The following is a 55,866-nucleotide window of genomic DNA, read 5'->3' on the forward strand; positions in this document are numbered from 1 at the left end:
CTGTTGAGGTGTTCGTCGGCAATCCCGCCACCGCTGTCGCTGACGGTCAGTTGCCACAATTGTTCATCGGCGTGCAGCCGTATTTCCAGACGCTTGCGCGGTTTGCCGGCCATCGCGTCGAGGGCATTGCGCAACAGGTTGATCAGCACCTGTTCCAGGCGAATGGCATCGCCGCGTACCAGCGCCGGGCGAGTCAGGTCGAGCACCACGCCGATGGCTTCATCACGCAGGCGCGCGTCGAGTAACTGCAGCGACTGGTCGACCACGGTGGCCAGGTCCAGGCGCTCGCGCAGGCCACTCGGGCTTTTGCGCGCGAACGTCTTGAGGTGGCCGGTGAGCGCGGCCATGCGCGTGAGCATGTCGTCCAGCGGCGTCAGGGCTTTATAGGCGTCATCCACGCGGCCGTGGTCGAGCAGCAGGCGCAAAGTGGCCAATTGCATGCGCTGGGCGGTCAGCGGTTGGTTGATTTCATGGGCGAGGGCGGCGGACATCTGCCCCAGTGCCGCCAGCTTCGCCGATTGCACCAAGCCATCCTGAGCGGTGCGCAGGGCCTGGGTGCGCTCTTCCACCAGTTGTTCCAACTCTTCGCGGCTGCGCTGGCGCAAACGGGCCAGGCGCCAGCGTTGGCTCAGGAACAGCGCGAGGAATACCAGCGCCAGCCAGGACCCGGCGGCGGCGAGGCCAGCGTTGCGCTGGTCTTCAAAAGCGAACTGCGGTTTGCGCAACAGGTGCAGGGTCCAGCCTTCGGCCTTCAGCGCCAGGGATTCCCAGATGTAATTGGCGTTGCCATCGGGGCCGTTGACGCGCATCAGGTGGCTGTTGTCGTCGAAGCGCTGCAGCACGTGGGTTTCCAGAGGCTGCAAGTGTTTCTTGTCGTACTGCCGGGTGGCCTTGAGCTCGGCGTGATCGCTCTCGGACAGCGGGCGCAAGGCGCGGTAACGCCAGCCTGGCTGGTTGGCGATGAACACGATGCCACGGGCGTCGCTCACCAGCAGCAGGTCATTGCCCTGAGCCCACTCGCGCTCCAGTTCAGGGAATTCCAGCTTGACCACCATGGCGCCAAGGAACTGCTCGTTCTCATCGACCACGGCGCTGGAGAGGAAATAGCCGGGTATTCCGGTGGTCACGCCCACGGCGTAAAAGCGCCCGGTGCCCTGGCTCAGCGTCTGGCGAAAATATGGCCGGAACGCGTAGTTATGGCCCACATAACTGCTCGGCAGGTACCAGTTGCTGGCCGCGACGGCAAGGCCGGTGCGGTCCATCAGTTCCAGCGTGGACGATTGCGCGGCGCCGTTGATGCGTTCCAGCTTGCGGTTGAGCACGTCCTGGGTCGTCGCATCCACCGGGTTTTTCAGGGCGCTGATCATCTCCGAGTCCAGGGCCAGTACGGCGGGCAGGGCGCGGTAGCGTTCGATCAGGGTATGCAGCGAGTTGCCATACAGCGTGAGTTGCTGATTGGCGCGGACGGCGTCGTCCACCAGCGCCTGGCGTTCGGCATGTCGCGTGGCCAAGGCAGCGGCCAGCACCGCGCCGGCGATGATCAGCAGCGAGTAGAACGTCAGGCGCAGGGGGCGAGGGATCACGATCATACGGTGATGGGCAGGCACAGTAAGGGGGCGAGCACCATAGCATGCAGTGGCTGGATCTTGTGGCTGGCCGGACTGATCCGGCAAGCAGGCTTTCTGTGGCGAGCGGGCTTGTTGTGGCGAGCGGGCTTGCCCCGCGTTGGGCTGCGAAGCGGCCCTAAAACCAGACAGCGCGGTGCAACTGCATGTACTGCGGCGGTCTTGATGGGGCCGCTTCGCAGCCCAACGCGGGGCAAGCCCGCTCGCCACGACAGGCCCCGCTCGCCACGGAAAGCCCGCCTGCCACAGAAAGCCCGATTACAACCGGGGCGTCACCAGGCAATAAAAAAGGCGACCGGGCCATGGGCCTCGGTCGCCTTTCTCCTTGCGCAGGGGGTGCTTACTGCACTTCTACCGCCAGGCTTTCACTGATCTTTTTCTGCCAGATGGCAGGACCGGTGATGTGCACGGATTCGCCTTTGCTATCCACCGCAACGGTGACCGGCATGTCTTTGACGTCGAACTCGTAGATCGCTTCCATGCCCAGTTCGGCAAACGCCACAACGCGCGATTTCTTGATGGCTTGCGCCACCAGGTAAGCGGCGCCGCCCACGGCCATCAGGTATACGGCTTTGTTGTCCTTGATCGCTTCGATGGCGGTCGGGCCGCGCTCGGATTTGCCGATCATGCCCAACAGGCCGGTTTGCTCAAGGATCTGGCGGGTGAATTTGTCCATCCGCGTGGCGGTAGTCGGGCCTGCCGGGCCAACCACTTCTTCGCGCACCGGATCAACCGGGCCGACGTAGTAGATGAAGCGACCTTTCAGGTCTACCGGCAAGGTTTCACCCTTGTTCAACATCTCGACCATGCGCTTGTGCGCGGCGTCGCGACCGGTAAGCATCTTGCCGTTGAGCAACACGGTTTCGCCCGGCTGCCAGCTCTGCACTTCTTCCGGGGTCAGGGTGTCGAGGTTGACGCGACGGGCCGACGGGCCCGCTTCCCAGACGATTTCCGGGTAGGCGTCCAACGGTGGCGCTTCCAGCGACGCAGGGCCCGAACCGTCGAGCACAAAGTGCGCGTGACGGGTGGCGGCGCAGTTGGGGATCATGCACACCGGCAGGGACGCGGCGTGGGTCGGGTAGTCCATGATCTTCACGTCGAGCACGGTGGTCAGGCCACCCAGGCCCTGGGCGCCGATGCCCAGTTGGTTGACCTTCTCGAACAGCTCCAGGCGCATCTCTTCGATACGGTTGGACGGGCCGCGCTTCTTCAGCTCGTGAATGTCGATGGATTCCATCAACACTTCCTTGGCCATCACCGCGGCTTTCTCGGCGGTACCACCGATGCCGATGCCGAGCATGCCCGGTGGGCACCAGCCGGCGCCCATGGTCGGAACGGTCTTGAGTACCCAGTCGACGATCGAGTCGGACGGGTTGAGCATGGCCATTTTCGACTTGTTCTCGGAGCCGCCGCCCTTGGCCGCCACGTCCACTTCCACGGTGTTGCCCGGGACGATGGAGTAGTGAATGACCGCAGGTGTGTTGTCCTTGGTGTTTTTGCGCGCGCCCGCCGGGTCGGCGAGGATCGAAGCACGCAGGACGTTTTCCGGCAGGTTGTAGGCCTGACGCACGCCCTGGTTGATCATGTCATCCAGGCTCATGGTGGCGCCGTCCCAGCGTACATCCATGCCCACGCGCACGAACACGGTAACGATACCGGTGTCCTGGCAGATCGGGCGGTGGCCGGTGGCGCACATGCGCGAGTTGATCAGGATCTGGGCGATGGAATCACGGGCCGCTGGCGATTCTTCGCGCAGGTAGGCTTCGTGCATGGCCTGGATGAAATCAACGGGGTGGTAGTAGGAAATGAATTGCAGGGCGTCGGCAACGCTCTGAATCAGGTCGTCTTGCTTGATCACGGTCATGAGTCGCGCTCCTCTATAAGGGAACATTCAATAAAGGTGGCTTCAGTGTTGCATCGGTCGGCTGAAACCACCTTTCCAAGGCACGCCACTGGTGCAGGCGCGACGCTAAAAAGGCGCGGCAGTATAACCCGGCGCGGTGGCCGATACACCCGACTATGGTCAAACTGTCGCAGGCATGATTCCCTGTGCGCGCACCTTCTGTTTGAGACCTTATATGCCTGAACTGCACGTTGGCGAACGCCACTGGTCGGTCCCCACCGGCAGCAACCTGTTGGATGCCCTGAACCAGGCCGATGTGGCCGTGCCTTACAGTTGCCGCGCGGGCAGTTGTCATGCGTGTCTGGTGCGTTGTCAGGGTGAAGTTGCGGACAACAACCCCGAGGCCCTGAGCCCGGCGCAGCGTCAGGACGGCTGGCGGTTGGCGTGTCAGTGTCAGATCGCTGGAGACTTGAAGGTTGAAGCCTTTGATCCCCGGCGTGACGGCTTGCCTGCGCAGGTGGTGGGTGTCGACTGGCTGAGCGCGAATGTGCTGCGCCTGCGCCTGCAACCCGAACGCGGCTTGCGTTACCGCGCCGGGCAGCATCTGGTGCTATGGGCCGGGCAGGTGGCGCGGCCCTATTCCCTGGCCAGCTTGCCCCAGGAAGATGGGTTTCTGGAGTTTCATATCGATTGCCGCCAGCCCGGTGAATTCTGCGATGCCGTGCGGCAGTTGGCGATTGGCGATCGCCTGCGCCTGGGCGAATTACGCGGCGGCGCGTTGCAATACGATCCCGACTGGCAGTCCCGACCGCTTTGGCTGCTGGCATCGGGCACCGGCCTTGGCCCGTTGTGGGGCGTATTGCGCGAGGCACTGCGCCAGGATCACCAGGGCGCCATCCGGGTGATTCACCTGGCCCATGATGGCGAGGGCCACTACCTGGCCGAACCCTTGGTGGCGCTGGCTGCGAGGCATGCAAACCTGACGGTGGAACTGTGGACAGCGGCTGAGTCGGCCCAGGCATTGGCGCAACTGCGGCTTGTTTCGCGGCAAACTCTGGCCTTACTCTGCGGGCACCCTGACAGTGTCGAGGCGTTTTCCAAGCGCTTGTTCCTGGCGGGACTGCCGCGCAATCAACTGCTGGCCGATGTGTTCCTGCCCCGTGGTTGAGCGCTGAATTTTTCAGTCGCGAGATTCACCATGACCGACGCCATTCTCCAACGCCGCGAACGTGGGCTGCTGATCCTGCAGCTCAATCGTCCTGATAAAAAGAACGCCCTGACCCGGGCCATGTACACGCAACTGGCCGCTGCGTTGGAGCAGGCGGATGCGGATGCGCACATACGCGCCGTGCTGATCCAGGGCAGCAGTGAATGTTTTACTGCCGGTAATGACATCGGCGATTTTCTCGAACAGCCGCCCAACGACCTCGACAGCCCGCCGTTTCACTTCATGAAAAGCCTGCTTAACTGCCGCAAGCCTGTGGTGGCCGGCGTGGCGGGTGCGGCGGTGGGAATTGGCACCACGCTGCTGTTGCATTGCGATTTGGTGTATGTCAGCCGTGATGCTCGGTTGCGCATGCCCTTCGTCAACTTGGGGTTGTGTCCGGAGTTTGGTTCCAGCCTGATTTTGCCGCGCCTGTTGGGGCATGCGAAGGCGGCGGAGCTGTTGCTTCTGGGCGAAGGTTTTACCGGTGAACAGGCGGCGCAATGGGGCATTGCCACTGAGGCGCTGGGCAATGGTGAGGCGGCGTTGGCCAAGGCGCGGGAAATGGCTGAGCGCTTCGAAAGCCTGGCGCCGGGGGCGGTGCAGGTGACCAAGCAACTGATGAAGAGCGTGGACCGCGAGCAATTGCGGCAGGTCATTGAGGAAGAGGGGGCGTTGTTTACGCAGCGGTTGAAGTCGCCGGAGGCGATTGCGGCGTTGTCGGCTTTTATTTCTCGCTAATGAATGTGCGTTGACTGCGCTGGCGCTATCGCAGGCAAGCCAGCTCCCACATTGGAATGCGGTCAACTGTGGGAGCCGGGCTTGCCCGCGATGAGGCCCTCAGGGCATTACAAAACCCACAGGTATAAAAAAGCCCCGAACCAGTCGGGGCCGTTTCAATTGCCTGTCACATCAAACCATTGGGTCGCCAACGTGCAGGATCTTCATGCCGTTGGTGCCGCCGATGGTGTGGTAGCTGTCGCCCTTGGTCAGGATGACCCAGTCGCCTTTCTCCACAACGCCGCGCTTGATCAGCTCGTCGATGGCAGCCTGGCTGACTTCATGCGGTGGCAACGAAGCCGGGTCGAACGGTACGGTGTACACGCCACGGAACATGGCCGCGCGGGCCTGGGTTTCGCGGTGTGGGGAGAACGCGTAGATCGGCACCGAGGAGCGGATGCGCGACATGATCAACGGCGTATAGCCACTTTCGGTCAAGGCGATGATCGCCTTCACACCCGGGAAGTGGTTGGCGGTGTACATGGCGGCCAGGGCGATGCTCTGGTCGCAGCTTTCGAACTCTTTGCCGATGCGGTGGCTGGAGGTCTTGCTGGTCGGGTGCTTTTCGGCACCGAGGCAAATACGCGCCATGGCTTGCACCGCTTCCAGCGGGTACGGGCCGGCAGCACTTTCAGCCGAAAGCATCACGGCGTCGGTGTAGTCGAGCACGGCGTTGGCCACGTCGGACACTTCGGCACGGGTCGGCATCGGGTTCTGGATCATCGACTCCATCATCTGGGTCGCTACGATTACCGCTTTGTTGTGGCGGCGTGCGTGCAGAATGATCTTCTTCTGGATACCGATCAGCTCGGCGTCACCGATTTCCACGCCCAGGTCGCCACGGGCAACCATCACCGCGTCGGACGCCTTGATCAGGCCGTCGAGGGTTTCGTCATCGGCCACGGCTTCGGCGCGTTCGATCTTCGCCACCAGCCAGGCAGTGCCGCCGGCTTCGTCGCGCAGTTTACGGGCGTACTCCATGTCGGCAGCGTCGCGCGGGAAGGACACGGCGAGGTAATCCACTTCCATTTCGGCGGCGAGCTTGATGTCGGCCTTGTCTTTTTCAGTCAGGGCAGGTGCGGTCAGGCCACCGCCGCGACGGTTGATGCCTTTGTGGTCGGACAGCGGGCCGCCGATGATCACGGTGCAGTGCAGCTCGGTCGGCGTGGCGGTGTCGACGCGCATCACGACGCGGCCGTCGTCCAGCAGCAGCTCGTCACCGACGCCGCAATCCTTGACCAGGTCCGGGTAGTCGATACCCACCACTTCCTGGTTGCCGTCGGTCAGCGGATGGCTGGTGGAGAAGGTGAATTTGTCACCGATCTTCAGCTCGATACGCTTGTTGGTGAATTTGGCGATACGGATTTTCGGGCCTTGCAGGTCACCCAGCAATGCGACGAAGCGGCCATGTTTGGCGGCCAGGTCACGCACCAGCTTGGCGCGAGCCTTGTGCTCGTCCGGGGTGCCGTGGGAGAAGTTCAGACGGGCAACGTCCAAACCAGCCAGAATCAGCTGTTCGAGGACTTCCGGCGAGTTGCTGGCCGGGCCAAGGGTGGCGACGATTTTGGTACGACGGACGGACATGCACAGACTCCTGAGTTCAAGCGCTGGGGAAGGCTACTATGCTCTTTCGTTGTAGTCATTGTTCGTTTGCACTACTTATCGACGATTGGCTTGTTTTTGCTGCGGTTGAATCGATGAACATCCTTGAAGATTTTTGCCGAGGGGTCGATACACTGCACAAGACAGGAGAACCCCCCATGCGAATTTTGCTCGTTGCTGCCCTGGCCGTCAGTGTTGTCGGCTGTACCCGCTGGTCGATGGACCATCATTTGAACAATGCTTACCGTGCCTATGGGGTGGGTGATTGCGAGCGCGTTATCCTGGAATTGTCCCAGGTTGATCGTGAGAGCCGTACCCGTCGTTATGTGCAGCCGGAAGTATCGATGTTGCGCGGCCAATGCCTGGAACGGCAAAAATTGTTCGTCGATGCGGTGCAAACCTATCAGTTCATCATCAGCCAATACCCGGCCAGTGAGTACGCTTACCGCGCCCGCGCCCGGCTCGACACCCTGAAACAGTTGGGGCACAACCCCGGCGCCAGTGCTGCACAGCCTCGCCCGGCGTCGTTGTAAGGTTTTTTGTCTCTGCATAGCTGGCCCGTTGCCAGTCTTGGGCTACTCTTTGAATATTCGTTTGTACAAGTTTTTGCCCGGACGAATGCGAGGCCCGGATTCAGCAGTCGTGCAGCGACCCAATGCTGCGTGATGTCGCTCCGAGATCCAGGGAGAGCGAGCTGACTGGTACGGCCAAGGAATGGCTATAGGAGGGTGATCACACATGTTTAAGCACCGACGTATCGAACGGCACCAGTTATCTTGCTTTTTGCAGGTGTTTAATCGCTTTACTGATAAACCCATCGGTTATTTGGGCAATGTCTCTGCAAAAGGGCTGATGTTGATCAGCCATTTGCCTTTGATGGTCGACGCCGACTTCGAGCTGCGCCTTAAGATTCCTGACCAGGAAGGCGAAATCCAGGCGATTGACCTCACGGCGACGTGCCTGTGGAGCCATGAAGACATCAATCCTCAGCATTACGACTCCGGGTTCAGCGTAATTAAGGCGTCCGCCGAGTACGAGCAACTGATCACTGCGCTGCTCAATTACTTCAGTTTTGATCCCTTGCAGGCGTCAGCCTAGCTATCGCGCATTATCGGACCGGTTCGGGCTCCCTCGACCGGGTCCGATGCCCGCTTTAAAACACTCCGGCTTTTTTCCAGCCCAGATAACGCGTAACCAACGCGGCGCCCAGCTGAGACGGTAGCGTATCCAGCACTGACAGGCCGTGAGCGTTCAGTCGGTCATGCAGTTCGTTGCGGGTATTGAGGTAGTCGACCGTGCCGCTGTAAGTGAGCGCCTCGGGCAAGGTTTGCACGGGCGCCTGGCGCAGTTGGTCGAGCACTTCTTCGCGCAGGCTGGCGATCAGCACCCGGTGTTGTCGGCCGATGCGCTTGACCGCGGCCATCAGCGCTTCATCGTCTTCATCTCGCAGGTTGGTCACTACAATCACCAGTGCCCTGCGTTTTTGCCGCGCCAGCAGCTGGCTGGCGGCAGCTTGATAGTCAGCCGCGCGCCGGGTGGTATCCAGGTCATAAACCGCATTGAGCAGCAGGTTCAGTTGGCTGCTGCCCTTGACCGGCGCCACGTAGCGCGGCTGGTCACTGGCAAAGGTGCACAGGCCAACGGCATCGCCCTGACGCAGCGCTACGTAGCTGAGCAACAGGCAAGCGTTGAGCGCATGGTCGAAATGCGATAACTCGTCATCCTGGCTGCGCATGCGCCGGCCACAATCGAGCATGAACACAATTTGTTGGTCGCGCTCATCCTGATATTCCCGGGCAATGGGGGAGCGTTGGCGCGCGGTGGCCTTCCAGTCGATCTGGCGCAGGCTGTCGCCCTCACGAAACTCTCGCAGCTGGTGGAATTCCAGCCCCAGGCCTCTGCGCGGGTGTTGACGCACCCCCAACTGGCTCAGCCAGTTATCCACACCCAATAGCTGGGCGCCGTACAACCGGGCGAAATCCGGATAGACGCGGGTGGCATCGGCCACCTCGATAAATCGACGTGCCGACCACAGGCCAAACGGGCTGGGCAGGTGAATTTCACACCGGCTGAAACTGAAGTGTCCGCGGCGCAGCGGACGCAAGCGGTAGCCCAGCTCGCTGTGTTCGCCGGGTCGCAGCTCAATGGCCTGAGGCAGGTTGTCCAGGCTCAAGCCATCCGGGACATGATCGAACACCTGCACCCTTATCGGTTGCGTGTAGCGGTGGGTCAGTGTCAGGCGTACCTCGCCCCAACGGCCAAGTGCCAGGCTGCCGGGCATCTGCCGTTGCACCTGGACGGAAGGCAGGCGGCGCAGGCGCAGGGTGTCCAGCAGCGCCAGCAGTAACAGTGCCAGCAGCAAGCCCCACGCCACCGAATGCAACATACCGGGCACCTTGAGTTGCAACGCCGTAGCAGCGCCGAGCAGGGTATTCAGCCCCAGCAGCACACCCAGCCAGCCCAACAACAGTCGCGTCGGTTTCATGGGCGGCTCATTGCCGAGGCGCCGGAATCTGGTCCAACAACTGCTTGAGCACCTGGTCTACCTCCAGCCCGTCAATGTCCAGCTCTGGCGCAATACGTACCCGATGCCGCAGGACCGCCAATGCGCAACCCTTTATGTCGTCTGGGGTGACGAATTCGCCGCCGCGCAACAAGGCTCGAGCGCGAGCGCCACGTACCAGGGCGATGGAAGCCCGTGGGCCGGCGCCGAGAGTCAGGCCCGGCCATGTGCGCGTGGCCCGAGCCAGGCGCACGGCGTAGTCGAGCACCTGTTCATCCAGTGCCAGCTCGCTGGCGATTTGCTGCAGTTTCAGCACGTCCTCCGCTTGCAATACGGTGCGCAGCGGTTGCACATCCAGCATGTCGGCCCTGGACGAACGGGTCACTTCGCGCACCATGTCCAATTCCTGCTGCGCCTCGGGGTAATCCATGCGCACTTTGAGCATAAACCGGTCCAGTTCGGCTTCAGGCAGGGGATAGGTGCCTTCCTGTTCGATAGGGTTTTGGGTAGCCAGCACCATGAAGGGTTGGCCGATGGGCAATGCCTCGCCCTCAAGGGTGACCTGGCGCTCCTGCATGGCTTCAAGCAGCGCGGCCTGGGTTTTGGCCGGGGCACGGTTGATTTCGTCGGCCAACAGCAAGTGAGTGAATATCGGCCCTTTACGCAACTTGAACTGTTCGGAGTGCATGTCATACACGGCGTGACCGGTTACGTCGCTGGGCATCAGGTCCGGGGTGAACTGGATGCGCGCGAAATCGCCACCGAAACACCGCGCCAGTGCGCGCACCAGCAGGGTCTTGCCCAGGCCGGGTACACCTTCGAGCAAGACGTGGCCGCCAGCGATCAACGCGGTGAGTACGTCATCAATCACCTGATCCTGGCCGATCACCGCCTTGCGCAGTTCAATGCGCAGGGCCTGGGCTCTGGCGCTGGCCTGTTTAAGGTCGTCGGTGGACGGGGTGGTGGCTGCTGGAAGGTCGCTCATAGGGCATTCCTTAAAGTTTGCAGGCACGCCACCCGACGGCTGAAATCGGCGCTGTTGAGCCGTTTTGCCGGAAGTGGGCCGAGGGCCTGACTGATGAAGTGGGAGGGTTGGTGCGTCAGGCGTTCAAGCACCTGCCACTGTTCAACCGTTTCAAGGTGTTCGAAGCCTGGGTGACGGCGCCGCGCGGCGCGCTGGATGTCACGCTGCAAGGCGTGCAACAGGTTGCCCTGGCCACTGCGACGCAGCAGGAAATCGGCACTGGCCTGCAAGTGTTCCTGTAGCTGCCGACGTGCCTTGGGCGCGGGTGCCTGGATTGGGCCTTGGCGCATGGCTGCCTGCCACAGCGCCAGGGCAATGAGTGCGACGAGTGCCACCAGGGCCTGTGGGAAGTAACGCAGCAACAGCGTGAGCAGGTTGTCCACTTCGCTGTTGGAGAGCAATGTCACGTTCATGCCCTGATTGAGGTACCACAGCAGCCAGGCATTATCGTGTTTACCGATGCTTGGGGTTTTCCACAGGTCGCTGTCGGTTATGACCGTTACGGTGCCTTGCCCCAGGCCGCGTTGCATCAAGTGACTGGACTTGGCGCTGTTGGCGGAAAACTGCGCCAGGTGCTTGGGGTCGGAGAGGTTGAAGTCGGTAGCGAAACTGAAATAAGCCGGGGCGGTTTCATTATCGATATAGAGTTTGGTCAGGTCCGGCACTTTCTTTTTACGTGTGGCAGCCTGCTCGTCAAAGGTGTCGCTCAGTGACTGGTGGATGTCCAATCGGTCAAGCAGCAGGTCGCCGCTGGTGCGAGTCTCTTCATCCCATAACGCTTCGGCGACGACCAGCAGGTGACCACCGGACTTCACCCACTCTAAGAGTTGCTCGACCTGACGCGGGGCCATGTTGCTGCGCTCGCCCAGCAACAGCAGGCTGTTGCCTTTCGGGGGCAGGCTGTTGAGTCGTTCAAGGCCGTTGGCGTGTTCCACTGCCACGCCTTGCTGGCGCAGGAAATACTCAGCCGCGAGATAAGGGTTTGCCCGCGCTTGTGGCGACGGCCCGCGATCCACCACTTCGTCATACGGGATTGCCTTGTGCCAGGCATAAAAAGCACCGGCTCCCAGCAGGCAGGCGAGCAGCAGTCCTACCCAGAGTAAGAGGCGGTTCATGTGGCGGCTCCCGAATGAAACAGCGCACGCCAGTCGCTGCACAGTTTTTGCTGGGCAAGGGGTGTGGGCATGCGGTGGCCATAGGCGAGGTTTTGCCAGTGACGGGTCAGCTCATCACTGAAAGCGAGCAGCTGTGGTTGCTGCAAATGGTGAACGCGCTCAAGCACCTCGCCTTCGGTATCAGCGCTTTTCAGCGGCAGGTTGAAGTCATGCAGCAACCGGCTGAGCAGGCCGCGGTACAACAGGCCGAGGGCTTCGCGGGGTTGTGTCGACCACAGCTTTTCAGCGGCGCTGGCGATGTCTTCTGGCAACGTTTCGAGGCCAAGTTCCAGCCCGAATAATTGGGTTGGACCAGGGCTTGCCGCCTTCTGTTTTCGCCCGCTGCGTCGACTGACAAAGGTGCTTAGCCAGTTACGGTAGTTCCACGCGAGCAACGTGATACCTGCGATCAGCAGGCTCCACAGCAGTATTTCCAAGCCCTGGGCGACATGTTTGAAAGTGTTGCTGTTGAGGTTGTCCAACAGCGCCTGGAGCCAGGCCGGTAGCTGGCCGTCACCGTGGGGTGTGTTTTTAGCGTGAGGTTTTTCGTCGCCGAAACGGTAGCGGGTAACGGTTTCAGGGTTTTTGAAAGGAGGCTGTTCCAGTTGCGCCTTGATCGATTGACTGGCGGCCTGGGTGCTCAGTTGCCTGGGGCTAATGGCCTCATCCGCCAGAGCCGAAGGGCTGGCATGTAGCAACATCAGCCCGACGGCCAGCAGCAGCGTCGCTACGTTACTCAGGCGTTGGCGCAGCCTGCGAAACACCAGTTCCAGGTCCCAGGCTTCCAGCACCGTGCGACGGTTGAGGTAAAGGCTGAAGCCGCAGGCCACGTAGATGGGCTCCCAGAACACCAGCATCAGGGCATAAAAGGCGTTGCTCAGATGCTCAAGCCACAAGCCTTCCGAGCCGGCTACCAGCGCCAATTGTTGCCAGTCCCAATCCAGTTCGACCTGTTCAGGAATGAAGAGATAGAACAGCGCCATGCACCCCAACCACAGGCCGATTTCAACAAGCACACCGAGGATGGTCAGCCATCGCGCAGCGGCGGCATTGCGTTGTAGCAGTACGCTCAAGCGGTGCTGGCGCGCCTGGCCCCTCAGGTTTTCAAGTTGGCTGACCGGCAACACGAAACTGCGGCTCAGGCTGAGGCGACGCCAGGTCAGGCTGGCGAACAGTTGGTTTTTGAGCAGTTGTGGCCAATGACGTACAGCCTGTTTGACGCTTGGCGTTTCGCCAAACAGGGCTTTGGACAGGATGTACAGCGGCAATCGGTCGAAGGCCGGCTTGAGCCACCAGAACAGGAATATCGCGGCTGACGGGTGCTGCCAGAGAAGTGCTGTCAGCAAGGCAAACACCGGCAAGCTCACCAACGCCCAACTGCTCATCAATAGCAGCCGATGTTCTCGGGCCATGAGTACCCCAAGGTCCATGGCTTCCCAGGTTGAACGGGGGCGAATGACCACGCTCGCATCACTCAGGCGCATGGCGAGCCCTTCCGGCAAAAATCAGGTAAGCGGCCACCAGCAGCCAGAGCACAGCCCCCACCAGGTATTTGACCTCGGGTGTGATGCGGGTGGTTGAGGACCAGTAGGCTTCGATAAACGCTGCGATCAGCAGGAACACCATGACGCCGCAGAGCATCTGCACGCTTTTTCTGGCCGCCAGGCGCAGGGACTCGCTTCGAGCCAGAGCCCCGGGAGCAATCAGCGCCCAGCCCAGTTGCAGGCCCGCTGCGCCGGCCAGGGCGATGGCGGTCAGCTCGAATGCACCGTGGCCGATGACGAACGACCAGAAGGTCTGGCCGTAGCCGATCCCGGTCAGGTGACCGGAGACAGCGCCAATGATCAACCCGTTGAAGATCAGAAAGAACACGCTGCCCAGGCCAAATAAAAGCCCGGCGGCGAAGGTCTGGAAGGCGATGCCGACGTTGTGCATCACGTAGTAGCCAAACATCATCCAGTCTTCACTGGAGGCGCGTTCTGCGGCGCGGCCCAGGCGGCTGGCATCGGGGTCGTACATGCTTTGCATCTCGGCGACCTGTTGGGGGCTGACGATGCTGTAGATGAGGTCTGGAAACAGGTAGACCAGCAAGGCGATGCCCGCCAGGCTGCCAAAGAACAGCGCGCTGGCGATAGCCACGAAAAGCCACTGTTCACGCACCAGGCGAGGAAAGCCGGCCAGTATGAAGCTCACCACGTTTGCCCCCAATCGGCTGCGATGGCGGTATAGCTGTTGATGACCGCGCAGGGCCAATTGCTGCAACGGGTCGACCAGATAACTGCTGTAGCCACGCTCCTGCGCCAGCGCGAGGTGTTGGCACAAGCGCCGATAGTGATGAGGGAATTCCGCCATGTCACCTGCCTTGGCTTTACCTTGCTCCAACAGTTTCAGCTGTTCTGCAAAGGCGTGCCATTGCGGCTGGTGATGGCTTTCGAACACGCTCTGTTTCATGTGGGCCCCAGTAAACCGCGGGCGACGCCGTTGAGTTGTTCGACTGCTCGGGCCGGGGAAACCTGCAGGGGCGCGGCGAGGATCGCCGCCAGTTCTTGCACCCGTTCGGTGGACAACTCGCCCTGTCGTTCTGCGAAGCCGAGGATGGCGCGCTGTTCGCTCAGGTCCAGCGCAAAGGGCAAGCGCAGCGCGGCGGCTTGAGGCAGGTGCGGGCGGGCCAGAGGTTGTTGGTGGTAAATCACCAGGGTTCCGGCGGCCAGGTCGCCCAGGCGCTTGAAATGCGGATGTTGCAGGCAACTGATGGCGCCGAGGAAGTAGCCGAAGGGCAGCAGGTCCACAAAACGCAGCAGGTTACGAATAAGGGAGGCGGACCAGCCGACCGGTGTGCCGTCGTCCTGAACGACTCGCAGGCCCATGACCTGCTTGCCGGGAGAGCAGCCTTGGTTGAGCACTTCAAACAGCACCATGTACCACCAACTGACCAGGAAGAGCAGCAACAAACCCAGGCCAATGCCCACATTGCCCAGCAGCGCCAGCGGCACAAACAGGATACCCATGATCAGCCCACGAACGCCCAGGTCGAAGGTAAAAGCCAAGGCCCGTGGCAGCAAGCCTGCCGGGCGTAGGGGCAGATCAATACCCTCCGGGGTCTCGATCTGGTAGCGGGTGTCCAAAGGGGCTGATGGCATTGCGATCCCTGGCAGTGCGATGCGGTAAGAGAGACGGATGCTAGCAGTGTCAACGGTGGAAGCAACCACTCAAGGTTTTGCTGGATGTTTGTACAGTCAAGGTATCGCTGGCCCCGAACGCCTTCATGCGCCTAGACTTTGCCGATCTTCAGTAAAGGAACAGCCCGTGACTACCATTTTCTGGTACGACTATGAAACCACCGGCATCAACCCGCGCAGGGATCGTCCGCTGCAGGTCGCCGGTATTCGTACCGACCTCGAGCTCAACGAAGTCGGCCCGCCGGTCAATCTTTACTGTCAGCCCAGCGACGATATCCTGCCCCATCCGGCCGCGTGCGTGATTACCGGTATAACCCCTGGCATCCTGGCCGAGAAGGGGTTGGCCGAAGCAGACTTCATGACCCGGGTACATGCCGAATTGGCCGCGCCAGGCACCTGCGGTGCCGGTTACAACACCCTGCGGTTTGACGATGAAATGACGCGCTACAGCCTGTATCGCAACTTTTTTGACCCCTATGCCCGTGAGTGGCAGGGCGGAAATAGCCGCTGGGACTTGATTGATGTGGTTCGCACGGCCTACGCGTTGCGCCCCGAAGGCATCGTCTGGCCCGAGCAGGACGGGCGCGTGACCCTCAAACTTGAGCGATTGACCGCGGCCAACGGCATTGATCACGGACAGGCCCATGATGCGTTGTCGGACGTGCGCGCCACTATTGCCTTGGCGCGTCTTGTGCGTGAGAAACAACCCAAGCTGTATGACTGGCTGTTTCAATTGCGCAGCAAACAACGGGTGATGGATCAGGTGCGCCTGCTGCAACCAATGGTGCATATCTCCGGGCGCTTCTCTGCGCAACGGCATTACCTGGGCGTGGTGCTGCCTCTTGCGTGGCACCCGCGCAACCGCAATGCGTTGATCGTGTGTGACCTGGGGCTCGACCCGCAGGGCCTGCTGGATCTGGACGCCGAGACGTTGCGCCAGCGCCTCTACACGCGCCGGGAAGACTTGGCCGAAGGTGAACTGCCGGTGCCGCTCAAGTTGCTGCATATCAACCGGTGCCCGGTGGTGGCCCCCTTGAATGTGTTGCGGGCACAAGACCTGGAGCGACTGCACTTGGATATGGACACCGTTCAGGCACGTGCACTGCGACTAACTGACGCACAGGAAGTTTGGCGTGACAAGTTAGCCACCCTTTACGCAGAGGAAGAGTTTGCGCCGAGTACTGACCCGGAGCAGCAGCTCTACGACGGTTTTATTGGAGACCGTGACCGGCGTTTGTGTGAGCAAGTCCGTACGGCTGAGCCGACGCAATTAGCGCTTCAGCAGTGGCCTTTTGATGATCATCGTTTGCCGGAATTATTATTCCGCTACCGGGCGCGTAACTTTCCCGAGACCTTGAACAACGAGGAGCAACAGCGCTGGAAACTTTTCTGTCAGCAACGTTTGTCGAGTCCGGAGTGTGGCGCGCCCAATACCCTTTTGGCATTTAAGCAGGCACGTGAGGAATGGGCTGTTAGTGCTACACCGTTGCAGTGCGAGGTGCTGGATCAGTGGCAGGAATATGCCGACTCGTTAGCCGCACGGCTGGACCTGTAGTCGAGTAGTTGCAGAATATCCGGACAATAAAAAACGCCAGCAAGCTGGCGTTTTTTATTGTGTTGCCTATCAGGCGCGAGCCTGGCGAAGCTTAGCCCAGCAGGGTAGCCCAGCCTTCAACTACGTCGCCGCCCCACTTGGCTTTCCACTCTTTCAGGGTCTTGTGATTGCCACCTTTGGTTTCAATCACTTCACCGTTGTGCGGGTTTTTGTATTGCTTGACCTTGCGAGCACGTTTGGTGCCGGTAGTTTTCACAGCGCCGCGCGGTGCTTTAACTTTCGACTCTGGATCCAGCAGCGCGATGATGTCACGCAGGGATTTGGAGTATTCACCCATCAGGGTGCGCAATTTGCCTTCAAATTCCAGCTCGGTTTGCAGCTTGTCGTCTTGGGACAGGTTCTTCAAACGGGCTTGCAGTTCTTTGATAGCTTCTTCGGTGGCACGGTATTCGTTGATCAGAGACATGTGGACTACCTTATGTAGAGCGCTGATTGACAGGGCAAGTGAGCCAATAATAGTCAGGCAATTTGCTCAAGTAAACATTAAAGAAGACTTTTATGTGAATTACGTTGAATGTTTGTGGCAGCGCTATGCAAACGAGTTAATTAGTAGGTGGTAAACCTAAAGATAATCTCTGTATTTTTTCATAACTGCTCAAGCGTGCTGTTGCACGGTCATAGTGTGGTGGTAAAAACCTTACGCTATTAAGGGCTGTAGCATGGGCCGACGCGTAGAATAAGCCGCAATCAATACTGCAGTTTTTCTGAGTAATCGCTAGAATGGCGGCCTTTGCGAAGTTCTGGAGTTTTCCCCTAATGCGCACTTTTCGGCTGGTGATTGCTTGCCCGGACCGGGTTGGCATCGTTGCCAAAGTCAGTCACTTTCTGGCTTCCCATAACGGCTGGATCACCGAGGCGAGCCATCACTCGGACGATCTCAGCGGTTGGTTTTTCATGCGTCACGAAATCCGTGCCGATACGCTGCCCTTTGGCCTCGAAGCTTTCCGTGAGGCGTTTGCGCCGATCGCCGAAGAGTTTTCGATGACTTGGCACATCACTGATACCGAGCAAAAGAAGCGCGTGGTGTTGATGGCGAGCCGTGAGTCCCATTGCCTGGCCGACTTGCTGCACCGCTGGCACAGCGATGAGCTGGACTGCGACATCGCGTGCGTAATTTCCAACCACGACGACCTGCGCAGCATGGTTGAGTGGCATGGCATCCCGTACTACCACGTGCCGGTCAACCCGCAAGACAAGGAGCCAGCCTTTGCCGAGGTCTCCCGTCTGGTCAAGCAGCACGAAGCTGATGTGGTCGTGCTGGCGCGTTATATGCAAATCCTGCCGCCGGAACTGTGCCGCGAATACGCCGGCAAGGTGATCAACATTCACCACAGCTTCCTGCCGTCGTTTGTCGGTGCCAAGCCTTATCATCAGGCGTCCCTGCGGGGCGTGAAGCTGATTGGTGCAACGTGCCACTACGTCACCGAAGAGCTGGACGCCGGCCCGATCATCGAGCAGGACGTTGTGCGCGTCAGCCACAGCGACAGCATTGAAGACATGGTGCGTTTCGGCCGTGATGTCGAGAAGATGGTGCTGGCCCGTGGCCTGCGTTACCACCTGGAAGACCGCGTGCTGGTGCACGGCAACAAAACCGTGGTGTTCTAATAGCCGCAGTGGTTGATTGAAGCTTTTGATTGAAGAGAAAGAGGGCCTGGGCGTTAAATCGTCCCAGGCCCTTTTTCTTTGCCTGCCGTTGAGGAGTGATCGATGAGCGACCCACTGGACAAAGCCACTTCCAAAGCCCCTGCGACGTTGGGGGAGGGCTGTTTGAGCCGATTTGACCCGGATGACCTGGACGCAGAAGACGGCACCGAATTTCCCGGTGCCGCCGAATTGTGGGAGCAGCACAAAGGCGCGCCCGAACCCACTGCCGAATAACGGCGCGCCGGATCAGATACGGAAACTGCCGACCAGCTGCTTCAACCGCGCGGCCTGTTGTTCCAGGTCGGTGCACGCGCGCAGGGTTGATTGCAGGTTTTCCACACCTTCCTGATTGAGGGTGTTGATCTCGGTGATGTCCATGTTGATCGACTCCACCACCGAAGTCTGTTCCTCGGTGGCGGTGGCGACCGATTGGTTCATGCCATCGATCTCGCCAATACGCTGAGTCACGCTGTTCAGGCGCTCACCGGCCAGGTTGGCGATGTCCACGCTGTCGAGGCTGTGGCGCTGGCTCTCACTCATGGTGCTGACCGATTCACGGGCGCCGACTTGCAGTTCCTCGATCATCTTTTGCACTTGTTGCGCTGACTCCTGGGTGCGATGCGCAAGGTTGCGCACTTCATCCGCCACCACCGCAAACCCGCGTCCGGCTTCCCCGGCACGTGCCGCCTCGATCGCAGCGTTCAGCGCCAGCAAGTTGGTTTGCTGAGAGATGCTGGTGATCACTTCAAGAATTTGCCCGATGTTCACCGTCTTGCTGTTGAGCGCTTCAATATTGCTGCTGGAAGCGCTGATCATCTGAGACAACTGGTTCATCGCTTTGATATTGCGCTCTACCACCTGCTGGCCGTCTTCAGCCAACTGCCGCGCGTCGCTGGCCTGATGCGAGGCTTGCGCCGCATTGCGCGCGATTTCCTGGGCAGCGGCGCCCAGTTCATTAATGGCGGCGGCAACGCTGTTGGTCCGGTTGGCCTGCTCATCGGAGTTGACCATTGACGAGTTGGAGGCGCTGACCACGCGCAGGGCGACCTCATTCACCTGTTCGGTGGCCGAGGACACTTCGCGAATCGATGTATGAATTCTCTCGACGAAGCTGTTGAAAGCATTCCCCAGCGTGCCGAATTCGTCGTGGTTCTGGATGGTCAGGCGGCGGGTCAGGTCACCCTCGCCATCGGCGATGTCCTGCATGGCGCGAGTCATTACGTGCAGGGGTTGCAGCAGCACGCGGATCAGCATGCCCAGCAGCGCGATGATGATTACCACAGCAATGATCGTGGCGATCACCGCCGAGGTGCGAAATTCACTGAGCATGGCGAAGGATTTGGCTTTATCCACCGAAATACCCAGGTACCAGTTCACCGACGGCAGGCCTTTGATCGGGGTAAAGGTCACGATGTTTTCTTTGCCGTTAGCCTCCACTTCGCTGAAGTCACCACTGATCTTCGGGGTGTTTTTCGGGTACACGTCCGCCAGGGTCTTCATCACCAGGCTCTTGTCCGGGTGCACCAGTACTTTGCCATCGGCACTGACCAGGAACGCATAACCCATACCGCCGAGATTCAGCGCGCTGATGTTATCCACAAGTGTTTGCAGGCTCAGGTCGCCGCCGACCACGCCGATGCTCTGGCCGGTTCGGGTGACGCTGGGGGTGGCAATGGAAATGATCAACTGCCCGGTGGCCGCATCTATATAGGGTTCGGTCAGCGTAGAGCCGTTGGTGCTCTGGGCGCCCTTGTACCAGGGGCGAACGCGGGGGTCGAAGCCGTCCGGCATCTTGGTTTCGGGGCGGATGGTGAAGGTGCCCTGGCTGTCGCCGACGTAGGTGGCCATGAACGAAGACGTCAGGGCTTTCTGTTCAAGCAGGGTTGCCACCACCGCGGGTTCCGGGTTGATGGCGATATTTTGTGCTGCGTTTTCCACCAGGGCAATGCGCCCGGTCAGCCAGGTTTGAATGTTGCTGGCGGTGACATCGCCCATTTCATGCAGGTAACTATTGAGGTCGTCGCGGATCGCGTTGCGTTGCAGGTAATCGTTATAGAGGGTAAACAGGGCGAAAGCGGCGATCACGATAAGGGAGGCTGCAAGCAGGATTTTATGGCTGAAGCGCAGATTTTTATTCATGGCTTGTAGGGTCCGCTAAGGTCTTAATATCCGAAGCGCGTCCTTGTGGGATGCGCGAAATGGCAGCGTCAAAAAAAGGTGTGATACTTCTCTTTTACCCCCTGTAGGAACTATCTGTCCTATTTTTAGACTTTGTGGGTCTCACATTTGTCTTTATCGACCTGGCGTGATTAAAGCTTAACCAGAGGTGACGAAATGCCTGACTCCACGCAACTTCTTATCGGCGCTGGTTTAGACGGTCAGCCCATCGCCCAGGCCATGCGCCTGGCCAACCGCCACGGGTTGATTGCCGGCGCCACGGGCACGGGCAAAACCGTCACGCTGCAACGTCTCGCTGAAGCTTTCAGTGAAGCGGGCGTGGCCGTGTTTGCAGCCGATATCAAAGGCGACTTGTGCGGGCTGGGCGCTGCAGCCAACCCTCAAGGCAAAGTGGCCGAACGTATTGCGGGCATGCCCTTCCTTAATTACACGGCGAAGGCGTATCCGGTGACGCTGTGGGATATTCACGGGCAAAGCGGTCATCCTTTGCGCACTACCATCAGCGAAATGGGCCCGTTATTGCTCGGCGCGCTGTTGGAACTCACCGACAGCCAGCAATCGGCGCTGTACGCCACCTTTAAAGTGGCAGACCGCGAGGGCCTGCTGCTGCTGGACCTCAAAGACCTCAAGGCACTGCTCAACCACCTGCGTTATCACCCGGAACTGCTGGGCGACGATGCCGCGTTGATGACCACCGGTTCCAGCCAGGCGCTGTTGCGGCGTCTGGCGGTGCTGGAGCAGCAGGGCGCCGAAGCCTTGTTTGGCGAGCCCGCGCTGCAACTGGAAGATATTTTGCAGCCCGCCAGCGATGGCCGGGGGCGCATCCATTTGCTCGACGCCAGCCGCCTGGTGCATGAGGCGCCCAAGGTTTACGCAACGTTCCTGTTATGGCTGTTGGCCGAACTGTTCGAGCAATTGCCGGAGCGCGGTGATGCCGACAAACCGCTGCTGGCGCTGTTTTTCGACGAGGCGCATTTGTTGTTTGCCGATACGCCCAAGGCGTTGCAGGACCGCCTGGAGCAAGTGGTGCGCTTGATTCGCTCCAAAGGCGTGGGCGTGTATTTCGTCACACAATCGCCGGGTGATTTGCCTGACGCGGTGTTGGCGCAACTCGGTCTACGCATTCAGCATGGCTTGCGCGCTTTCACCACCAAGGAACAGAAATCCCTGAGGGCTGTGGCGGACGGCTTCCGACCCAACCCGGCGTTCGATGCCTTGTCGGTATTGACCGAGCTGGGCACAGGTGAGGCGTTGGTGGGCACCCTGGAGGAAAAGGGCACGCCGCAAGTCGTCCAGCGTGTGCTGGTGGCGCCTCCGCAATCGCGAATCGGGCCACTCAGTGAGGCCGAGCGCGCGGCGTTGATCGCCAGTTCGCCGTTGCTGGGGCGTTACGACAAACCGATTGATCGCGAGTCTGCCTATGAAGTGTTGATAGCACGCAAGGACCTCGGGCCGACCGAGGAGGCCACGCCGGCCGCCGGAGAACCAAGCTTTACCGACAAGGCCGGCGCGTTTCTGGGCTCCACCGCAGGCAAGGCACTCAAATCAGCGATGCAGCAGGCCGCCAATCAAATGGGCCGTCAGCTGGTGCGAGGTTTGTTGGGCTCGTTGCTGGGCGGCAGCAAACGCAAATAGGCCGTGGGTCAGGTTTTGGGCCTGGCATGGGCGGCCAGCCGTTCCAGTGCCGCGCGCAAGCCTGGGTCGCTGATCCCGTCGGCCGTTGCCTGAATGGTTTCGGCCGCGTTTTCCGACAGGTCCATCGTGTGCCCCACCGCGCCTTGCTGCACGGTCGGCGGCTGCACCTTGAATTGGATGCGTGTCAGGCTGGCAAACTCATCAAACGCCATCAATTGACGTTGCAGGCGTTTTTGCTGATAGCGCAGACGGGTGGCCCAATGGCCGTCGGTGACAATTAACAGCAAATTGCCTTCACGCCAGGACGCGACATGACAATGTTCACGTGCGGCGGGCTGCAGCTGGCTGTCGAGCAGGCGTTGCAAATGGCCCAAGCGTTGCGCGTGGCCAAAGATGGCTTTTAACGGTTTGGCTTCGCGAAGCAACACGCTGGGGGCGCGGGCTGTAAGTGGGCGAAAGGCCATTTTTAGACACCTTAAGTAACAGAGCCGCCATCTTAGCAGAAAGCGCCTGCGTGCCCCCCAGGCGATGTGCTGAGCGGGCATTGCCCGTGAAATCAATTGGGTAACTTCTGCGCTCTATGGGTTGAAGTTCCAGCAAAAGCCCTTATTTTAAACAGGCCCTCTCACAGCGCCATGCCAGCATCGGGGAATAACGCCACTTTCCTCACCCACGAATCCGGGTAGAATGCGCGTTCGCATGCGGCCGTGAGGGCTGCTCGGGCCACTCACGGTGCGCCCTCCATCCCTATGTGTGGAAGAACCTGCCGATATGTTTGCGCCTTTGTTAAAGAAACTTTTTGGAAGCAAGAATGAGCGCGAAGTTAAACGCATGCTCAAGACGGTGCAGCTGGTCAATGCCTTCGAAGAGCAGATGGTTGCCCTTTCGGACGAGCAATTGCGCGCCAAGACCGAAGAGTTCAAGGCCCGCATAGCCAAAGGTGAAACCCTCGACAAGCTGCTTCCCGAAGCCTTCGCGGTTGCCCGTGAAGCCGGTAAGCGTGTCATGGGCATGCGCCACTTCGACGTCCAGTTGATCGGCGGCATGACCTTGCATGAAGGCATGATTGGCGAAATGCGCACCGGTGAAGGCAAGACCCTGGTGGCTACTTTGGGCGTTTACCTCAACGCACTGTCCGGCAAGGGCGTGCACGTTGTGACGGTGAACGACTACCTGGCTCGCCGGGACGCCAACTGGATGCGCCCGCTGTATGAATTCCTCGGCCTGACCGTCGGCGTTGTCACGCCGTTCCAGCCGCCGGAAGAGAAGCGCGCCGCTTACGCTGCCGACATCACCTACGGCACCAACAACGAATTCGGTTTCGACTACCTGCGCGACAACATGGCGTTCAGCATGGAAGAAAAATTCCAGCGCGAACTCAACTTTGCCGTGATCGACGAAGTCGACTCCATCCTCATCGACGAAGCCCGTACCCCGCTGATCATCTCCGGCCAGGCCGAAGACAGCTCGCGCCTGTACACCGAGATCAACAAGTTGATCCCGCGCCTGGAGCAGCACATCGAGGAGGTCGAAGGCGTAGTGACCAAAGAAGGTCACTTCACCATCGACGAGAAGACCCGTCAGGTCGAACTCAACGAAGCCGGTCACCAGTTTGTCGAAGAGATGCTCACGCAGATCGGAGAGCTGGCCGAGGGCGAAAGCCTCTACTCGGCACACAACCTGGGCCTGTTGACCCACGTGTATGCTGGCCTGCGTGCTCACAAGTTGTTCCATCGCAACGTTGAATACATCGTGCAGGACGGCCAGGTCGTGCTGGTTGACGAACACACCGGCCGCACCATGCCGGGTCGTCGTCTGTCCGAAGGCCTGCACCAGGCCATCGAAGCCAAGGAAATGCTCAACATTCAGGCCGAAAGCCAGACGTTGGCGTCCACGACCTTCCAGAACTACTTCCGTCTGTACAACAAACTGTCCGGCATGACCGGTACAGCCGACACCGAAGCGTTCGAATTCCACCAGATCTACGGTCTGTCGGTCGTGGTTATTCCGCCGAACAAGCCGCTGGCGCGTAAAGACTTCAACGACTTGGTGTTCCTGACTGCCGAAGAGAAATACGCGGCAATCATCAACGACATCAAGGACGGCATGGCCCAGGGCCGTCCGATCCTGGTGGGTACCGCCACCATCGAAACCTCCGAGCACGTGTCCAACCTGCTCAACAAGGAAGGTATCGAGCACAAGGTACTGAACGCCAAGTTCCACGAAAAAGAAGCCGAGATCATTGCCCAGGCCGGTCGCCCAGGCGCACTGACCATCGCCACCAACATGGCCGGTCGTGGTACCGACATTCTGTTGGGCGGTAACTGGGAAGTGGAAGTCGCAGCACTGGAAAACCCGAGCCCTGAGCAGATCGCCCAGATCAAGGCTGACTGGCAGAAACGCCACCAGGCCGTGCTGGAATCCGGTGGCCTGCAGGTGATCGCTTCCGAGCGTCACGAATCGCGCCGTATCGACAACCAGCTGCGTGGTCGTGCCGGTCGTCAGGGTGACGCCGGTTCCAGCCGTTTCTACCTGTCCCTGGAAGACAGCCTGATGCGTATCTTTGCCTCTGACCGGGTGAAGAACTTCATGAAGGCCCTGGGCATGCAGTCCGGTGAAGCGATCGAGCACCGCATGGTGACCAACGCCATCGAGAAGGCTCAGCGCAAGGTAGAAGGTCGTAACTTCGACATTCGCAAACAACTGCTTGAGTTCGATGACGTCAACAACGAACAACGTAAAGTGATCTATCACATGCGTAACACGTTGCTGGCCGCCGACAACATTGGCGAGACCATCGCTGATTTCCGTCAGGACGTGCTTAACGCCACCGTCAGCGCCCATATCCCGCCACAGTCCCTGCCCGAGCAGTGGGATGTTGCCGGTCTGGAAGCAGCATTGAAGGCCGATTTCGGTGTTGAGTTGCCAGTCCAGAAATGGCTGGACGAAGACGATCACCTGTACGAAGAAACGCTTCGCGAGAAGCTGATGGCCGAGTTGCTGCTCGCGTACAACGAGAAAGAAGAGCAGGCGAGTGCCGAAGCGCTGCGCACCTTCGAGAAACAAATCGTACTGCGCGTGCTGGACGACCTGTGGAAAGACCACCTGTCGACCATGGACCACCTGCGCCACGGCATCCACTTGCGTGGCTACGCCCAGAAGAACCCGAAGCAAGAGTACAAGCGCGAGTCTTTCACGCTGTTCTCCGAACTGCTGGATTCGATCAAACGCGATTCGATTCGCGTGCTGTCCCACGTTCAGGTGCGTCGCGAAGACCCGATCGAGGAAGAGGCCCGCCTGCGTCAGGAAGCCGAAGCACTGGCTGCGCGCATGCAGTTCCAGCACGACGAGGCGCCAGGGCTTGATGCTCCGGAAATCCTCGGCGAAGAAGTCGATGTAGCCCTGGCTCAGTCCCCGGTTCGCAACGATCAGAAGCTGGGCCGCAACGAACTGTGCTGGTGCGGTTCGGGCAAGAAGTTCAAACACTGCCACGGCGAAATCAACTAAGATTTTCGCCTGACGCTGCAACACCCCGCGCCGCGACCGGCTTTTGCCGTCGCGGCGTTTTGCCATTAATTTCACCGTCGCCCGCGACGGCACACACATCACCTAATTTTTAAGGAGCGCATTCATGGCTGTTGGTCTTGGTCCTTTGCCCACACTGCACCCGGTTGCCGGTTTTGAACTCGGTATCGCTTCGGCCGGCATCAAGCGCCCCGGGCGCAAAGATGTGGTGGTGATGCGTTGTGCCGAAGGTTCGACCGTCGCCGGTGTGTTCACCCTCAATGCGTTCTGCGCAGCGCCGGTAATCCTGGCCAAGCAACGCGTTGCCGGCAACATTCGTTACTTGCTGACCAACACCGGCAATGCCAATGCCGGCACCGGCGAGCCGGGCCTGGTGGCTGCCGCGCGCACCTGCGCCAAGCTGGCCCAGCTGACCGGCGTGGACGCCAGCCAAGTACTGCCGTATTCCACCGGCGTGATCGGTGAGCCGCTGCCAGTCGAGAAAATCGAAGGCGCCTTGCAAGCCGCACTGGATGACCTGTCTGTGGATAACTGGGCGGCGGCGGCGACCGGCATCATGACCACTGACACCCTGCCAAAAGGCGCGAGCCGTCAGTTCGTGCACGACGGCGTGACCGTGACCGTGACCGGCATCAGCAAGGGCGCGGGCATGATCCGCCCGAACATGGCGACCATGCTTGGCTACATCGCCACCGACGCCAAGGTTTCCCGCGATGTGCTGCACAGCCTGATCCTCGATGGCGCGAACAAATCGTTCAACCGCATCACCATCGACGGCGACACCTCGACCAACGACTGCTGCATGTTGATCGCCACCGGCCAGGCCGACCTGCCGGAAATCACCTCGGCCAGCGGCCCGCTGTTTGCGGCATTGAAGCAGGCAGTGTTTGAAGTGTGCATGGATGTGGCCCAGGCCATTGTGCGTGACGGCGAAGGCGCGACCAAGTTCGTTACCGTTGAAGTCAACGGCGGCGGCAACCATCAGGAATGCCTGGACGTGGGTTACACCGTGGCCCATTCGCCACTGATCAAGACCGCGCTGTTTGCCTCCGACCCGAACTGGGGCCGTATCCTGGCCGCCGTTGGCCGTGCCGGTGTGCCGGATCTCGACGTGAGCAGAATTGATGTGTTCCTTGGCGACGTGTGCATCGCCAGCCGTGGCGCCCGTGCTCAGACCTATACCGAAGCCCAGGGCTCGGCGGTGATGCAGCAGGAAGAAATCACCATCCGCATCGAGCTGGGTCGCGGCGCGTGCAGCGAAACCATCTGGACCACCGACCTGTCCCACGAGTACGTGAAGATCAACGCGGAATACCGTACCTGATCGACAAGAGGATAAACGCGGTGAAACGAGTGCATGTAGCAGCAGCGGTGATCCGCGGTGTCGACGGCAGGATTCTGCTGGCGCGCCGTGCCGATACTCAGCATCAGGGCGGCCTGTGGGAGTTTCCCGGCGGCAAGGTGGAGGCCAATGAGTCGGTCGCCACCGCCTTGTCCCGCGAATTGCAGGAAGAGCTGGGCATTCAGGTCACCACGGCGCGTCCGCTGATCAAGGTGCAGCATGACTACCCGGACAAGCAGGTGTTGCTGGATGTCTGGGAAGTCTCGGCCTTTACCGGCGAGCCTCATGGGGTCGAAGGGCAACCGCTGGAATGGGTGGCGCCTCGGGATTTGATCAACTATGAGTTCCCGGCGGCGAATGCGCCGATCGTGACGGCGGCGCGTTTGCCTGCCGATTACCTGATTACGCCTGGCGAGCTTGAAGCCCCGGCGTTGTTGCGCGGTATTCAGACAGCCATTGCTGGTGGCATCAAGCTGGTTCAGTTGCGTGCGCCTAATGGCTACGACCCTAAATATCGCGACCTTGCGGTGGATGCGGTGGGGCTGTGTGCGGGCAAGGCGCAGTTGATGCTCAAGGGGCCGTTTGAGTGGCTGGGGGATTTTCCTTCGGCGGGGTGGCATATGACGTCGGCGCAATTGCGCAAGTATGCGAGCAAGGGGCGGCCTTTGCCGAAGGATCGGCTGTTGGCGGCGTCGTGTCATAACGCTGAAGAGCTGGCGCTGGCGGAAATGATGGACGTGGATTTTGTGACGTTGTCGCCGGTGCAGCCGACGCAGACGCATCCGGATGCTCAGCCGTTGGGTTGGGAGCAGGCGGCGCAGTTGGTTGGTGGGTTTAGCAGGCCGGTGTTTTTGTTGGGTGGGGTTGGGCCTGCTGAGCGGGAGAAGGCTTGGGTAGCGGGGGCTCAGGGTGTTGCGGGGATTCGGGCGTTTTGGCCTGAGGGTTGAGGGTTGAGGGTATATCCGTTGCTGCGGTAACGGCTAATATGGGTTCCGCTCTTACAGCGGCTCACTTTTGGAAAGACCCAAAAGTAAGCAAAAGGTCTTCGCCCCACCACTTGGCACCGAGTCTAAGCGAGGTGCCGAGTGGTGGGGCGGAGCGTTTTTGGTTACTTTTTGCGCTCTTCAAAAAGTGACCCGCTGTAAGAGCGGAACCCATATCAGCCGTTACCGTAGCAACGGATATGTACCCCAACCCCACAAAACCCTCAGTGCGGCTTAGCCGCCGCCTGCCACAGCACTTCCGCGACTCCTTGGCGCTTGGCAATCACCCTGGCCGCCACAAACAACAAATCCGACAACCGATTGATATACGAAAGCCCCACCCCTTCCAACGGCTCAACTGCATTCAAGTGCTGACACCGTCGCTCCGCCCCTCGCGCCAGGCTGCGGCATACGTGCGCCTGGGCGATCAGCACCGAGCCGCCGGGCAGGATGAAGTTTTCCAGGGGCCCCACTTCCTCGTTCCAGCGATCTATCGCTGCCTCCAGCCGATCCACTTCCGCCGCAGTCAACGCCTTGTACACCGGCATTGCCAGTTCACCGCCAAGGTCAAACAGGCGATGCTGGCAGGGTGTAAGCACCTCGATCACATCTTTCAATTCCGGATGCTTGCCGCTCTGTTCTTCGAGGTTGGCCAGCAGCAGGCCCAACTGACTGTTGAGTGCATCAACCTCGCCAATGGCTTCCACCCGCGGGTGGTCCTTGGGGACGCGGCGGCCGTCGCCCAGGCCGGTCTCGCCCTGGTCGCCGGTGCGGGTGTAGATCTTCGACAGGCGAAAGCCCATGGTCATTGCTCCAGTCTGGTGAGTTCGTGGGAGGGTAATTGGCTGCTGGCCAAGGGCAGGCGCAGGGTGAAGCAGGTGCCTTGGCCGACGGTGGAATGCACTTCCATCTGGCCCTTGTGGTTGTTGGTGATGATGAAATACGACACCGACAGCCCAAGCCCGGTGCCCTGGCCGATTTCCTTGGTGGTGAAGAAGGGCTCGAAGGTGCGTTTGCGCACGTTTTCGCTCATGCCGATGCCGTTGTCTTCCACCTGGATCTCCGCCCACGGCGGGTTCAGGCGAGTGCGCAGGATAATGCGGCCGGGCTCGCTGTCGTCTTCACGCTGGTAGATCGCCTGGGCGGCGTTTTTCAACAGGTTGAGCAGCACTTGCTCAAGCTCGTTGGCGGTGCCGGGCACCGGGCCCAGTTGCGGGTCGAACTGGCGGATGATCGCCTGGCCCTTGAAGTCGAAGCCAATGGTGAGGTCGAAGTCGTTTCCGGCAATGTCCACCGCTTGGTCGATCAATGCTGGCAAGTCGCAGGGGGCCATCTGGCGATTGCTCAGGCGGCTGAAACTGAGCATGTGGGTGACAATCTTCGCCGCGCGCGCACCGGCCTGTTGAATGCCGTCGAGCAGTTGCGGCACTTCGCGGCCTTGCAGGTAGCGGTTGACGGTGTCGAGTTCGATGCCCGCCTGTTCGGCGTATTCGAGGTTCTTCGGCAGGTCGGGCGACAAGCGGCGGCGGATGTTCTGCACGTTATGCAGGATCGCCCCCAGCGGGTTGTTGATTTCATGGGCCATGCCCGCAGCAAGACCGCCGACGGAGAGCATTTTCTCTGACTGCACCATCATTTCTTCCAGGGACAGGCGCTGGGTGATGTCGTCGATACGGATCACCACGCCGCGCCCGGCGCCGCCCATCAGCGGGTAGAAGGTCAGGGCGTAATGCTTGGCCTCATCGCCCTTGATCCAGGTCACGCGCTCAATCCGTTCCACCGTGTGTTGCTCCACCGTGGCCTTGATTTGCGGCAGGTACGGTTTGAGCGGCTGGAACGCGAGGAAGATCGGCTGGTTCAGCGCCTCATCCAGGCGCGTGCCGGAAAGCGCAGTGGCTTCCTGATTCCATTGGGTAACGTAGAGCTGTTCGTCCAGGGCGATCAGCGCCGAGGGCATCGAGTCGATGATGCTGTTCAGGTAGTTCTGGAAACCCGTGAGTTTCTTCTCGATCTTGCTGCGAACCTGCACTTCCAGTTCCAGCTTGCGGTTGGTGTGGCGGGTTTCTTCGGCCAGGCCTTGAGCCTGATCATAGGCGGCCTGGGAATCGTCGCGCGCGCGTTTGAGCTGCTGCTCGCGGGCTTCGATACGCGACAACATGGTGTTGAAGGCTTCAGCCAGGCTGCCGATTTCATCATGGTTGCCCCGGCGGGCGCGCAGGGCGTAGTTCTCTTCGCGAGTCACTTGCCGCGACAGCACTTCGAGTTCGTGGATCGGCCGGGTGATCAGGCGTTTGATCTGTCGGGCGATGATCAGCCACAACAACACACTGAAAATCAGGATGCCCAGGCTGGCCGTCAGCGTGCCGGTATAGAACGCCACCGGCAACTCACTGCTGGCGACCAACAGTAAGTGGCCTGGAGGCTGGCCGGCGCGGGGCAGGGTGATGACCTGATTGCTGCGAAACTCGGTGATGCGCCAGGCTTCAATATGCCGGTAGTTGTCCGGCAAGTGCAGGCGATTGCCGTGTTGCATCTGCGCCAGGCGGTTGCCATCGCCGTCGTACAAGGCGGCGGCGCGCAACGGCGAATAGCTGGTCAGCTCATTGAGCAGCGCGTCGGCCTTGGCGGGCGACTCAGTGGCTTCGGCGGCAAGCGAGGGGTTGGACACCAGGCGGCCAATGGCCTGCAAGGCCTGTGGCGCCATGCTTTCCTGGGAGATCCAGTAGGCGGCACTGATAAACGTCAGGTTGGCCACTAACAGTACGGTGGTCAACAACACCAGCAGGGCGGCCAGCAGTTTCTGCCCTACCGGTAGATTTTCAAGACGCTGGCGCAGTGGCATCAGGGTTTTCCCAGGTGATAGACAGGTAGGCAGGGTAGCGCGTGCCTCAGTGGCTGGCCAATCCGCGTGCACCCAGGTAGTCGACCAACCGCACGTGCAGTTGTTGCAGATGGGGCAAAACCAACTGATGGCGGGCAGCCGCCTGGCACGCATAGCCGAGCAGGTAGCTGATTTCAGTGCGTCGGGCGTTGGCCACGTCTTGATACATCGAGGAGTAGTTGGCGGCCGTGGCGTGGATCACCCGTTGCACCTCACTGTGCAAATCGTCGGCGGCTGCCGGCTGGCCGCAGCGTTCAAGCAGCTCGGTCAGCTCGGCGCACAGCGTGGCGACTTCACAATGATGGTCCTGCAAACCGCCGTTCCGGCACTGATACAACACGGTGAGCGGGTTAATCGCGCAATTGAGGGCCAGCTTGCGCCACAAGCGCGTGACGATGTCAGTGCTCCATTCGTGGGGAATGCCGGCGGCGCGCAGCTCATCCAGCCACGGCGGCGGAGCAGGGTGGGCGGCGTCCCCAAGCCAGGTGTAGCCATGGCCGGCAAATACCACGCGCCACTCGCCGTCGCGGAAGGCGCCTTCGGTGCTGGAGGCAAAGATGCAGCGGGCCTGGGGCAGTTGGGCGGCGACGGCGTCCTGGCTGCCGAGGCCGTTTTGCAGCAGGATCAGTTCCGCGCCCGGCACCAGGCGGTGTTGCAGCTGTGCGATGGCGCTTTGCGCGTCGTAGGCTTTACACGCCACTAACAGACGATGAATCGGCTCTGGGCTGTCAGGCGTTTCGCCGGTCACGGGGTACGTCTGTGCGATGTTGTGCTCCACCAGCGTCAGCCCGGCACCGGCGTTATAACTTGCCAGGCGTGCGGCATCGCGCAGGATCAGGCGCACCGGCACACCGCAGCGCGCCAGGCGCGTGGCCCAGAGTGTGCCCAGGCTGCCAGCGCCGAGAATGTGCCAGGGGGTCGACATCAGTTTGTGCTCCGTAGGGTCGCTCACAGTGAACGGGGCGAAAGAACCGCTATAATGCCTCGGCATTTTAGCTTGGGCGCGCTCCATCTCTACTGAGCCCGCCCCTTATATTGGAGAAATGACATGCCTTCGTTCGACGTGGTATCCGAACTGGACAAACACGAAGTCACCAACGCCGTCGAGAACGCCGTCAAGGAACTGGACCGTCGCTATGACTTGAAAGGCAAGGGCAGCTTCGAATTCAAGGAAAAGGACCTGACCGTCAACCTGACCGCAGAAGCCGATTTCCAGCTGGAAGCGATGATCGAGATCCTCAAGCTGTCCCTGGTCAAACGCAAGATCGACGCGCAATGCCTTGAAATCAAGGACGCCTATGCCTCCGGCAAGCTGATGAAGCAGGAAGCGGTACTCAAGGAAGGCATCGACAAAGAGCTGGCGAAGAAAATCGTCGCTCACGTCAAAGACGCCAAGCTGAAAGTCCAGGCTTCCATCCAGGGCGAACAGGTGCGCATCACCGGCAAGAAGCGTGACGATTTGCAGGAAGCCATCGCGGCCCTGCGCGCCAAGACTTTCGACATGCCGTTGCAGTTCAATAACTTCCGCGACTGATGGCACCGCGGGGAACCTGCCGGCGCTTTTGACGTCCCACGCCCCAGAGTTTATGCCTACACTTGAGCCCTCCGGGGCTCATTTGCGTTTTTAGGCAGTCAATAAAGCCGCACATCCGCGCTACAGGAGAAGATAGATGGATTTGAATGCTGAAATGGATCACTTGATCAAGACCTCTGAGTCCTGGCTCCCGATGATCATGGAATACGGCAGCCGGTTTTTGCTGGCCGTGATCACCCTGGCCATCGGTTGGTGGCTGATCAACGTGTTGACTCACCGAGTGGGCCGCTTGCTGGCGCTGCGCAATGCAGACCTGGCACTGCAACACTTCATCACCAACCTGGCCAACATCGCGCTCAAAGTCATGCTGGTGGTCAACGTGGCCTCGATGATCGGCGTGGCCACCACCTCCTTTGTTGCCGCGATTGGTGCTGCCACCCTGGCCATTGGCCTGGCGTTGCAAGGCAGCCTGGCAAACTTCGCCGGTGGTGTGCTGATTCTGTTGTTCCGCCCGTTCCGCATTGGTGACTGGATCGAAGCGCAGGGCACTTCCGGTACCGTCGACAGCATCCAGATCTTCCACACGGTGTTGCGCACCGGCGACAACAAGACCGTGATCATTCCCAACGGCAGCCTGTCCAACGGCTTGATCACCAACACCAACCGTCAGCCGACCCGCAAGGTGGTGTTTGACGTGGGTGTCGACTACGAAGCCGACCTGCAAAAAGCCCGTGAAGTGCTGTTGGAACTGGCCAAAGACCCGCGGGTGCTGGCGGATCCGGCGGCAGTGGCAGTGGTGTCGACCCTGGGCGACAGTTCGATCACCGTTTCGCTGCGCTGCTGGACCAAGACGGCGGATTATTGGGATGTGGTGTTCATGCTCAATGAACTGGCGCGTGATCGCTTGAAAGCGGCGGGCATTGATATTCCATTTCCGCAGCGGGTTATTCGCGTGATGCAGGAAAGTGTTACGAAGTAACTAAGCAAGACGCTGTCGAACTTGGCCGAGAGGTCAGGTTCGATGCCGCAAGTTCAAGCTCGATAGTTAGCTTGCTAGTTTTTTTCAACTGAAATAACACGGCAATAAAAAAGCCGCTCCCTTGTTAACAGGGGAGCGGCTTTTTAATTAAGGCCGAGGCCTTAAATCATCGTTGTAATCAAACTGCCAATTACAAGATGTTCAGCGGGTATTGCGCGATCAGACGCAGTTCGTCGATCGACGCCGAACCGTAGTACACGCCGTCAGACGAACGATAGGTCGCTTGACGTACGCGCAGGCTCAGGTCTTTGGCTGGGCCGCTTTGGATCACGTATTTAGCTTCGATATCGCGTTCCCACTCTTTGCCGTTCGAGGTTTCTGCGGTGTTAGCGCCGGTACCTTTAACGTAACGAGTCATGAAGCTCAGGCCTGGCACGCCGAAGGTGGCCATGTTCAGGTCGTAGCGAGCCTGGAACGATTTTTCGTCTTCAGCGTTGAAGTCGGAACGGGCGATGGAGTTGGCCAGGAAAATCGTGCCGCCGCCGTCTACGCCGTAGCCGTAGTCACCGTCACCGCTGACTTTCTGGTAGGCCAGGGTGAAAGTGTGAGCCTGGATGGTGTACGCGCCTTGCAAGCTGTAAGCACGGTTATCCAGTTTGGTGGTGCCGTCTTTTTCTGCGCGTTGCAGGCCGGCGCCATCGCTCTTGGTGCTGTAGATGTTGAAGTCAACGGCCAGGGACTGTTCGTCGCTCAGCGCGTGAGTCCAGTTCAGGTTGGCGTAGGTTTTCTTCCAGTAGTCTTCAGTCTTCGCGTAGTACAGGCTGGCGCTGACTTCCGGCGTCAGGGCGTAGACACCGCCGATGAAGTCGGTTTTGGTCAGGCCAAGGCTGTCACGGAACGTCTGGTTTTGCGCGACGCTGGAGGTGAAGTGACCGCCTTCGAGTTTCAGGCCCTTGATCTCGTTGCTGGTGATCGAGATACCTTGCGGCAGCTCTGGCAGCAAGCGGCTGTCATCGGAGGCGAATACCGGCGCGGTGGTGTACTGGTCGCCGACTTTGAGCACGGTGTCGGAGATGCGGAACTTAACAGCGCCGCCGCCTTTGGAGTATTCGTCTTCCGAGCGACCGTCAGAACCGGTAGGGAACAGGCCAGTGCCCGAACGACCCTTGCCGCTGTCCAGTTTCACGCCCAACAGGCCGATCACGTCAACACCGACACCGATGGTGCCTTGGGTGTAGCCCGACTGGAACAGGCCATTGAAGCCCAGGCCGGTTTCGTTGACGCGGCTCTTGCCGGAGTCGTTGTTACGGAAGTCGCGGCCAAAGTTCAGGAGGCGAGTGTTGATGCTGAAGGTGCTGTCTTCAACAAAGCCCTTGGAATCGTCCTGGGCGGACGCCATTGCGAACTGCGAGGTGCCTGCTGAAACAGCCAGGGCGATCATGCTCCACTTCATCACGCGCATCGTGATTTGCTCCTTTGGTTTTAGGAAGAGTACTGCCGTCCCACCTGTATTTTTATCTGGGCGGCTCTTTCTTTATTGTGTCGGCGCAAAGTTATATCACGCAGACTCTAATGACGATACTTGCCCATCTATCCTTTCAGCTTCTTTACGAGGCTATCGTAATTTGCTGGCTCCTTGTCGCAAATTCACAGCCCGGCTGTGACCGGGCTGACAACTTCAATGCTGTTTTCAAACCCCTTTGCAAGTTTGAACTCATCCGTGACACACACTGAAACGCTACTGTTTTTTATCGCGAAACACCTGCATCCAGGCGGGTGTCGTTGCCGACGATATGGGTGTTAATGCAACAAGCGTGCACAAAGCGGTAACCGAATGTCATTTTTTCGTGAAAAACGTTACGGCCGTGTAAAAACCGCATAAGCACGGGCTTTTTGCGCCGTTTGGTTTGGGCTTTACGCCCAGGCTTTCTGCGTCCCCGGTGGTACACATTTGCTGCACCAGGGCAAAACGTTACCGGTTCACCCCCTTTTGTGGGTAGTCGGCGGATCCCTATGAAGCACAAGTGGGTCATTTTGGTGCGTACCGGTGACGCCCGGTTTAGCGTAGCTCAACAATTTGCCCGCCTCGAAAGGGTGCATGTTTTTTGTCGGTTGGCCTCAGGGCTTGCCGCATTCGCCGTGAAGCTGCAGGCATTCAACGGTATGCTTGGCGCCTGAAACTGACTTGCCGAACGGAGCGTCCACGTGTTCGCCTTAGATCAACGCCTGCAACAAGACACATTGGCCATTGGGGACTTCCCGCTCTGCCGCCTGCTGCTGTCCAATGATGCGAACTATCCCTGGTTCATCCTGGTACCGCGCGTCGACGGTATCAGTGAAGTGTTTCAGCTGGATGTCGCCGATCAGCAAACGCTGTGGCAAGAAACCACGACGCTGGCGCAGCTGCTGAATGAAGCGCTGAACGCCGACAAAATGAACATTGGCGCGCTGGGTAACGTCGTCAGCCAGTTGCACGTGCATGTAATCGTGCGCAAGCGCGACGACGCGGCTTGGCCTGCGCCGGTATGGGGCAAGCATCCGGCACAACCTTATACGCAGGAACAGGTGGCGGCGATTCGCGCACGAATGCGCGAGTTATTGCCTGCTGACTTTATCTTTGCCAGGGACTGAACCATGGATCTGCAAGACCGCGTCACCGATCTGGAAAGCCGCCTGGCCTTTCAGGACGACACCATCGAAACCCTCAATGACATTCTGGTCGCGCAGCAGCGTGCGGTTGAACGCCTGCAGATGCAGATGACGGCTTTGCTTAAGCGCCAGGAAGAAATGGGCGGTCAGTTTGAGACATCCGAAGAAGAAGCGCCGCCGCCTCATTACTGATAAGGGCGCTATTAATAGCCACGCAATAAAAAACCGCGACCCAGCAACGCTGGATCGCGGTTTTTTTTACGCCGAAGGCAGGAAAATCAGCGACGCGGCAATGCCGCGATCACGTCTTCGGCCTGCAGGCCTTTGTCGCGGTTCATCACGGAGAACTCAACGCGCTGGCCTTCGACCAGTACGCGATGGCCTTCGCCACGGATGGCCCGGAAGTGGACGAAGATATCGTCGCCCGAATCGCGGGAGATAAAGCCAAAGCCTTTGGAGGTGTTGAACCACTTGACGGTACCGGTATCCCGATTGGTCATGTCGTAGTTTTGCGACGCGGCCGCTGGGGACGAACGGTAGAAGCTGACGGCCAGATGAAGAACGATGGCGACCACAGCAATCACCAGGCTGAGCAGGATGGCCGGGTGGCCGCCCACTTCAGGCATAGGTGCCAGGAGGGTGAGGGTTTGAACGACAACAGTCAGCACCAACAGCGCGCTGACAAGGTTTTGCAGTTGATGACGTGTGCCTTTGTTCCAGTAAGGAATTACCGGAGCCAGGGTCAGGTTAAGAAGGCCGAACAAGGCCAGGTACAGAGCGTCGTGTTGTTCCAGATAGGGAGGGCTTCCCTGTTGCAGGCTCGGAATAAAGGACAGCAGCAAAGCTGCAACGCCCGTTAGCAGGTGGACGATTTTCAACATTTTGATTAACTCACTTTAAGACGGATCACAAGGAGGAGCTGACTGGCACGGTTCGCTTCTGAACTGATGGGAGGCGTTGAGCACGTGCGCGGGGTATCAGCCTATGCGGGCGCCGCGAAAATAAACGGCAATCACACCGCGCCTATTTAACAGCAAAGGCTGTGGCTACTCAAATCAAGCATTTGCGGGTGTTGTGAGGGCCATGGCATTTCTGCATCAAACACTTGTCCTAGACAGGTGCAGGCTGTTGGAGCACGGTGCCGGGACGTTTCGAGTTCTCCCGAAGGCGGGTACGTTGCCGGCAGGCGCGTGGCAGTTTGGTCAATTTGTCGCACGTGACCTGTGAGCGTCCGGCTGCATGAGGCCGGCACTCTTGCTAGAGTGGGCTTGCACCTGCTCAATGAATACTCGTCAATTGAAGGGGAAAAAACATGGCAATCGATATTGGTATCAGTGAAGAAGACCGTAAATCCATCGTCGACGGACTCTCACGCCTGCTGTCCGATACCTACGTACTGTATTTGAAAACCCACAACTTCCATTGGAACGTCACAGGCCCGATGTTTCGCACGCTGCACTTGATGTTTGAGGAGCAGTACAACGAACTGGCGCTGGCGGTGGACTCCATTGCCGAACGGATCCGTGCCCTGGGTTTCCCGGCGCCGGGTGCCTATTCGATCTACGCCCGCCTGTCTTCGATCAAGGAAGAAGAGGGTGTGCCGACCGCCGAAGAGATGATCAAACAACTGGTCGCCGGCCAGGAAGCGGTCACGCGCACTGCTCGCGGGATTTTCCCATTGCTCGACAAGGTCAGCGATGAGCCGACTGCCGACTTGCTGACCCAGCGCATGCAGGTTCACGAGAAAACCGCGTGGATGCTGCGTTCCCTGCTCGAAAACCAGTAAGCCTGCCTACCGAGCGGCGCCGTTCTGGCGCCGCTCGCTTGTTTCCGCGCACTTCCTGGCGTTGTCCTACGCCTTTCCAATACCCGTCTTCTGGCGGCCTTTCGCGTGCTGCTGTTTTATAGGCCATCGCCCAATGGGAGACGCCCATGGGTTAGCTGTATGGCAATGGAGTGTCAGGTGTATGTCACGCGCAGTGGGTAATGGAATCATGGAAACCGGTGGTTTTCACAGGACAGAGGCCGATCCCTTCGCCAAGGGGTTCGATATGGGGCTGGCCAAGCCGTTGTCCCGCTCGGTCAGGCTCAACGGGTTTTCAACCTGCCTGAGGCTCGAACAGATCTACTGGAATATCCTTACGGAGATAGCCAGGATCAACGCGTGTTCAGTCAGCGCGTTGTTGTCGTATGTGGATCGGGAAGTGCATCTGCGCTACGGCGGGGTGAAGAACTTCAGCGGGCTGGTCAGGGTGGTGTGCGTGGTTCACGTGTTAAAAGCGCGCGCAAACCTTGATTGATTCAGCAATTCACAAGTCGGCCCGCCGTCAAGGCGGGCCGCGCTTGGGGCAGAAAGCCGGCTGCGCTGCCTCGATTTACCAGATATAATCCCGCGCTTTGCTGTGCGTGCCGGGTCTTTACCCGTAAGGCGCAGCGCGGTAACGACCTGATCGCCGAGACATCTCCATGCCCATGTACGACTATCAATGTGCTTCCTGTGGTCATCAGTTGGAAGCCATTCAGAAGATCAGCGCAGCGCCGCTGGTCGATTGCCCCGCCTGCCAGGCGCCTGAGCTGAAGAAGATGTTGTCCATGCCGGGCTTCCGCCTGAGCGGCAGCGGCTGGTACGAGACCGACTTCAAGACCGGCTCGAAAAAGAACCTGGCGGGCGGCGACAAAGCAGACTGAGTTGAACTCTACGCGCAGGCTCCTGCATTATCCGTCCCCTGCTTTAATGTACGGTGACGAGGCGAGCCTCCACCGAATTTCGAATTACGAGAAGTGAAACCACTACCATGATGCGCAGCCACTATTGCGGCCAACTGAACGAGACCCTGGAAGGTCAGGAAATCACTCTTTGCGGATGGGTTCACCGTCGCCGCGACCACGGCGGGGTGATCTTCCTCGATATCCGTGATCGTGATGGTCTGGCCCAGGTGGTGTTTGACCCGGACCGCGCCGACAGCTTCGCCGCCGCCGACCGCGTGCGCAGCGAATACGTCGTGAAGATCACCGGCAAGGTGCGCCTGCGTCCGGAAGGCGCTGTGAACAAGAACATGGCGTCCGGCGGCATTGAAGTGCTGGGCTATGAGCTGGAAGTGCTGAACGAATCGGAAACTCCGCCGTTCCCACTCAACGAATACTCCGACGTCGGCGAAGAAACGCGCCTGCGCTACCGCTTTCTGGACCTGCGTCGTCCGGAAATGGCCGAGAAGCTGCGTCTGCGTTCGCGCATGACCACCAGCATCCGCCGCTTCCTCGACGAGAACGGCTTCCTTGACGTTGAAACGCCGATCCTGACCCGGGCCACCCCGGAAGGCGCGCGTGACTACCTGGTGCCTAGCCGTACCCACGCCGGTTCGTTCTTCGCCTTGCCGCAATCGCCGCAGTTGTTCAAGCAACTGCTGATGGTGGCCGGCTTCGACCGTTACTACCAGATCGCCAAGTGCTTCCGTGACGAAGACCTGCGCGCCGACCGCCAGCCTGAATTCACCCAGATCGACATCGAGACCAGCTTCCTCGATGAAAAAGAGATCATGGGCCTGACCGAACAAATGATCCGCAACCTGTTCAAGGAAGTGCTGGACCTGGAGTTCGGCGAATTCCCGCACATGACCTTCGAAGAAGCCATGCGCCGCTACGGTTCCGACAAGCCAGACCTGCGTAACCCGCTGGAACTGGTGGACGTGGCCGACCAACTCAAGGAAGTCGACTTCAAGGTGTTCAGCGGCCCGGCCAACGACCCTAAATGCCGCATCGCTGCCCTGCGTGTACCCGGTGGCGCGAGCATGCCGCGCAAGCAGATCGACGACTACACCAAGTTCGTTGGCATCTACGGTGCCAAGGGCCTGGCGTACATCAAGGTCAACGAGCGCGCCAACGGTGTTGAAGGTCTGCAATCGCCGATCGTTAAAAACATCCCGCTGGACAACCTCAACGCGATCCTTGATCGCGTGGGTGCCGTTGATGGCGACATCGTGTTCTTCGGCGCCGACAAGTCCAAGATCGTCAGCGAAGCCCTGGGCGCGCTGCGTATCAAGCTGGGCCACGACCTGGACCTGCTGACCTGCAAGTGGGCGCCGATGTGGGTGGTCGATTTCCCGATGTTCGAAGAGAACGACGATGGCAGCTTCAGCGCTTTGCACCACCCGTTCACCGCGCCAAAATGCACGCCTGCCGAGCTTGAAGCCAACCCGGCTGGCGCGCTGTCCCGTGCCTACGACATGGTTCTGAACGGTACTGAATTGGGAGGCGGTTCGATCCGTATCCACCGCAAGGAAATGCAGCAGTCGGTATTCCGCCTGTTGGGCATCAACGAAGCGGAACAGGAAGAGAAGTTCGGCTTCCTGCTCGACGCCCTGAAATACGGCGCGCCGCCCCACGGTGGCTTGGCTTTCGGCCTCGACCGTCTGGTGATGCTGATGACCGGCGCCCAGTCGATCCGTGAAGTGATCGCGTTCCCGAAAACCCAGAGTGCTGCGGACGTCATGACCCAGGCTCCGGGTGTGGTGGATGCCAAGGCACTGCGCGAACTGCACATTCGTCTGCGCGAGACGCCGAAGGCTGAGTAAGGCCGCTGCGTGAAAGCGCACTGAGGTTTACGCGGTCTAAAAAGGCGCATCTTCGGATGCGCCTTTGCGTTACACGAGGCACATCCCGTTTGGCGGGATTGATAAGGTTTCTACAGAATTTCGGAGTTGTGTTATGGCTGGCCATTCCAAGTGGGCGAACATCAAGCACCGCAAAGAGCGTCAGGATGCCAAGAAAGGCAAGATTTTCACCAAGTGGATTCGCGAACTGACTGTCGCTGCCCGCCAGGGTGGCGGTGACCCAGGCTCCAACCCGCGTCTGCGCCTGGCGCTGGACAAGGCCTTGGGCGCGAACATGAGCCGCGACATCATCGACCGCGCCGTGGCCCGTGGTGCCGGCGCCGCCGACACCGACGACATGGTCGAGTTGAGCTACGAAGGCTACGGCCCGGGCGGCGTGGCGGTGATGGTCGAGTGCATGACCGACAACCGCAACCGCACCGCAGCCGCTGTGCGCCACGCGTTCAGCAAGTGCGGTGGCAACCTGGGCACCGACGGTTCGGTGGCTTACCTGTTCGAGCGCAAGGGGCAGATTTCCTTCGCGCCGGGCGTGGATGAAGATGCCCTGATCGAGGCCGCCATGGAGGCGGACGCCGACGACGTGGTGACCAATGAAGACGGTTCCATCGACGTGTTTACCTCGTTTGCCGGCTTCTATGCGGTGCGTAACGCGCTGGAAGCTGCCGGATTCAAAGGCACCGACGCGGAAATCGTGATGCTGCCGACCACCAGCGCCGAGCTGGACCTGGACGGCGCGCAGAAAGTGCTGAAGATGCTGGATATGCTCGAAGACCTGGATGATGTGCAGAACGTTTATTCGAACGCCGACATCCCGGAAGAAGTAGCCGAGCAGCTAGGCTGAAGGATGATGAACCCCCCTGTGGGAGCTGGCTTGCCTGCGAAGGCATCACCTCGGTTTGCCTGCCATACCGAGGTGTCTGTATCGCAGGCAAGCCAGCTCCCACAGTTGTTTAATGTTGGCCGCAAGAACCGTGTTTTCCCCACTCTGCAGGCGTTATGACTTTAATCCTTGGTATCGACCCCGGCTCGCGCATCACCGGTTTTGGCGTGGTGCAACACACCCCGCGCGGCTGTGTTTACGTCGCGTCGGGCTGCATCCGCACCGGCGCGGGCGAGTTGGCCGAGCGCCTGCAGATTGTGTATCGCGGCGTGCGTGAAGTAATCCAGACCTACGGCCCGGTGACCATGGGCATCGAAAAGGTCTTCATGGCGAAAAACGCCGACTCCGCGCTGAAGCTTGGCCAGGCCCGTGGCGCTGCCATTGTTGCCGGTGCCGAAGAGGGCCTGGAGATCGCCGAATACACCGCAACCCAGGTCAAGCAGGCTGTGGTCGGCACCGGCGCGGCGAATAAAGAGCAGGTGCAGATGATGGTTATGCACATGCTCAAACTCACCTCAAAGCCGCAAATTGATGCTTCCGACGCCCTGGCCATTGCCATTTGCCATGCGCACACCCGCTCCAGCCTGCTACCGCACGGCCTTGGCACCGCACGCAGTCGTGGCGGGCGGCTGCGTCTCTGATAGCATCAGCGCAATCGTTATTTCCGGTCAGGCCTTGATCTGACCCCAAGCTTTAAGGATCGAACCGTGATTGGACGCTTGCGCGGCACCCTGGCTGAGAAACAGCCGCCGCACCTGATTCTGGATGTAAACGGGTTGGGGTATGAGCTGGAAGTGCCCATGACCACCCTGTATCGCCTGCCGTCGGTCGGCGAACCGATCACCTTGCACACCCATTTGGTGGTGCGCGAAGACGCGCAATTACTCTATGGTTTCATTGGCAAGCGGGACCGTGACTTCTTCCGCGAGCTGATTCGCCTCAACGGTGTAGGGCCGAAACTGGCGCTGGCGTTGATGTCGAGCCTGGAAGTGGATGAGCTGGTGCGCGCCGTTTCGGCCCAGGACACCTCGGCGTTGACCAAGGTGCCGGGTGTCGGCAAGAAGACCGCCGAGCGCCTGCTGGTAGAGCTCAAGGACCGTTTCAAGGCCTGGGAAGTGGTGCCGAGCATGTTTGCCCTGGTGCCGAACCAGCCGGACATGCCGGCGGGCCAAGTCGCCAGCGCCGAAAGCGATGCCGTCAGCGCGTTGATTTCCCTGGGCTACAAGCCCCAGGAAGCCAGCAAAGCGGTGTCGGCCATCAAGGACAAGAACCTGAGCAGCGAAGACATGATCCGCCGAGCCCTGAAGGGAATGATTTAAGTGATTGAAGCTGATCGTCTGATCGCGGCCACTGGCCCGCGCGACCGTGAAGAAGTCCAGGACCGGGCCATTCGCCCGCTGAGCCTGGCCGACTACATTGGCCAGCCCACCGTACGCGAGCAGATGGAATTGTTTATCCAGGCCGCACGCGGGCGCAGTGAATCCCTCGACCACACGCTGATCTTCGGCCCGCCGGGTTTGGGCAAGACCACGCTGGCCAACATCATCGCCCAGGAAATGGGCGTGTCGATCAAGTCCACCTCCGGCCCGGTGCTGGAGCGTCCAGGCGACTTGGCGGCGCTGCTGACCAACCTTGAGCCCCATGACGTGCTGTTTATCGACGAGATCCATCGGCTGTCGCCGATCGTCGAGGAAGTGCTGTACCCGGCCATGGAAGACTTCCAGCTCGACATCATGATCGGCGAAGGCCCGGCGGCCCGCTCGATCAAGCTCGACCTGCCACCGTTTACCCTGGTGGGCGCCACAACCCGCGCGGGCATGTTGACCAACCCGCTGCGAGACCGTTTCGGCATTGTTCAACGTCTGGAGTTCTATAGCACTGCCGACCTTGCGACCATCGTCAGCCGTTCGGCGGGCATTCTGGGGTTGCCGCTGGACCCGGAAGGCGCGTTTGAAATCGCCCGTCGTGCCCGTGGCACGCCACGGATCGCCAATCGCTTGCTGCGCCGTGTACGCGACTTCGCCGAGGTGCGCGCCAAAGGGCATATCACCAAGCCGGTGGCGGACCTGGCGTTGAACCTGCTGGATGTGGACGAGCACGGCTTTGACCACCAGGACAGGCGCCTGCTCTTGACCATGATCGAGAAGTTCGACGGTGGCCCGGTTGGCGTGGACAGCCTGGCAGCGGCGATCAGCGAAGAACGCCATACCATTGAGGATGTACTGGAGCCGTACCTGATCCAGCAGGGCTACATCATGCGTACGCCGAGAGGCCGAGTGGTGACGCGCCATGCCTATTTGCACTTTGGCTTAAATATTCCGTCACGATTGGGTGAGATGCCCGTGGTAGACGAATTTCTCGATGCAGTGGACGATTAAAAAGGTCACGCCAGTCGATTTATCTGAAGTTTGTGCTGTCCTAGTGGCTGGCGACGTCATTCAGTCGTTGGAAATGTGCTTCATCATGATCAACAGAATGAAAAAACAGTTGCCTGGCCGGATTGGCAACCTGAGGAGTAAGCACTAGAGTATGCGCGCGCAAAACGTGGATCAGCCGTTCGCACATCGCTGTCGCGTTTATTACGAGGACACCGATGCTGGCGGCATCGTGTATTACGTCAACTACCTCAAGTTCATGGAGCGGGCTCGAACCGAGCGGCTACGGGAGCTGGGCTTTGCCCAATCCCAGCTTGCGGGGGAAGACCTGTTGTTTGTCGTGCATTCCAGCGAGGCGCGTTACCACGCGCCGGCGCGGTTGGACGATGAGCTGCTGGTCAGCGCAGAAGTAATCGAATTGAACCGTGTCAGCCTGCGCTTTAAACAGCAGGTCAGGCGGGCAACGGATGCAACGCTGCTCTGTGAGGGGCAGTTTCTGGTGGCTTGTGTGCGCACCGATAGTTTGAAACCCCGGGCCATTCCCGAAGCTCTACGTGCGGCCTTTGCCGGCGTAAGCGGCGCGGGTAAACAATCAAAGCAGGAGATTTAGCGTGGAACCTACCGTCGTCGACCATTCCTCCATGTGGAGCCTGGTCAGCAATGCCAGTGTTGTGGTTCAACTGGTGATGCTGGTCCTGGTAGCCGCATCGGTTACCTCTTGGGTCATGATTTTTCAGCGCAGCAACCTGCTGCGTGCCGGTCGACGCGCCCTGGAGAGCTTTGAAGAGCGCTTCTGGTCGGGTATCGACCTGTCCAAGCTGTACCGTCAGGCCGGCAGCAACCCGGACCCGGATTCGGGCGTAGAGCAAATCTTCCGCGCCGGTTTCAAGGAATTCTCGCGCCTGCGCCAGCAACCGGGCGTTGACCCTGAAGCGGTCATGGAAGGCGTGGCCCGTGCCATGCGCGTCGCCATTTCCCGCGAAGAAGAAAAGCTTGAGCAAAGCTTGCCGTTCCTCGCCACCGTCGGTTCCGTCAGCCCGTACATCGGTCTGTTCGGTACCGTATGGGGCATCATGAACTCATTCCGCGGCCTGGCTCAGGCTCAACAAGCGACCCTGGCCACCGTGGCCCCGGGTATCGCCGAAGCCCTGATCGCCACCGCGATCGGCTTGTTCGCTGCTATCCCCGCAGTAATTGCCTACAACCGTTTTGCCGCTCGTGGCGAAACCTTGATCAGCCGTTACTACACCTTCGCCGATGAATTCCAGGCGATCCTGCACCGTAAAGTGCACACCAGCGAAGAATAAGCAGGTAATTCCCAATGGCTTTAATCGCTCGAGCTCGCAAAAAGCGCAAGCCGGTCGCCGAGATGAACGTAGTGCCTTACATCGACGTGATGCTGGTGCTGCTGGTTATCTTCATGGTGACCGCGCCGATGCTCAATCAGGGCGTGAAGGTTGATCTGCCCAAGGTTTCCAGCGAAGCCTTGCCGCAGGACAACAACACCCAGGTCCTGACCATTTCGATCAAGGCTGACAAGACCTATTACTGGAACCTTGGCAGCGAAGTCGACACTCAGAAACAGCAAGACAAGGCCATGACCTTGCCGCAGATGACCGATGCCGTGACCAAGATCATCCGGTCCGGTAATGAAGGCGGCAAGCACACGCAAGTGTTCATTCGCGGCGACAAAGTGGTCGACTATGGCTCCGTCATGGGCGCCATGGGCGGGCTGCAGAAAGCCGGCGTGGGTAACGTTGGCTTGATTACCGAGGCGCCCTGATGCAGCAACAGCGAGAGCCGTCCGCCTCGGAAAGCTTCTTCTGGCCTAGCGTCTGGGCAATTGCCCTGCACGTCCTGGTGTTTGGCATGCTGTTCGTCAGCTTTGCCATGACCCCGGACCTGCCGCCAGCCAAGCCGATCGTGCAGGCGACCCTGTATCAGCTGAAATCGAAAAGTCAGGCCACCACCCAGACCAATCAGAAGATTGCGGGTGAAGCCCAGAAGTCGGCTGCGCGCCAGACTGAAGTCGAACAGATGGAACAGAAGAAGGTCGAGCAGGAAGCGGTGAAGGCTGCTGCGGAACAAAAGAAAGAAGACGCGGCTCAAAAGGCCGAGGAATCGAAAAAGGCTGACGAAGCGAAGAAAGCTGAAGAGGCGAAAAAGGCTGATGAAGCCAAAAAAGCCGACAAGGCTGCCGAAGCCAAAAAAGCCGAAGAGAAACAATTGGCTGATATAGCCAAGAAGAAGTCTGAAGAAGAAGCCAAAAAAGCTGCCGAAGAAGAGGCCAAGAAAAAGGCCGCTGAAGACGCCAAGAAAAAGATAGTCGAAGACGCGAAGAAGAAAGCCGCCGAAGACGCCAAGAAAAAATCCGAAGCAGACGAGGCGAAGAAGAAAGTCGCCGACGACGCGAAGAAGAAAGCTGCCGCCGATGCCTCCAAGAAAAAGGCTCAGGAAGCAGCGCGCAAATCCGCCGAAGAGAAAAAGGCCCAGGCCCTGGCAGACTTGCTTTCCGACACGCCTCAGCGTCAGCAGGCCTTGGCCGATGAACGTGGTGATGAAGTCGCGGGCAGTTTCGACGACCTGATTCGGGCACGGGCAGCAGAAGGCTGGACACGTCCACCTTCGGCTCGCAAAGGTATGACAGTAGTGCTGCAGATCGGCATGTTGCCGGACGGTACGGTGACTTCGGTCGGCGTGGCCAAGTCCAGTGGTGACGGTTCGTTCGACAGTTCGGCGGTTGCCGCGGTCAAGAACATTGGCCGGTTGACCGAGATGCAGGGAATGAAACCAAGCGACTTCGCTCCCTATCGTTCATTCAAGATGACATTCACACCTGAGGATCTAGCCTTGTGAGAAACCTTCTTCGAGGAATGCTTGTCGTTATTTGCTGTATGGCAGGCATAGCGGCGGCGGATGAAAAGAACATCCTGGTTACCAGCGGTAGCGATCGGGCCACCCCGATCGCTGTAGTACCGTTCGGCTGGCAGGGCGGCAGCGTGCTGCCGGATGACATGGCCCAGATCGTCAGCGACGACCTGCGCAACTCCGGTTACTACGCGCCGATTCCAAAAGGCAACATGATCAGCCAGCCCAACCAGGCCAGCGAAGTTGTGTTCCGTGACTGGAAAGCCGTTGGCGCGCAGTACCTGATGGTCGGCAACATCACGCCGGCCGGCGGTCGCCTGCAGATCCAGTACACGTTGTTCAACGTGGCCACCGAGCAGCAGGTCTTGACCGGCAGCGTATCGGGCACCGCCGAACAACTGCGGGACATGGCCCACTACATCTCGGACCAGTCGTTTGAAAAGCTTACCGGTATCAAGGGTGCTTTCTCGACGCGTCTGCTGTATGTCACGGCTGAACGTTTCTCCGTCGACAACACGCGCTACACCTTGCAGCGTTCGGATTACGACGGCGCACGTGCAGTGACCCTGCTGCAGTCGCGTGAGCCAATCCTGTCGCCGCGCTTTGCGCCAGACGGCAAGCGTATTGCCTACGTGTCGTTCGAACAGCGTCGCCCACGTATCTTCGTCCAGCACATCGATACGGGCCGTCGTGAGCAGATCACCAACTTTGAAGGGCTGAACGGTGCACCTGCATGGTCGCCGGATGGTTCGCGCCTGGCGTTCGTGCTGTCGAAAGACGGCAACCCGGACATCTACGTGATGAACATGGCTTCGCGCCAGATCAGCCGAGTGACCAGCGGCCCGGGCATCAACACCGAACCGTTCTGGGGTAAGGATGGTTCGACCATCTACTTCACCTCCGACCGCGGCGGCAAGCCACAAATTTATAAAACGAGCGTGGGCGGTGGGGGCGCGGAACGTGTGACCTTTATCGGTAACTACAACGCCAACCCTAAGCTTTCGGCTGATGAAAAGACGTTGGTGATGATTCACCGTCAGGATGGTTTCACTAATTTCCGGGTTGCGGCCCAGGATTTGCAGCGTGGAACGGTAAAAATCCTCACAGATACCAACCTTGATGAGTCAGCTACTGTTGCACCCAACGGCACCATGGTAATCTACGCCACCCGCCAGCAGGGCCGGGGAGTCTTGATGCTCGTGTCCATTAATGGACGCGTAAGGCTCCCGCTTCCTACCGCACAAGGCGAAGTCAGAGAACCATCCTGGTCCCCTTACCTGAACTGACGCGGCGCTACAAAAAGAATTGCTTAACACACTGGGGTTCATTAGGAGTTTCACGATGGAAATGCTGAAGTTTGGTAAGTTTGCTGCTCTGGCTCTGGCTTTGTCCGTAGCCGTTGGTTGCTCGTCTAAAGGCGGCGACAATGCCGGTGAAGGCGCAGCTGTTGATCCAAACGCTGGTTACGGCGCTAACACTGGTGCAGTTGACGGCTCCCTGAGCGAAGAAGCTGCTCTGCGCGCTATCACCACTTTCTACTTCGAATACGACAGTTCGGACCTGAAGCCAGAAGCCATGCGCGCTCTGGACGTTCACGCCAAGGACCTGAAAGCTAACGGCGCTCGCGTTGTTCTGGAAGGTAACACTGACGAACGTGGTACTCGCGAGTACAACATGGCACTGGGCGAGCGTCGTGCGAAAGCCGTTCAACGCTACCTGGTACTGCAAGGTGTTGCTCCAGGCCAACTGGAACTGGTTTCCTACGGTAAAGAGCGTCCAGTTGCTACTGGCCATGACGAGCAGTCCTGGGCTCAAAACCGTCGCGTCGAACTGCGTAAGTAATTCGTCATGCGAACGTGCCGTCGTGCTCTAACTGTATTGGCTCTCAGCCTCGCACCGCTTGCGGTGTGGGCTGCGGTTCCTGTGGAAGATAGCAACTCTGGCTATAACAATAGCGGGAGCAGCTATCCGCCAGCAGGTTATGGCACGAACGGCGCCTATGCTGGGGGGCCGGCGACTGCCGCCCCCTCGGCACAGGGCGAACTGTTCAACCAGCTGCAACGCATGCAGGATCAATTGGCGCAGCAACAAGGCACCATTGAGATTTTGCAGAACCAAGTGAACCAGCTGAAGCAAGAAGGCCTGGAGCGTTACCAGGATCTTGACCGACGTATTGGAGCCGGCGTTTCACCTGCCGCCACTCCTGATAATTCTTCTGCCGGTGGCGCGCCTGTTGCGGCCGCCGGTGGTGCAGCAGCAGGGGCCACGGCTGCCAGCCAAGCCCCTGCCGCGAGCAGCGAACCGGGTGATCCGGCGAAGGAAAAGCTGTATTACGATGCAGCCTTCGACCTGATCAAAGCCAAGGATTTCGATAAGGCCAGCCAGGCCTTTACCGCCTTCCTGCGCAAGTACCCGAACAGCCAGTACGCGGGCAACGCCCAATACTGGTTGGGCGAGGTCAACCTGGCCAAGGGTGATCTGCAAGGCGCTGGCCAGGCATTTGCCAAGGTCAGCCAGCTTTACCCGAAGCACGCCAAGGTGCCTGATTCGCTGTACAAACTCGCTGACGTAGAACGCCGACTGGGTCATACCGACAAGGTCAAAGGCATTCTGCAGCAGGTGGTTGCCCAATACCCGGGTACCTCCGCTGCCCAGTTGGCCCAGCGGGATCTGCAGCGCTTGTAAGCGCGGCACTCCCGTTTAGAAGAAACCCGCGCCTGGCGCGGGTTTTTTCGTTAGAATCCACGCCCTTTTATGAAACACGCTTTTTGCGGTCTACGCGTTGGCGGGATCGCTTTAAGTGCCTGACGGAGGCGGACAGCCTGTTTAGCTGTTACGCCCGTGGCGATTATGCAAGACACATTACGCATCACCGAAGTTTTTTACTCGTTACAGGGTGAAACGCGCACCGCTGGCCTGCCCACCGTATTTGTACGGCTGACCGGCTGCCCGTTGCGTTGCCAATACTGTGACAGCGCCTACGCCTTCAGTGGCGGCACCGTGCGCACCCTCGATGACATCCTTGAGCAGGTTGCCGGCTTCAAGCCGCGCTATGTCTGTGTCACCGGTGGCGAGCCGCTGGCCCAACCGAATGCCATCCCGTTGCTCAAGCAGCTGTGTGACGCCGGTTACGAAGTCTCCCTGGAAACCAGTGGCGCCCTGGATATCTCGGCGGTAGACCCGCGTGTAAGCCGTGTGGTCGACCTCAAGACGCCGGGCTCCAAGGAAGCGCACCGCAATCTGTACGAGAACATGGACCTGCTGACGCTCAACGATCAGGTCAAGTTCGTGATCTGTTCGCGCGACGACTACGACTGGGCAGCTTCCAAGCTGATCCAGTACGGCCTCGACCGTCGCGCCGGCGAGGTGCTGTTCTCTCCAAGCCATCACGACCTGAACGCCCGTGACCTCGCCGACTGGGTGGTGGCCGACAACCTGCCGGTGCGCCTGCAATTGCAGCTGCACAAATACCTGTGGAATGACGAGCCGGGGCGCTGAGATGAGTGATCAAAAGCGCGCAGTCATCCTGCTCTCCGGCGGCCTCGACTCCGCCACGCTGGTGGCCATGGTCCGTGCCGAAGGCTACCGCTGCTACACCATGAGCTTCGACTACGGCCAGCGTCACCGCGCTGAACTGGACGCCGCCGCCCGCGTGGCTCGTGACCTGGGCGTGGTCGAACACAAGGTGGTCGGCCTCAACCTCAATGGCATCGGCGGATCGGCCCTCACCGACAGCAGCATCGACGTACCCGAGGCTCCCAGCGAAGGCATCCCGCTGACCTACGTGCCAGCACGCAACACCGTATTCCTGTCCCTGGCCCTCGGTTGGGCCGAAGTACTGAATGCCCGCGACATCTTCATCGGCGTCAACGCACTGGACTACAACGGCTACCCGGACTGTCGCCCCGAGTACATCGAATCTTTCGAGCGCATGGCCAACCTGGCGACCAAGGCGGGCGTAGAGGGGCAGGGCTTCCGTATCCGGGCGCCGCTGCAGAACATGAGCAAAGCCGACATCGTGAAGGCAGGTGTAGGACTAGGCGTCGATTATGCGCAGACAGTTTCCTGCTACCAGGCAGACGATTCCGGCCGTGCATGTGGGAAATGCGACGCCTGCCGACTGCGCGCCGAAGGCTTCAAAAACGCCGCAATTGCGGACCCAACGCGTTATTTCTGATTTATTTCAAATAAGGTGTTGAATAATCCTTAGAAATCAGTATTATACGCGCCACCACACAGCGGGTCGTTAGCTCAGTTGGTAGAGCAGTTGGCTTTTAACCAATTGGTCGTAGGTTCGAATCCCACACGACCCACCATATTTGGCGGTTTAGAAAATCCGGAAGGCCCACGCAAGTGAGGATTTCCGGGTTTTTTTTTGCCTTGTGAAAAAGCCGCCTGCAACAGGCGGCCCGTGGCCTGGCATGAGGCGCGCTCAGCCAAACCGGCCTGTGATGTAATCTTCCGTCTGCTTCATCTTCGGCGCGGTAAAGATCTGGTCCGTCTTGCCATGCTCAATCAATTCCCCCATGAACATGAACGCGGTGCTGTCCGACACCCGCGCGGCTTGCTGCATGTTGTGAGTCACGATGATCACGGTGTAATGCGTTTTCAGCTCGGTGATCAATTGCTCGATGCGCCCGGTCGAGATGGGGTCGAGCGCCGAGGTCGGTTCGTCCAGCAGTAACACCTGTGGCCGCAGCGCAATGGTGCGCGCAATGCACAACCGCTGCTGCTGGCCGCCGGAAAGGCTTTGAGCGCTCTGGTTGAGTTTGTCTTTCACCTCGTCCCACAACGCGCCGCCGCGCAGCGCTTGCTCGACGCGGTCGTTCATTTCACGGCGCGAGAGTTTTTCGTGGTGGCGCACGGCGTAGGCGATGTTGTCGTAGATCGACATCGGAAACGGCACCGGCTTCTGGAACACCATGCCAACGTGGCTGCGCAGGCGGTTCATCGAATAGCCGGGGGCGAGGATGTTTTCGCCGTTGAGCAGCACTTCGCCACGCGCTTCCTGCTTGGGGTACATCGAGTAGATGCGGTTGAACACGCGCAGCAGCGTGGACTTGCCGCAGCCCGAGGGGCCGATGATCGCGGTGATGCGTTTTTCCGGGATATCAATGTCGATGGACTTCAGGGAGCGTTGGTTGTTGTAGAAGAACTCCAACCCGCGCACACGAATTTTGGTTTTTTCGAGCTCAATGCCAGTGGCGTCCATCAGTGAGACCTATTGCGTAAAAGGATCAGGCGAGATGCCAGGCTAAGTAGCAGCACGAACAGTGTCAGGACCAGCGCGCCGGCCCAGGCGAGGGCGTGCCAGTCGTCGAACGGGCTCATGGCGTACTGGAAAATAACCACGGGGACGCTGGCGATCGGCTTGAGCAGGTTGCTGCTCCAGAACTGGTTGCCGAACGCGGTAAACAGCAGGGGCGCGGTCTCCCCGGTGATGCGGGCCAGGGCAAGCAGGATGCCGGTGACCACGCCGGCCTTTGCGGCTCGCAGCACAACCTGCAGCGTCAGCTTCCATTGCGGTACACCGAGGGCCAGTGCGGCTTCGCGCATGGTCGAGGGTTGCAACTGAAGCATTTCATCGGTAGTGCGCACCACCACCGGAATCACCAGCAAGGCCAGGGCCAGCGCACCGGCAATCGCAGAAAACCCCACCTGATGATTCGTCAGCTGGTTCAGCGGCAGGATCACGGCGGTGTACACGAACAAACCCAGCACAATCGACGGCGCGGAGAGCAGGATGTCGTTGATGAAACGCACCGTAGTACCCAGGCGCGAATGCCGTGCGAATTCTGCCAGCCAGATGCCAGCCATTAATCCGATGGGCGTACCGATCAGCAAGGCGATGCCAGACATCAGCGCGCTGCCATAAAACGCGTTCGCCAGCCCGCCTTCGGTGCCGGGCGGCGGGGTCATCTGGGTGAACAGGCGCAGGTTGAGCGCCTGAAAGCCGTTGATGATGGTCGTCAGCAGAATCCACGCCAGCCACAGCAAACCAAAGGCTGTGGCGCCGCAACTGAGGAACATCGCCACGCCATTTTTAAGCGCGCGTTTACGATAAAGACGTTCGTTGGCGTTCATAGGCCTTCCTTGCGGGACAGGCGCATCAGCAGTAGCCGCGCGAGTGCCAGCACCACAAACGTCACGATAAACAGCAGAAAGCCCAGGGCGATCAGCGCCGAGCGATGCAAGTCGGTGTAGGCCTCGCTGAATTCGTTGGCGATGACCGACGCGATCGAACTGCTCGGCATCAGCAGCGACGAGGAGAACTGTTGGGCATTGCCCAGCACGAAGGTCACCGCCATGGTCTCGCCCAGGGCACGGCCCAGGCCGAGAAAGATGCCGCCGACCACCGCCGAGCGGGTGTACGGCAAGACGATGTCCCACACCACTTCCCACGTAGTGCTGCCCAGTGCGTAGGCCGATTCTTTCAACTGCGTGGGCACACTGCGAAACACCTCATGCATCACCGAGGTGATAAACGGCATGATCATCACCGCCAGTACAATGCCGGCGGTCAGCATGCCGATCCCCAGCGGCGGGCCCTGGAACAGCGAGCCGACAAAGGGCAGGGCGCCGAGGTAGTCATTGATGTAGGGCGACAGGTACTCGGCCATAAACGGCCCGAATACAAACAAACCCCACATGCCGTAGATGATCGAGGGAATACCGGCGAGCAATTCGATGGCGGACGCGACCGGCATTTTCAACCACGGCGGCGCGACTTCCGTGAGAAAAATCGCGATACCAAAACTGACTGGCACGGCGATCAGCAACGCCAGAAATGACGTCACAAGGGTGCCGTAGATCGGCACCACAGCGCCAAAGTGGTTGTTGACCGCATCCCACTCGGTGCTGGTGATAAAGCCGAAGCCGAAGGTCCTGAATGCCAGGCTGCCGCCCCACAGCGTCGAAGCCGCGATGCTGGCGAGCAACAGCAGCACCAGCATGGCAGCCCCGAACATCGAGCGCTTGAACCACAGATCGTGGCGTTGATCGCGGGCGGCGCGCGTGTCGCTGCGGGTGTCGCTCGCGTGAGTAGTCATAGCCAGCGGTTGCACGGTGTCGTTCATATCAGATGTGCTCACCGCCTTCCTCGATCACCGGGGAAGGCGGTCGTAGGGCGAATCAGTGAGTGAAGTCAGACTTCCAGTAACCTTCGATTCGCGTCACCAGGGAGTCCGGCAGGGCTACGTAGTCCAGCGCGGCAGCCTGTTGCTGGCCTTTTTCCAGTGACCACTTGAAGAAGCTGAACGCCGCCTGGCTTTGCTCGGCATTCTTTGGCTGCTTGTACATGATGATCCAGGTGGTCGCCGTGATCGGCCATGCGCCTTCGCCTGGCGCGTTTGTCATGATCAGGTTGAAGTCTTTGGCGCTGGCCCAGTCGGCGGTGTCAGCGGCCGCCTGGAAGGCCTTGGCGTTAGGCGAGACGAACTTGCCTGACGCGTTCTTCAGTTGGGTGTAGGTCATTTTGTTCTGCAGCGCGTAGGCGTATTCCACAAAGCCGATGGAGTTCTTGATCTGCTTCACGTAGGCCGAAACACCTTCGTTGCCTTTGCCGCCCACACCCACTGGCCACGGCACGGTGGTGCCGAAACCGATTTTGGTTTTCCAACTGTCACTGACCTTGGCCAGGTAGTTGGTGAAGTTGTACGAAGTACCCGAGCCATCCGAGCGGTGCACCACGGTGATGTTCGCCACCGGCAGGTTCAGGCCCGGGTTGAGGGCGGCGATGGCCGGGTCGTTCCAGGCCTTGATGTCGCCGAGGAAGATCTTCGCCAGCACGTCGCCGTCGAGTTTCAGCTGGCCAGCAGTCACGCCTTCGACGTTCATCACCGGCACGATGCCGCCGATCACGCTGGGGAACTGGCCCAGGCCGCCGGCTTTGAGGTCTTCGGCCGACAGCGGCGCGTCAGAGGCGCCGAAGTCGACGGTGGCCGCCTTGATCTGGGCAATACCGCCACCCGAGCCGATCGACTGATAGTTGATACGGTCGCTGGAGTTCTTGCTGTAGTCCTGCGACCACTTGGACAGCACCGGGTAGACAAAGCTGGAGCCTGCACCGGTGACGTCGGTGGCGTGGGCCACGCCGCTCAGGCACAGGGCGGTCAACAAAACAGACAGACTTTTTTTGCTCGGCAACATCACGACAACACCTCAAGGGAAGGGCTAAGTGGAAGGGTCCACCTGTCTAAGACGTGACGATTTAATTCCTGATATATGTCTGTTTCATGACGATTTGGCTTTATGAAGAAACATTTAGAAATGTTTGCCGGTGATGGCCGACGCCTATTTATCCCGCTGGCGTTTCTTCTTTATCGATGAAGTACTGACAAACACAAGGCGCTGAAACTGACAGGTCTCTGTATCTGAAACTCACCGGTCATAATAAGGTTAAAAAGTCATAATGAATAACAACCAGGCCGGCAAAGTCGTTGAAATACATGAGTTTGTCGGACAACCCACTGAATGAAAAACTCTTCATAATCGCCTCGCTCGATCGTTGGTAGCTTCCTCATCGCTGCCCAATAATTCGAGTCCTAATAATGAATAACAAAACTCTGAAAGGCGCCTTGGCGCTCTCTATTTCGCTCGCCTCCACACCGCTGTTCGCCGGTGGTTTTGCCCTCAACGAACAAAGCATCAGTTCGATGGGGACAGGCTACGCCGGTCGCTCATCCTCGGCCGACGACGCCAGCACGGTGTTCGGCAACCCGGCGGGTATGTCCCGCCTCAAGCACAATGAAGTGAGCATCGGGGCGACCTACCTCGACGCTAAAACAACTATCAAGGACGCCAGCTCTTCCCAGGGCGGCGTCGACAACCCCGGCACCAACAAGGGCGACATGGTCCCCGGCATTGCCGTGCCGATGGGTTATCTGGTCACGCCAATCGACGAGCACTGGGCGTTTGGCCTGGGCATTTATGCGCCGTTCGGCCTGGTGACGGACTATGAACACAGCTTCCAGGGCAATGGTTTTGGCAACAAGAGCAAGGTGCAGGTCACAACCGTGCAGCCGACCGTCAGCTATGCCTTCAACGACAAAGTCTCGGTAGGTTTCGGCCCGACGTTCAACAAGATCAATGGCGAGCTCGACTCCAAAGTCCCGGCGTTCGGCCTGGGCACGGAAGCCGTCAAGATCAAGGGTGACGACACCGCGATGGGCTTCAATGCCGGTGTTCTGGTGCAGGCCCTGGACAGTACCCGCGTCGGCGTCACTTACCATTCGCAAGTGGTCTATCACCTGAGC

General features: G+C 59.5%; 54 protein-coding genes, 1 tRNA gene and 1 pseudogene (2 of these 56 running past the window's edge). 34 read left to right on the forward strand and 22 right to left on the reverse strand.

All coding sequences use genetic code 11. From position 1 onward, the window contains the following. Together ACP7A2_RS12315 and ACP7A2_RS12320 are read right to left on the reverse strand one after the other, a co-directional pair. Window positions 1–1,589 carry the 5' portion of an ATP-binding protein gene (locus ACP7A2_RS12315; protein WP_426134416.1) on the reverse strand. The gene continues 178 nt to the left of window position 1, outside the view, so the window shows 1,589 of its 1,767 coding nt (coding positions 1–1,589); the start codon lies at window positions 1,587–1,589; its stop codon lies off the left edge, out of view. Between the two features lie 376 nt (window positions 1,590–1,965). Beyond that, window positions 1,966–3,489, reverse strand: a complete 1,524-nt coding sequence (locus ACP7A2_RS12320) for a fumarate hydratase (protein WP_375069692.1) — start codon at window positions 3,487–3,489, stop codon at window positions 1,966–1,968. A gap of 214 nt (window positions 3,490–3,703) precedes the next feature. On the opposite strand from ACP7A2_RS12320, the gene ACP7A2_RS12325 reads away from it, so the two are divergent. Continuing rightward, on the forward strand, window positions 3,704–4,636 hold the full coding sequence (locus ACP7A2_RS12325) for an iron-sulfur-binding ferredoxin reductase (RefSeq protein WP_426134417.1): 933 nt from the start codon (window positions 3,704–3,706) through the stop codon (window positions 4,634–4,636). A 30-nt stretch (window positions 4,637–4,666) separates the two neighbouring features. Beyond that, window positions 4,667–5,413, forward strand: coding sequence for an enoyl-CoA hydratase-related protein (locus ACP7A2_RS12330; RefSeq protein WP_426134418.1), 747 nt, complete (start codon window positions 4,667–4,669; stop codon window positions 5,411–5,413). Window positions 5,414–5,584: 171 nt separating this feature from the next. On the opposite strand, the gene pyk is transcribed toward ACP7A2_RS12330, so the two are convergent. Next, a complete protein-coding gene (pyk, locus tag ACP7A2_RS12335; protein ID WP_426134419.1) occupies window positions 5,585–7,036 on the reverse strand; it encodes a pyruvate kinase in 1,452 nt (483 codons plus the stop codon). Between the two features lie 176 nt (window positions 7,037–7,212). Here pyk and ACP7A2_RS12340 point away from each other — a divergent pair, with 176 nt between their 5' ends. Further along, a complete protein-coding gene (locus ACP7A2_RS12340) occupies window positions 7,213–7,587 on the forward strand; it encodes a tetratricopeptide repeat protein (protein ID WP_426134420.1) in 375 nt (124 codons plus the stop codon). A 205-nt stretch (window positions 7,588–7,792) separates the two neighbouring features. Next, window positions 7,793–8,152, forward strand: coding sequence for a PilZ domain-containing protein (locus tag ACP7A2_RS12345; RefSeq protein WP_375069686.1), 360 nt, complete (start codon window positions 7,793–7,795; stop codon window positions 8,150–8,152). Window positions 8,153–8,207: 55 nt separating this feature from the next. Here ACP7A2_RS12345 and ACP7A2_RS12350 read toward each other — a convergent pair whose 3' ends face one another. Genes ACP7A2_RS12350 through ACP7A2_RS12375 form a run of 6 tightly spaced genes read right to left on the reverse strand, consistent with a single transcriptional unit; the run spans window position 8,208 to window position 14,875 of the window. Next, the gene (locus ACP7A2_RS12350) at window positions 8,208–9,539 is read right to left on the reverse strand and encodes a DUF58 domain-containing protein (protein WP_426134422.1); all 1,332 of its coding nucleotides are present in this window, start codon (window positions 9,537–9,539) and stop codon (window positions 8,208–8,210) included. A gap of 7 nt (window positions 9,540–9,546) precedes the next feature. Then, complete coding sequence (locus ACP7A2_RS12355) at window positions 9,547–10,542, reverse strand: AAA family ATPase (RefSeq protein ID WP_426134423.1); 996 nt, start codon at window positions 10,540–10,542, stop codon at window positions 9,547–9,549. Next, window positions 10,539–11,696, reverse strand: a complete 1,158-nt coding sequence (locus ACP7A2_RS12360; RefSeq protein ID WP_426134424.1) for a DUF4350 domain-containing protein — start codon at window positions 11,694–11,696, stop codon at window positions 10,539–10,541. Before ACP7A2_RS12360 ends, ACP7A2_RS12355 begins: the two co-directional genes overlap by 4 nt. Next, window positions 11,693–13,219, reverse strand: a complete 1,527-nt coding sequence (locus ACP7A2_RS12365; RefSeq protein WP_426134425.1) for a DUF4129 domain-containing protein — start codon at window positions 13,217–13,219, stop codon at window positions 11,693–11,695. Before ACP7A2_RS12365 ends, ACP7A2_RS12360 begins: the two co-directional genes overlap by 4 nt. After that, window positions 13,206–14,186: a stage II sporulation protein M gene (locus tag ACP7A2_RS12370; RefSeq protein ID WP_426134426.1), complete on the reverse strand. Its 981-nt coding sequence runs from the start codon at window positions 14,184–14,186 to the stop codon at window positions 13,206–13,208. The genes ACP7A2_RS12365 and ACP7A2_RS12370 overlap by 14 nt, the downstream gene beginning before the upstream one ends. Beyond that, a complete protein-coding gene (locus ACP7A2_RS12375; protein WP_426134427.1) occupies window positions 14,183–14,875 on the reverse strand; it encodes an RDD family protein in 693 nt (230 codons plus the stop codon). The genes ACP7A2_RS12370 and ACP7A2_RS12375 overlap by 4 nt, the downstream gene beginning before the upstream one ends. A 166-nt stretch (window positions 14,876–15,041) precedes the next feature. On the opposite strand from ACP7A2_RS12375, the gene sbcB reads away from it, so the two are divergent. After that, window positions 15,042–16,469 carry an exodeoxyribonuclease I gene (gene sbcB / locus ACP7A2_RS12380; RefSeq protein ID WP_426134428.1) on the forward strand — a complete coding sequence of 476 codons (1,428 nt, stop codon included), beginning with the start codon at window positions 15,042–15,044 and terminating at the stop codon, window positions 16,467–16,469. 91 nt (window positions 16,470–16,560) lie between these two features. On the opposite strand, the gene mvaT is transcribed toward sbcB, so the two are convergent. Then, on the reverse strand, window positions 16,561–16,935 hold the full coding sequence (gene mvaT / locus ACP7A2_RS12385; protein WP_005790963.1) for a histone-like nucleoid-structuring protein MvaT: 375 nt from the start codon (window positions 16,933–16,935) through the stop codon (window positions 16,561–16,563). Window positions 16,936–17,285: 350 nt separating this feature from the next. On the opposite strand from mvaT, the gene purU reads away from it, so the two are divergent. Further along, window positions 17,286–18,134 carry a formyltetrahydrofolate deformylase gene (gene purU, locus ACP7A2_RS12390; protein ID WP_348060169.1) on the forward strand — a complete coding sequence of 283 codons (849 nt, stop codon included), beginning with the start codon at window positions 17,286–17,288 and terminating at the stop codon, window positions 18,132–18,134. A 102-nt stretch (window positions 18,135–18,236) separates the two neighbouring features. Beyond that, window positions 18,237–18,407, forward strand: a complete 171-nt coding sequence (locus ACP7A2_RS12395) for a hypothetical protein (protein ID WP_426134429.1) — start codon at window positions 18,237–18,239, stop codon at window positions 18,405–18,407. Between the two features lie 12 nt (window positions 18,408–18,419). Here ACP7A2_RS12395 and ACP7A2_RS12400 read toward each other — a convergent pair whose 3' ends face one another. Together ACP7A2_RS12400 and ACP7A2_RS12405 are read right to left on the reverse strand one after the other, a co-directional pair. Beyond that, a complete protein-coding gene (locus ACP7A2_RS12400; RefSeq protein ID WP_426134459.1) occupies window positions 18,420–19,184 on the reverse strand; it encodes a methyl-accepting chemotaxis protein in 765 nt (254 codons plus the stop codon). Between the two features lie 93 nt (window positions 19,185–19,277). Continuing rightward, window positions 19,278–20,312: pseudogene (locus ACP7A2_RS12405) on the reverse strand (HAMP domain-containing protein); the annotation flags it as partial. Window positions 20,313–20,507: 195 nt separating this feature from the next. Between ACP7A2_RS12405 and ACP7A2_RS12410 the strand changes: the two are divergent. Next, window positions 20,508–21,986 carry a helicase HerA-like domain-containing protein gene (locus ACP7A2_RS12410; RefSeq protein ID WP_426134430.1) on the forward strand — a complete coding sequence of 493 codons (1,479 nt, stop codon included), beginning with the start codon at window positions 20,508–20,510 and terminating at the stop codon, window positions 21,984–21,986. An 8-nt stretch (window positions 21,987–21,994) separates the two neighbouring features. On the opposite strand, the gene ACP7A2_RS12415 is transcribed toward ACP7A2_RS12410, so the two are convergent. Then, window positions 21,995–22,450, reverse strand: coding sequence for a DUF721 domain-containing protein (locus tag ACP7A2_RS12415; RefSeq protein ID WP_375069669.1), 456 nt, complete (start codon window positions 22,448–22,450; stop codon window positions 21,995–21,997). A 307-nt stretch (window positions 22,451–22,757) separates the two neighbouring features. Between ACP7A2_RS12415 and secA the strand changes: the two genes are divergently transcribed. From secA to ACP7A2_RS12430, 3 genes are all read left to right on the forward strand, one after another. Next, complete coding sequence (secA, locus tag ACP7A2_RS12420; RefSeq protein WP_426134431.1) at window positions 22,758–25,493, forward strand: preprotein translocase subunit SecA; 2,736 nt, start codon at window positions 22,758–22,760, stop codon at window positions 25,491–25,493. 124 nt (window positions 25,494–25,617) lie between these two features. Beyond that, the gene (gene argJ, locus ACP7A2_RS12425) at window positions 25,618–26,835 is read left to right on the forward strand and encodes a bifunctional glutamate N-acetyltransferase/amino-acid acetyltransferase ArgJ (RefSeq protein WP_426134432.1); all 1,218 of its coding nucleotides are present in this window, start codon (window positions 25,618–25,620) and stop codon (window positions 26,833–26,835) included. 20 nt (window positions 26,836–26,855) lie between these two features. Beyond that, on the forward strand, window positions 26,856–27,800 hold the full coding sequence (locus ACP7A2_RS12430) for a Nudix family hydrolase (protein WP_426134433.1): 945 nt from the start codon (window positions 26,856–26,858) through the stop codon (window positions 27,798–27,800). A 260-nt stretch (window positions 27,801–28,060) separates the two neighbouring features. Here ACP7A2_RS12430 and ACP7A2_RS12435 read toward each other — a convergent pair whose 3' ends face one another. From ACP7A2_RS12435 to ACP7A2_RS12445, 3 genes are read right to left on the reverse strand one after another with little or no spacing between them, the layout of a single operon-like run. After that, a complete protein-coding gene (locus tag ACP7A2_RS12435; RefSeq protein ID WP_426134435.1) occupies window positions 28,061–28,639 on the reverse strand; it encodes a cob(I)yrinic acid a,c-diamide adenosyltransferase in 579 nt (192 codons plus the stop codon). Window positions 28,640–28,641: 2 nt separating this feature from the next. Then, a complete protein-coding gene (locus tag ACP7A2_RS12440) occupies window positions 28,642–30,678 on the reverse strand; it encodes a sensor histidine kinase (RefSeq protein WP_426134436.1) in 2,037 nt (678 codons plus the stop codon). A gap of 46 nt (window positions 30,679–30,724) precedes the next feature. Continuing rightward, entirely contained in the window at window positions 30,725–31,642 is a 918-nt protein-coding gene (locus ACP7A2_RS12445; RefSeq protein ID WP_426134437.1) for a putative 2-dehydropantoate 2-reductase, read from the reverse strand. A gap of 123 nt (window positions 31,643–31,765) precedes the next feature. Here ACP7A2_RS12445 and ACP7A2_RS12450 point away from each other — a divergent pair, with 123 nt between their 5' ends. Further along, window positions 31,766–32,251 carry a YajQ family cyclic di-GMP-binding protein gene (locus ACP7A2_RS12450; RefSeq protein WP_076017433.1) on the forward strand — a complete coding sequence of 162 codons (486 nt, stop codon included), beginning with the start codon at window positions 31,766–31,768 and terminating at the stop codon, window positions 32,249–32,251. A 136-nt stretch (window positions 32,252–32,387) separates the two neighbouring features. Continuing rightward, complete coding sequence (locus ACP7A2_RS12455) at window positions 32,388–33,230, forward strand: mechanosensitive ion channel family protein (RefSeq protein ID WP_375070905.1); 843 nt, start codon at window positions 32,388–32,390, stop codon at window positions 33,228–33,230. 190 nt (window positions 33,231–33,420) lie between these two features. Here ACP7A2_RS12455 and ACP7A2_RS12460 read toward each other — a convergent pair whose 3' ends face one another. Then, window positions 33,421–34,692, reverse strand: a complete 1,272-nt coding sequence (locus ACP7A2_RS12460; protein ID WP_426134438.1) for an OprD family porin — start codon at window positions 34,690–34,692, stop codon at window positions 33,421–33,423. Between the two features lie 743 nt (window positions 34,693–35,435). Here ACP7A2_RS12460 and ACP7A2_RS12465 point away from each other — a divergent pair. Together ACP7A2_RS12465 and ACP7A2_RS12470 are read left to right on the forward strand one after the other, a co-directional pair. Next, complete coding sequence (locus ACP7A2_RS12465) at window positions 35,436–35,861, forward strand: HIT domain-containing protein (protein WP_426134440.1); 426 nt, start codon at window positions 35,436–35,438, stop codon at window positions 35,859–35,861. A gap of 3 nt (window positions 35,862–35,864) precedes the next feature. Then, the gene (locus tag ACP7A2_RS12470) at window positions 35,865–36,071 is read left to right on the forward strand and encodes a SlyX family protein (RefSeq protein ID WP_348059532.1); all 207 of its coding nucleotides are present in this window, start codon (window positions 35,865–35,867) and stop codon (window positions 36,069–36,071) included. 86 nt (window positions 36,072–36,157) lie between these two features. Here ACP7A2_RS12470 and ACP7A2_RS12475 read toward each other — a convergent pair whose 3' ends face one another. Continuing rightward, window positions 36,158–36,760 carry a cold-shock protein gene (locus ACP7A2_RS12475; protein ID WP_348059531.1) on the reverse strand — a complete coding sequence of 201 codons (603 nt, stop codon included), beginning with the start codon at window positions 36,758–36,760 and terminating at the stop codon, window positions 36,158–36,160. A gap of 431 nt (window positions 36,761–37,191) precedes the next feature. Here ACP7A2_RS12475 and ACP7A2_RS12480 point away from each other — a divergent pair, with 431 nt between their 5' ends. The 18 genes from ACP7A2_RS12480 (at window position 37,192) to ACP7A2_RS12565 (ending at window position 50,928) form a co-directional block, all read left to right on the forward strand. Further along, window positions 37,192–37,665 (forward strand): Dps family protein, encoded by a 474-nt coding sequence (locus ACP7A2_RS12480; protein ID WP_348059529.1) that lies wholly within the window; start codon window positions 37,192–37,194, stop codon window positions 37,663–37,665. A gap of 181 nt (window positions 37,666–37,846) precedes the next feature. Beyond that, window positions 37,847–38,179: a ribbon-helix-helix domain-containing protein gene (locus ACP7A2_RS12485; protein ID WP_426134442.1), complete on the forward strand. Its 333-nt coding sequence runs from the start codon at window positions 37,847–37,849 to the stop codon at window positions 38,177–38,179. A gap of 166 nt (window positions 38,180–38,345) precedes the next feature. After that, window positions 38,346–38,567: an FmdB family zinc ribbon protein gene (locus ACP7A2_RS12490; protein ID WP_010208103.1), complete on the forward strand. Its 222-nt coding sequence runs from the start codon at window positions 38,346–38,348 to the stop codon at window positions 38,565–38,567. 107 nt (window positions 38,568–38,674) lie between these two features. After that, window positions 38,675–40,450, forward strand: coding sequence for an aspartate--tRNA ligase (gene aspS, locus ACP7A2_RS12495; RefSeq protein ID WP_426134444.1), 1,776 nt, complete (start codon window positions 38,675–38,677; stop codon window positions 40,448–40,450). Between the two features lie 133 nt (window positions 40,451–40,583). Beyond that, window positions 40,584–41,330 (forward strand): YebC/PmpR family DNA-binding transcriptional regulator, encoded by a 747-nt coding sequence (locus ACP7A2_RS12500; RefSeq protein WP_375070910.1) that lies wholly within the window; start codon window positions 40,584–40,586, stop codon window positions 41,328–41,330. A 155-nt stretch (window positions 41,331–41,485) separates the two neighbouring features. Next, window positions 41,486–42,010 carry a crossover junction endodeoxyribonuclease RuvC gene (gene ruvC / locus ACP7A2_RS12505; protein ID WP_099585503.1) on the forward strand — a complete coding sequence of 175 codons (525 nt, stop codon included), beginning with the start codon at window positions 41,486–41,488 and terminating at the stop codon, window positions 42,008–42,010. 66 nt (window positions 42,011–42,076) lie between these two features. Further along, window positions 42,077–42,688 carry a Holliday junction branch migration protein RuvA gene (gene ruvA, locus ACP7A2_RS12510; RefSeq protein ID WP_003175802.1) on the forward strand — a complete coding sequence of 204 codons (612 nt, stop codon included), beginning with the start codon at window positions 42,077–42,079 and terminating at the stop codon, window positions 42,686–42,688. Next, entirely contained in the window at window positions 42,689–43,747 is a 1,059-nt protein-coding gene (ruvB, locus tag ACP7A2_RS12515) for a Holliday junction branch migration DNA helicase RuvB (protein ID WP_348059521.1), read from the forward strand. Between the two features lie 151 nt (window positions 43,748–43,898). Further along, window positions 43,899–44,354, forward strand: coding sequence for a tol-pal system-associated acyl-CoA thioesterase (ybgC, locus tag ACP7A2_RS12520; RefSeq protein ID WP_375070911.1), 456 nt, complete (start codon window positions 43,899–43,901; stop codon window positions 44,352–44,354). Between the two features lies 1 nt (window position 44,355). Further along, on the forward strand, window positions 44,356–45,051 hold the full coding sequence (gene tolQ, locus ACP7A2_RS12525) for a protein TolQ (RefSeq protein WP_003209819.1): 696 nt from the start codon (window positions 44,356–44,358) through the stop codon (window positions 45,049–45,051). Window positions 45,052–45,074: 23 nt separating this feature from the next. Beyond that, window positions 45,075–45,527, forward strand: coding sequence for a protein TolR (gene tolR, locus ACP7A2_RS12530; RefSeq protein ID WP_161630238.1), 453 nt, complete (start codon window positions 45,075–45,077; stop codon window positions 45,525–45,527). Beyond that, window positions 45,527–46,600: a cell envelope integrity protein TolA gene (gene tolA, locus ACP7A2_RS12535; protein ID WP_426134446.1), complete on the forward strand. Its 1,074-nt coding sequence runs from the start codon at window positions 45,527–45,529 to the stop codon at window positions 46,598–46,600. The genes tolR and tolA overlap by 1 nt, the downstream gene beginning before the upstream one ends. A 17-nt stretch (window positions 46,601–46,617) precedes the next feature. Beyond that, complete coding sequence (gene tolB / locus ACP7A2_RS12540; RefSeq protein WP_152745290.1) at window positions 46,618–47,898, forward strand: Tol-Pal system beta propeller repeat protein TolB; 1,281 nt, start codon at window positions 46,618–46,620, stop codon at window positions 47,896–47,898. Between the two features lie 55 nt (window positions 47,899–47,953). After that, window positions 47,954–48,454 (forward strand): peptidoglycan-associated lipoprotein Pal, encoded by a 501-nt coding sequence (gene pal / locus ACP7A2_RS12545; RefSeq protein ID WP_003209827.1) that lies wholly within the window; start codon window positions 47,954–47,956, stop codon window positions 48,452–48,454. A 6-nt stretch (window positions 48,455–48,460) separates the two neighbouring features. Continuing rightward, window positions 48,461–49,297, forward strand: a complete 837-nt coding sequence (ybgF, locus tag ACP7A2_RS12550; RefSeq protein ID WP_426134447.1) for a tol-pal system protein YbgF — start codon at window positions 48,461–48,463, stop codon at window positions 49,295–49,297. Window positions 49,298–49,462: 165 nt separating this feature from the next. Then, a complete protein-coding gene (gene queE, locus ACP7A2_RS12555; RefSeq protein ID WP_426134448.1) occupies window positions 49,463–50,110 on the forward strand; it encodes a 7-carboxy-7-deazaguanine synthase QueE in 648 nt (215 codons plus the stop codon). Window position 50,111: 1 nt separating this feature from the next. Beyond that, window positions 50,112–50,789 carry a 7-cyano-7-deazaguanine synthase QueC gene (gene queC / locus ACP7A2_RS12560; RefSeq protein WP_426134449.1) on the forward strand — a complete coding sequence of 226 codons (678 nt, stop codon included), beginning with the start codon at window positions 50,112–50,114 and terminating at the stop codon, window positions 50,787–50,789. Window positions 50,790–50,852: 63 nt separating this feature from the next. Continuing rightward, a tRNA-Lys gene (locus ACP7A2_RS12565) sits at window positions 50,853–50,928 on the forward strand. A gap of 116 nt (window positions 50,929–51,044) precedes the next feature. On the opposite strand, the gene pstB is transcribed toward ACP7A2_RS12565, so the two are convergent. From pstB to pstS, 4 genes are all read right to left on the reverse strand, one after another. After that, on the reverse strand, window positions 51,045–51,824 hold the full coding sequence (gene pstB, locus ACP7A2_RS12570) for a phosphate ABC transporter ATP-binding protein PstB (RefSeq protein WP_426134450.1): 780 nt from the start codon (window positions 51,822–51,824) through the stop codon (window positions 51,045–51,047). Continuing rightward, the gene (pstA, locus tag ACP7A2_RS12575) at window positions 51,824–52,696 is read right to left on the reverse strand and encodes a phosphate ABC transporter permease PstA (RefSeq protein WP_426134451.1); all 873 of its coding nucleotides are present in this window, start codon (window positions 52,694–52,696) and stop codon (window positions 51,824–51,826) included. Before pstA ends, pstB begins: the two co-directional genes overlap by 1 nt. Beyond that, window positions 52,693–53,661, reverse strand: coding sequence for a phosphate ABC transporter permease subunit PstC (gene pstC / locus ACP7A2_RS12580; RefSeq protein WP_426134460.1), 969 nt, complete (start codon window positions 53,659–53,661; stop codon window positions 52,693–52,695). Before pstC ends, pstA begins: the two co-directional genes overlap by 4 nt. Before the next feature lie 82 nt (window positions 53,662–53,743). Then, window positions 53,744–54,760 (reverse strand): phosphate ABC transporter substrate-binding protein PstS, encoded by a 1,017-nt coding sequence (gene pstS / locus ACP7A2_RS12585; RefSeq protein WP_426134452.1) that lies wholly within the window; start codon window positions 54,758–54,760, stop codon window positions 53,744–53,746. A gap of 401 nt (window positions 54,761–55,161) precedes the next feature. On the opposite strand from pstS, the gene ACP7A2_RS12590 reads away from it, so the two are divergent. Further along, on the forward strand, window positions 55,162–55,866 hold the 5' portion of the coding sequence (locus ACP7A2_RS12590) for an OmpP1/FadL family transporter (protein WP_426134453.1). The gene runs 582 nt beyond the window's last position; 705 of the gene's 1,287 nt are visible here — the first part of the coding sequence; its start codon is at window positions 55,162–55,164; its stop codon lies off the right edge, out of view.

The organism is Pseudomonas sp. PWP3-1b2, assembly GCF_049896045.1.
Taxonomy (GTDB): Bacteria; Pseudomonadota; Gammaproteobacteria; order Pseudomonadales; family Pseudomonadaceae; genus Aquipseudomonas; species Aquipseudomonas antarctica_B.

What these genes read in the sequence shown, in the direction of transcription:
- ACP7A2_RS12320 (WP_375069692.1), bottom strand. Translation starts at nt 3,489, where the DNA reads ATGACCGTGATCAAGCAAGACGACCTGATTCAGAGCGTTGCCGACGCC.
- ACP7A2_RS12410 (WP_426134430.1), top strand. Translation starts at nt 20,508, where the DNA reads ATGCCTGACTCCACGCAACTTCTTATCGGCGCTGGTTTAGACGGTCAG.
- ACP7A2_RS12485 (WP_426134442.1), top strand. Translation starts at nt 37,847, where the DNA reads ATGTCACGCGCAGTGGGTAATGGAATCATGGAAACCGGTGGTTTTCAC.
- pstS (WP_426134452.1), bottom strand. Translation starts at nt 54,760, where the DNA reads ATGTTGCCGAGCAAAAAAAGTCTGTCTGTTTTGTTGACCGCCCTGTGC.
- mvaT (WP_005790963.1), bottom strand. Translation starts at nt 16,935, where the DNA reads ATGTCTCTGATCAACGAATACCGTGCCACCGAAGAAGCTATCAAAGAA.
- ACP7A2_RS12500 (WP_375070910.1), top strand. Translation starts at nt 40,584, where the DNA reads ATGGCTGGCCATTCCAAGTGGGCGAACATCAAGCACCGCAAAGAGCGT.
- ACP7A2_RS12440 (WP_426134436.1), bottom strand. Translation starts at nt 30,678, where the DNA reads ATGCCACTGCGCCAGCGTCTTGAAAATCTACCGGTAGGGCAGAAACTG.
- ACP7A2_RS12395 (WP_426134429.1), top strand. Translation starts at nt 18,237, where the DNA reads ATGAGCGACCCACTGGACAAAGCCACTTCCAAAGCCCCTGCGACGTTG.
- ACP7A2_RS12375 (WP_426134427.1), bottom strand. Translation starts at nt 14,875, where the DNA reads ATGCCATCAGCCCCTTTGGACACCCGCTACCAGATCGAGACCCCGGAG.
- ACP7A2_RS12475 (WP_348059531.1), bottom strand. Translation starts at nt 36,760, where the DNA reads ATGTTGAAAATCGTCCACCTGCTAACGGGCGTTGCAGCTTTGCTGCTG.
- ybgC (WP_375070911.1), top strand. Translation starts at nt 43,899, where the DNA reads ATGCGCGCGCAAAACGTGGATCAGCCGTTCGCACATCGCTGTCGCGTT.
- aspS (WP_426134444.1), top strand. Translation starts at nt 38,675, where the DNA reads ATGATGCGCAGCCACTATTGCGGCCAACTGAACGAGACCCTGGAAGGT.
- ACP7A2_RS12490 (WP_010208103.1), top strand. Translation starts at nt 38,346, where the DNA reads ATGCCCATGTACGACTATCAATGTGCTTCCTGTGGTCATCAGTTGGAA.
- ACP7A2_RS12415 (WP_375069669.1), bottom strand. Translation starts at nt 22,450, where the DNA reads ATGGCCTTTCGCCCACTTACAGCCCGCGCCCCCAGCGTGTTGCTTCGC.
- tolB (WP_152745290.1), top strand. Translation starts at nt 46,618, where the DNA reads ATGCTTGTCGTTATTTGCTGTATGGCAGGCATAGCGGCGGCGGATGAA.
- ACP7A2_RS12370 (WP_426134426.1), bottom strand. Translation starts at nt 14,186, where the DNA reads ATGAAACAGAGCGTGTTCGAAAGCCATCACCAGCCGCAATGGCACGCC.
- ACP7A2_RS12355 (WP_426134423.1), bottom strand. Translation starts at nt 10,542, where the DNA reads ATGAGCGACCTTCCAGCAGCCACCACCCCGTCCACCGACGACCTTAAA.
- ACP7A2_RS12460 (WP_426134438.1), bottom strand. Translation starts at nt 34,692, where the DNA reads ATGCGCGTGATGAAGTGGAGCATGATCGCCCTGGCTGTTTCAGCAGGC.
- pstB (WP_426134450.1), bottom strand. Translation starts at nt 51,824, where the DNA reads ATGGACGCCACTGGCATTGAGCTCGAAAAAACCAAAATTCGTGTGCGC.
- secA (WP_426134431.1), top strand. Translation starts at nt 22,758, where the DNA reads ATGTTTGCGCCTTTGTTAAAGAAACTTTTTGGAAGCAAGAATGAGCGC.
- ACP7A2_RS12360 (WP_426134424.1), bottom strand. Translation starts at nt 11,696, where the DNA reads ATGAACCGCCTCTTACTCTGGGTAGGACTGCTGCTCGCCTGCCTGCTG.
- pal (WP_003209827.1), top strand. Translation starts at nt 47,954, where the DNA reads ATGGAAATGCTGAAGTTTGGTAAGTTTGCTGCTCTGGCTCTGGCTTTG.
- ybgF (WP_426134447.1), top strand. Translation starts at nt 48,461, where the DNA reads ATGCGAACGTGCCGTCGTGCTCTAACTGTATTGGCTCTCAGCCTCGCA.
- ACP7A2_RS12400 (WP_426134459.1), bottom strand. Translation starts at nt 19,184, where the DNA reads ATGGTCAACTCCGATGAGCAGGCCAACCGGACCAACAGCGTTGCCGCC.
- ACP7A2_RS12455 (WP_375070905.1), top strand. Translation starts at nt 32,388, where the DNA reads ATGGATTTGAATGCTGAAATGGATCACTTGATCAAGACCTCTGAGTCC.
- ACP7A2_RS12325 (WP_426134417.1), top strand. Translation starts at nt 3,704, where the DNA reads ATGCCTGAACTGCACGTTGGCGAACGCCACTGGTCGGTCCCCACCGGC.
- ACP7A2_RS12435 (WP_426134435.1), bottom strand. Translation starts at nt 28,639, where the DNA reads ATGGGCTTTCGCCTGTCGAAGATCTACACCCGCACCGGCGACCAGGGC.
- ACP7A2_RS12350 (WP_426134422.1), bottom strand. Translation starts at nt 9,539, where the DNA reads ATGAAACCGACGCGACTGTTGTTGGGCTGGCTGGGTGTGCTGCTGGGG.
- pstC (WP_426134460.1), bottom strand. Translation starts at nt 53,661, where the DNA reads ATGACTACTCACGCGAGCGACACCCGCAGCGACACGCGCGCCGCCCGC.
- queE (WP_426134448.1), top strand. Translation starts at nt 49,463, where the DNA reads ATGCAAGACACATTACGCATCACCGAAGTTTTTTACTCGTTACAGGGT.
- queC (WP_426134449.1), top strand. Translation starts at nt 50,112, where the DNA reads ATGAGTGATCAAAAGCGCGCAGTCATCCTGCTCTCCGGCGGCCTCGAC.
- ACP7A2_RS12330 (WP_426134418.1), top strand. Translation starts at nt 4,667, where the DNA reads ATGACCGACGCCATTCTCCAACGCCGCGAACGTGGGCTGCTGATCCTG.
- tolA (WP_426134446.1), top strand. Translation starts at nt 45,527, where the DNA reads ATGCAGCAACAGCGAGAGCCGTCCGCCTCGGAAAGCTTCTTCTGGCCT.
- argJ (WP_426134432.1), top strand. Translation starts at nt 25,618, where the DNA reads ATGGCTGTTGGTCTTGGTCCTTTGCCCACACTGCACCCGGTTGCCGGT.
- ACP7A2_RS12365 (WP_426134425.1), bottom strand. Translation starts at nt 13,219, where the DNA reads ATGCGCCTGAGTGATGCGAGCGTGGTCATTCGCCCCCGTTCAACCTGG.
- pstA (WP_426134451.1), bottom strand. Translation starts at nt 52,696, where the DNA reads ATGAACGCCAACGAACGTCTTTATCGTAAACGCGCGCTTAAAAATGGC.
- ACP7A2_RS12345 (WP_375069686.1), top strand. Translation starts at nt 7,793, where the DNA reads ATGTTTAAGCACCGACGTATCGAACGGCACCAGTTATCTTGCTTTTTG.
- ACP7A2_RS12480 (WP_348059529.1), top strand. Translation starts at nt 37,192, where the DNA reads ATGGCAATCGATATTGGTATCAGTGAAGAAGACCGTAAATCCATCGTC.
- ACP7A2_RS12340 (WP_426134420.1), top strand. Translation starts at nt 7,213, where the DNA reads ATGCGAATTTTGCTCGTTGCTGCCCTGGCCGTCAGTGTTGTCGGCTGT.
- ACP7A2_RS12450 (WP_076017433.1), top strand. Translation starts at nt 31,766, where the DNA reads ATGCCTTCGTTCGACGTGGTATCCGAACTGGACAAACACGAAGTCACC.
- purU (WP_348060169.1), top strand. Translation starts at nt 17,286, where the DNA reads ATGCGCACTTTTCGGCTGGTGATTGCTTGCCCGGACCGGGTTGGCATC.
- ACP7A2_RS12445 (WP_426134437.1), bottom strand. Translation starts at nt 31,642, where the DNA reads ATGTCGACCCCCTGGCACATTCTCGGCGCTGGCAGCCTGGGCACACTC.
- pyk (WP_426134419.1), bottom strand. Translation starts at nt 7,036, where the DNA reads ATGTCCGTCCGTCGTACCAAAATCGTCGCCACCCTTGGCCCGGCCAGC.
- ruvC (WP_099585503.1), top strand. Translation starts at nt 41,486, where the DNA reads ATGACTTTAATCCTTGGTATCGACCCCGGCTCGCGCATCACCGGTTTT.
- ACP7A2_RS12470 (WP_348059532.1), top strand. Translation starts at nt 35,865, where the DNA reads ATGGATCTGCAAGACCGCGTCACCGATCTGGAAAGCCGCCTGGCCTTT.